Raw genomic sequence first — 50,909 nt, 5'->3', positions numbered from 1 at the left:
GGATCAAACTCTCCAACAATGAACTTGATCCGACGACTCAAACAGTCATCTCAAAGAAACCCACAAAAGGGCACAAAAAATCACTACTAGCTGACAATCACTAGCACACTGTTGAGTTCTCAAACAACACACAAAGTATGTCCTGGTTATCTCCCCAGAGGCACACCGCACCGCAACAACCACAACGGATTACAGTCACGGATTGCGGCCCCTCACCTGGGAGGCCGACCAGTTACATTACCCGGTGCGTTCCGCGCTGTCAAACCCTCTCAGGTCTGACCCGCTCGCCCCGGTCGTCCCTGGCGACAAAGAGAAGATTACACACCCCCAAAACCCACCCAAACAGGGGGGTCCCCAAACCACAAAACCCCAGCTCAAAGCGCTTTATCCCGCCGAGCCTCGCTGATGCGCCCCTCAGAGCACCGGGAGCAGAGTCCGAAGCTCGTACGGAGTCACCTCGCTGCGGTAGTTGTCCCACTCGACCCGCTTGTTGCGGAGGAAGAAGTCGTAGACGTGCTCACCGAGCGCCTCGGGCAGCAACTCGGAGCGCTCCATCTCCCCCAAGGCCTCACCCAGGTTCTGCGGCAGCTCCGGGTACCCGGCGGCCTTGCGCTCGGCGTCGGACAGGCTCCAGATGTTGTCCTCGGCGGGCGGGGGCAGCTCGTAACCCTGCTCGATGCCTTTCAGCCCGGCCGCGAGGATCACCGAGTACGCCAAGTACGGGTTACACGCCGAATCCGGAGTGCGGATCTCCACGCGACACGACGACGCCTTGCCCGGGGAGTACATGGGAACCCGCACCAACGCCGAACGGTTCGCCCTACCCCACGACACCGTTGTGGGAGCCTCCCCGCCCTGGATGAGTCGCTTGTACGAATTCACCCACTGGTTCGTGACCGCGGAGATCTCCCGCGCATGGTGCAGCAGGCCCGCGACGAACGCCTTACCGGTGGCGGACAGCTCGTACGGATCCTCCGGGCTGTGGAACGCGTTTCGATCCCCCTCGAACAGCGACACGTGCGTGTGCATGCCCGACCCGGGCTGATTACTGAACGGCTTGGGCATGAAAGTGGCGCGCACGCCCTGCATGAGCGCGACCTCCTTGATGACGTAGCGGAACGTCATCACGTTGTCGGCCATCGTCAGCGCGTCCGCATAACGCAGATCGATCTCCTGCTGACCTGGCGCGCCCTCGTGGTGGGAGAACTCGACGGAGATCCCCATCTCCTCCAAAGCCTCGATGGCATGGCGGCGGAAATGAGTGGCCGTGGCGTGACTGGCCTGATCGAAGTACCCACCGTTGTCGGCGGGCTCGGGCTCCCGCCCGTCCATAGGCAGGTTCGCCAGGAGGAAGAACTCGATCTCCGGATGCACATAGCACGTGAAACCCGCCTCGCTCGCCTTGGCGAGCTGGCGCCGCAACACATGCCGCGGATCCGCCCACGACGGCGACCCGTCCGGCATCGCGATGTCACAGAACATCCGCGCCGAATAACGCTCGCCGTCCTCGGTTTCCCACGGCAACACCTGGAACGTGGAGGGATCCGGTTTGGCGATCATGTCGGACTCGTACACCCGGGCGAAGCCCTCGATCGCCGAACCGTCGAACCCGATGCCCTCGGAGAACGCGCCCTCGAGTTCGGCGGGAGCCACAGCGACCGACTTCAGAAAACCGAGGACGTCGGTGAACCACAGTCGCACGAACCGGATGTCCCGCTCCTCCAGCGTGCGCAGCACGAATTCCTGCCGGCGATCCATGTCGCGACCCTATGCGCGCAGTGTTAAAGCCATGTTTCAAGACCGCTTCCGCCCCCTGTAGGGGTGACACCCGACCTTCTCACCACGGCGAGAAACGCCCGGATACCGTAAACCGCATGCAACTCCGCCGGCTCGCACAAGTCCTTCTCGCCGCGCTTGCCACGTCCGCTTCGCTGACGGCTTGCTCGGGCAACCCCGACAACACGGGACCGTTGCCGGAAGGACAGCGGTTGGTGGACGCGGCGGCCGAGAACCTGCGTGACCTGACGAGTGTGGCCTTCGAGCTCGACATCAGCGGAGCGATACCGGGCCTGCCAGTACGGAAGATCGAGGGCGTCGCCTCGCGGACGGAAAGCCCGAACGGCACCGCCAGCGGCGACGCCGACATGCAGCTCGAAACCGAACGCGTCCGGTACGAATTCGCCCTCGACAGTGACGTTCTCCGACTGACCGACTCGGACGGCGAGACAGTGGAGAAGGCGATGCCGGACACCTACACCCCCGCGCGCCTACTCGACCCCGAACAAGGAATGCGGCAGCTGCTCACCGAGGCCGAGGGACTCGAAACCGAGACGCGCGAGCAACTCGGCGACGTCGAGACCTACCGCGTCGACGGCGATCTCTCGCGGGAGGCGATCTCGGCCGTGGTGCCGGCCGTGCACGACGACGTGGACGTCAAGTTCTGGATCGCGGACGGCACCGACCAGCTCATGAGGATCTGGATTCAGGTGCCGCCGCGCAAGGAGAACGAGGGCGCGGTGCAGGTGCAACTGGTGCTCACCGAGCACAACACGGCCGAAGCCTCCACAGCCTCCGCTCGGCGTTCCTGAGCTCTCGACGGGATTCCCCCGCGAAACGACACCGTCCGCGCCCCCGCACTCATCCGCAGCGAGTGCCCTCCGGCGGCAGGGTTCCCTCCACGAGGTAGGCCGTGCCCGCCTCGTCGACACACTGGTTGCCCGCCGTCAGAAACGCCGTGTGCTGGGCGCCTTCGAACGTGAGCAGCCTGCCGCCGATCGCCTCGGCGAGATTGACCCCCGCCTGGTACGGAGTGGCCGGATCGTCGGTCGACGAGATCACCAGCGCCGGTGGGATGCCTTCGACGTCGGGCAGGTGAGGCTCGGATGTGTGCTCGACCGGCCAGAACGCGCACGCGTCCCTGGCCGATGACGGAGGCAGACCGGGATCGAGGAACTCGGCCAGTTCCAGGTACCGCGCCTGCGCTTCCTCGATCTTCGCCTGGTCGGTCACGGGCGGATCGTCGACGCAGCGGATGGCGACGAGTCCCTCCTGCGTGGAGGAGTACTTCCCGTCCGGGCCACGCTCGTAATACGTGTCGGCCAACGCCATCAACATGGCACCGTTGTCCTGCTTCAGACCGTTCAGCCCCTGATTGAGCGTGGGCCAGAGCTGCTGACTGTAAAGCGCCGCCACGGTGCCGGTGGTGGCGTCGTCGTACGTCAGAACCCGGCCGTCGGGCAACGTCACTGGCTCGTCCAGCAGCGGCCTGACGAGTCCCTGGTACGCCTCCACCGCCTTGCCCGAGTCCCGGCCGAGCGCGCAGTCGTTCCGGGACACACACCACTCGACGAACCTGTCGAAGGTGTTGCCGAAGCCCTCGGCCTGCCCGACGAGCGAGTCCAGCATGTCCTGCTCGGGGTCGATCGCACCGTCGAGGAGCAATGCGCGGACGTTGCCAGGGAAGGTCTCGGCGTAGGTGTAGCCGATCCGGGTGCCGTAGGAATATCCCAGGTAGGTCAGCTTCTCGTCACCGAGCGCCGACCGCATGACGTCGATGTCGCGCACCACGTCACGGGTACCGAGGTTGGCGAGCATCTCCTCCCCGTGTTCGGTGCGCTCGGCACACGAACGAGCGAACTCCTTGGCATCCTGTTCGGCGTCGGCGACGTCGTCGACACCGTCCATGCTGCTGGTGTCGGCGCGGTCGGCGTCCATCTCGGCGTCGGTGCGGCACTCGATCACCGGCTCGCTGGCGCCGATACCCCGCGGGTCGAAGCCCACGAGGTCGAAACGTTTCCCCAGCTCGGTGTTCGCGATCGTGCCCGCCAGCTGGGCCGCCGTCATCATCCCGGAACCACCCGGACCACCGGGGTTCAACACCAGCGAACCGATCCGCTGATCGGGATCGCTCGCCTGTTTGCGCAGCAACCCGACGTTGATGGTCTTCCCCTGCGGGGCCTCGTACGACAACGGCACGGTGAGCCTTGCGCATTCCAGCCCGTCGCCGGAGAAGACCTGCCGCGCCATCGCGTCGTCGGCGTACGGCTCACAGTCACCCCAGTCCAGCTGCTGGGCGTAGAAGTTCTCGAACCCCTCGGGCACCGGGCCCGCGGGTGCCTTCGTTTCCTCCGCGCCGTCCGAACCCGAACAGGCCACCGACGAAAGAAGGACGAGGCTCGCCGCCAAGGACAGGTAGCGTTTCCTGGTGCGCACGACTGTGATCGTGCCATTGTCAACGGGGAACCGGGGCACTCCCGGCTACGTTGGGCGTGGCGGGTTGGCATGGCCGTGCCGAGCAGAGGAGGACCACAAGGTGGCGTTGTTGAGCCGGGTCGGAACGAAACTGAAACGGCTGCTGTCGCGCCCTGCCAGCGTGGACCTGGCGCGGTACGAAGCCCTCCTCCCCCGCATCGGTGAGCTGGAACCCGAGCTGGAGAAGCTGTCCGACACCGAACTCACCGAACGCGCGGCCGAGCTCAGAAACGCCGAGAAGGCTCCCGACAATCCCGACGACGTGTTGGTCGAGGTGTGTGTCCTGGGCCGCGAGGCCGCGCGGCGCACGTTGGGAGAACGCCCCTTCGACGTGCAACTGCTGGGCACGATGGGACTGCTCACCGGGCACGTCGTGCAGATGGCCACCGGTGAGGGCAAGACGTTGGCGGGCGCGCTGGCCGCCGCCGGATACGCCCTTCAGGGCAAACGGGTGCACCTCATCTCGGTGAACGACTACCTCGCTCGCCGCGACGCGCAGTGGATGCGCCCCGTCTACGACGCGCTCGGTGTGTCGGTGGGCTGGGTCGAGCCCTCGTCGACCTCCGACGAACGCCGGGACGCCTACCACAGTGAGGTCTGCTACGGCGCGGTCAGCGAGATCGGCTTCGACGTGCTGCGCGACCGGCTCGTGACGTCGGTGGACGACCTCACGCAGACGGAACCGGAGGTCGCCATCGTCGACGAAGCCGACTCGGTGCTCGTGGACGAAGCGCGGGTTCCGCTGGTGATGGCGGGCTCGGTGGACGCGGGCGTGGCCGACGAGGAGGTCGCGCGGATCGTGGGCCGGCTCAGGGAAGGCCTGCACTACGAGACCGACCCCGACGGCCGTAACGCGTGGCTGACGGCGGCGGGTGCCTCGGTGGTCGAGAAAGCGCTCGGCGGCATCGACCTCTACGGCGAATCGGGCTCCGACCGCCTCGCGGCGGTGAACGCGGCCCTGCACGCACACGCGCTGTTGACGAGAGACGTCGACTACCTGATCCGAGACGGCAAGGTGCAGCTCGTCAACGCCTCTCGGGGCCGAGTGGCCGAGTTGCAGCGATGGCCCGACGGCCTCCAGGCCGCCGTGGAGGCGAAGGAACAGCTACCGCCGTCCGAACACGGCGAGATCCTCGACTCGATCACCGTGCAGGCCCTGATCGCGCGGTATCCGCAGGTGGCGGGGATGACCGGCACGGCCGTGGCCGTGGCCGAGCAGCTGCGCGAGTTCTACAAGCTCGAGGTCGCGGTCATCCCGCCGAACACCCCGAACATCCGAGAAGACCAGCCGCACCGCGTGTTCGTCACTCCGCGCCACAAGCTCAGGGCGATCGTGGAGGAGATCCGCCAGGTGCACGAGACCGGCAGGCCGATCCTGGTGGGCACCCAGGACGTGGCCGAGTCGGAGGAGCTGGCGGAGAAGCTACGCAAAGCCGGCCTGGAATGCGTGGTGCTCAACGCGCGCAACGACGCCGAGGAGGCCTCGGTGATCGCCCAGGCCGGTGTCCACGGCGCGATCACGGTGTCCACGCAGATGGCGGGCCGGGGCACCGACATCCGGCTCGGCGGCGCCGACGGCGCGGACGCCGAACGCGTGGCGGAACTCGGCGGGCTCCACGTCATCGGCACGGCGCGCTACCCGAGCAGCAGGCTCGACGACCAGTTGCGTGGCCGCGCGGGACGACAGGGCGATCCTGGCAGTTCGGTGTTCTTCGCCAGTCTCGGCGACGAACTGGTGCTGGCACACGCCCCCGACATCCCGGACGGCATCCCCAGCGACCCGGACACGGGAGAGATCACGGACGCGGCGGCTCATCGGCAGATCAACCATGCCCAACGTGTCGCCGAGGGCGTCGACCTGGAGATACACCGCAACACGTGGCGATACACCAGGCTCATCGAGCACCAGCGCGCCGAGCTGCTGACCTACCGCGACGAGATACTGCGCACCGAGAAGGCCACCGCGCTGCTGCGGGAGGCCGAGCCGGACCGGTGCGCCGAGCTCGCCGAATCGGTGGGCGAGGACACGCTCGATCGCGTGTGTCGCGAGATCGTGTTGTTCCACCTGGACCAACTGTGGGCCGATCACCTGGCTTTTCTGACCGAGGTGCGCGAAACCATCCACCTGCGGGCGCTGGCGAAGGAGGCCCCGCTGGACGAGTTCCACCGCACGGCCATCCCGGCGTTCCGCAAGATCCGCGACGAGTTGGAGAAGCGCTCGGCCAAGACACTGGTGAAGGCCGACGTCGCCGATGAGGGGATCGACCTGGCCCGGGCCGGGGTGCGGAGACCGACCTCCACGTGGACCTACCTCGTGCAGGACAACCCGTTCGACTCCGACGCCGAACAAGCACTCAAGAAGGTGAGGAGCACACTGCGCAAGAAGCGCTCCTGACCGGGTGGGTGAGAATGAGGGCATGCCACAACTGCGCATCGCCCTGGCCCAGGTGAACACCACCGTCGGTGACCTGAGCGGCAACTCCGACCTCGTCGTCGAGTGGACACGGCGGGCCGCGGCGGAGGACGCCCACGTCGTGGTCTTCCCCGAGATGACGCTGCCGGGTTACCCGGTGGAGGACCTCGCGCTGCGGAGCGCGTTCACCGAGGCGTCCCGAACGGCCGTCACCGAACTCGCCCGCACCGTGGCCGACGCCGGGTACGGCGATGTCTGCGTCGTCGTCGGCTACCTCGACGCCGACGAGGGTGGACCCCGTAACGCCGTCGCCGCGTTGTACCGGGGCGAGGTCGTGGCCACGCAGTACAAGCACCACCTGCCCAACTACGGCGTGTTCGACGAGCGCCGGTACTTCGAACCGGGCACAGCGCTCACCGTGCTGCGCGTGCACGGCGTCGATCTCGGCATGGCGATCTGCGAGGACCTGTGGCAGGAGGGCGGCCCCGTGACGGCACTGGGCGCATTCGGCGTGGACCTGGTGCTCGCGCCGAACGCCTCGCCGTACGAGCAGGGCAAAAGTGACATCCGGCTGCCGTTGGTGACTCGACGTGCCGCCGAGGCGAAGGCCCCGGTGGTCTACACCAACCTAGTCGGCGGGCAGGACGACCTGGTGTTCGACGGTGGATCGATCATCGTCGACGCGGACGGGGTGCTGCTGGCCCGGGCGCCGCAGTTCACCGAACACCTGCTCGTCGTGGACCTCGACCTGCCGGAGCGGCGGCGAACGAGGAGCGAGACCGGGGTGGAGGGTTTCGCCGTGCGGCACCGCGTACTCAGCGACACGCCGCTCGACCCCTACCCGGTCACGTACCGGCCCGAGCTCGCCGAACCGCTGTCCGACGAGGCGGAGATCTGGTCGGCCCTGGTCACGGGCCTACGGGACTACGTCCGCAAGAACAACTTCCGTTCGGTCCTCCTCGGATTCTCCGGTGGGATCGACTCGGCCGTGGTGGCCGCGCTCGCCGCCGACGCGCTCGGAGGCGACGCCGTGCACGGGGTGTCGATGCCGTCGAAGTACTCCTCCGCGCACTCGCGTTCCGATGCCGCCGACCTCGCGCGCCGTCTCGGCTGCCATTTCCGGGTGGAATCGGTGGAGAACATGGTCGCGGCCTACGTCGACCAGCTTCGGCTCGAAGGGGTGGCCGAGGAGAACATCCAGGCGCGGGTGCGCGGCATGCTGCTGATGGCGCTGTCCAACCTGAATGGCCACCTGGTCCTGGCGACGGGCAACAAGACCGAGCTGGCGGTGGGGTACTCCACGATCTACGGCGATGCCGTCGGCGGGTTCGCACCGATCAAGGACGTGTTCAAGACACAGGTGTGGGAACTGGCCCGCTGGCGCAACGCGGAAGCCGAGAAACGCGGGGAGACACCACCGATCCCGCCCAACTCGATCACGAAACCACCGTCGGCGGAGCTGCGGCCCGGCCAGCTCGACACCGACTCACTGCCCGATTACGCGTTGCTCGACGACATCCTCGACAACTACGTGGGAGGCGATCGCGGGTTCGCCGACCTGCTGGAGGCGGGATTCGACGCGGAGACCATCGACCGTGTGGTGCGGATGGTGGACCGTGCCGAATACAAACGCAGGCAGTACCCGCCCGGTCCCAAGATCACCTTCAAGGCGTTCGGCCGCGACCGCAGGCTGCCCATCACCAGCGCCTGGCGTGAGGCTCACTGACCTTCTTCGTCGGAAACCGTCCTCCGGCCGGGCACGAACCCGCCTCATCCCGCCTCACCGGATCGCCGCGGTGTCCACGGCTTCAGCCACGGCGTCTCGGGCCAACCCTCGGCGGCGGCCATCAGCGGGAACGCCGTGGCACCGTCGAGGGATTCCCGGATGATGTCGGCATGACCGGCGTGCCGGGCGGTCTCCTCGATGAGATGCAACAACACCCACCGCACCGACCAGGCGTCGACGTCGTCCGGGAACCACGGCACGTCCCGCGGCACGGGCACCGGACGGCTCAGATCGTCGATGCCGACGATGATCCGCTCGGTGCGGGTGGCCACCGTCTCGTACTCGCCGATGAGGTCGGCGAGGGTTTCCCAGGGCTCCAAACGCAGGTCGTCACCGGGATCGGTGATCTCGTCCCCCACCACCAGGTCCAGCCAGGCACGTTCGGTGTGGCTGACGTGTTTGATGATGCCGCCCACACTCAGCGAACTCACCGTGGGCGTGGCCCTGATCTGCTGTTCGGTCAGCCCATACGCGGTCAGACACAGTACGTAGCGCTGCTGCGCGAGGTAGTCGAGCAGGCCCTCGCGCTCATCGGCGACCGGACCGGTCATTCCGGGCATGGCCCGACCCTCTCCCGCGCGCGATCGCGTCGAGACGCCCCGAAGGGCCGCGTGACGCCCTTGCCGAGTACATAGGCCGCGCCCACGGCGAGCAACGCGGAACCCGTGACGATCTGCACCCGCACCGCCAAGCCCACGAACCACCCGAGGGCGAACCACCCGAGGACGATAACCACCGCCCAGGTGGCGAGCTGGATCACGAACAGCGTCCAAACGGCCGTACGCCACCGGCCGTGCCACCACGCCGCCACTATCGCGGGACTGACGAGATACTGCACGGCCGGCAACAACACCGAACCCTGGACGGTGCGTTCGACCGGCGAGTCGCACAGACCGGACGGCGTGGGCACGCATTCCGGAGGGAACGCCGCCCGTAACAGCAGGAACACGCCGGATGCGAACAGCACAGCCACGGTGAGCCTGCTCAACCAGTGCACGGGTGCGATGCGCAGCAGCGGAGGAGAGACCACGACGAAGGCGCCCCCGGCGACCCAGTCGGCGACACGGAACACGTCCCGGTACGGCTGGTGCTCGGCAAGCAGATACGCCGGGAGCACGCGCCACGGAGACAGGGCCGTGTCGAGCAGGAACTCGGCGAGAAACCCCAGATGAGCCACGGCGCCGAGAAGCATCAGCACCGCGGTGAGCCTGCGCACCGCGGGCAACGGCGGCGCGGCACGGTGCTGAGCTGACAGCATGGCGAGTTACATACCACGCATCACGCTTTCGTGGTAGTCGACCGGTCACTCTGAGCGGTCGACACGCTCGTTGTGAAGCTCGTCGCAGCGCACTTGGGGAGTATTTCAAGCCAATGGGACGCTGGTAGGCGCAAACGATCCACGACCCGGGGACCGGCGAACGGCCTCGAGGGAAGGACGGTCGACAGCGATGTCACAGGACAATGCGCAACCCGCGCCCCAGGACTCGGCGGAAACCCCCGCCCCCTACGGTGCCGCACCCGGCACACCCGCCGAATCGGCGACGCCGCCGCGTAAACGAGTCCGCATCCACCATCTGCGGGAGCTGAAAGAGCGGGGCGAGCCCTGGCCCATGCTCACCGCCTACGACACCTACACAGCCCGACTGTTCGACGAGGCGGGCATCCCGGTGCTGTTGGTGGGCGACTCGGCCGCCAACACGGTGTACGGCTACGAATCCTCGCTGCCGATCACGGTGGAGGAGATGCTGCCACTGGTCCGGGCCGTGACGCGCTCGGTGTCGAAGGCACTCGTGGTGGCCGACCTGCCGTTCGGCTCCTACCAGGTGTCCCCCGAGCAGGCCGTGGCCACTTCGGCACGGTTCATGAAGGAAGGCCGCGCCCACGCCGTCAAACTGGAGGGCGGCCGAAAGTTCGCGCCTCACGTGGAAGCGGTGACCACGGCCGGTGTCCCGGTGATGGGCCACATCGGCTTCACCCCACAGAGCGAGCACAACCTCGGTGGCTATCGCGTCCAAGGCCGCGGTGACACGGGCGACGCCCTCATCGCCGACGCTCTGGCCCTGCAGGACGCGGGCGCGTTCGCGGTGGTGATGGAGATGGTGCCCGCCGAGATCGCCAAGCAGATCACCCATGAACTGCACATCCCCACCGTGGGCATCGGGGCGGGACCGGACTGCGACGCGCAGGTGCTCGTGTGGCAGGACATGGCCGGGCTGCGCACCGGCCGCGTACCCAGGTTCGTCAAGCAGTACGCCGACCTGGCCGGAGAGCTGACCAACGCGGTGAAGACGTTCGCCGAGGAGGTACGCGGAAGGACGTTCCCCACACCCGAGCACACATTCCACTGAGCGACACTGCTATGAACGACCCGGCGCCTTCGACGGTGCCGGGTCGTCGGGTGGAAGGTGTCGAGATGTCGGAAACCGGGTCACAGACCAAGCCGGAACCGCTGTATCCAGCGATCGCTCCGCACGAACAGGGCATGTTGGACGTCGGGGACGGCAACCATGTGTACTGGGAGGTCAGCGGCAATCCCGAGGGCAAACCCGTGGTGGTGTTACACGGCGGTCCCGGTAGCGGCAGCAACCCCCTCACCCGCAGACACTTCAACCCTTCCGTGTACCGGATCGTGCAGTTCGACCAGCGCGGGTCGGGCCGCAGCACACCTCACGTGAGCGACCCCGACGTCGACCTGTCGGTCAACACCACCTGGCATCTCGTGGCCGACATGGAGAAGCTGCGCGAACATCTCGGCATCGACTCCTGGCAGGTGTTCGGCGGCTCGTGGGGCGCCACGCTCGCACTGGCCTACGCCGAGAAACACCCGTCCCGGGTCAGTGAGCTCGTGCTGCGGGGAGTGTTCACCGCCCGAGCCTCCGAGCTCGACTGGCTCTACAACGGCGGCGCCGGACACCTATTCCCCGAGCAGTGGCAGCGTTATGTGGAAGTGGTGCCGCCGTCGGAGCGGGACGACCTGCTCGCGGCCTACCGGGCACTGGTCGACGGGCCCGACCGGGCCGTGGCCGAACGGGCGGCCGTGGCGTGGAGCGCGTGGGAGGGCGCGATCGTCTCGACCATCCCCCAGCCGAGTTTCCTCGCCAGCTACAGCGCACCGGCCTTCGCGGTGCCGTTCGCGCGGATCGCGTTGCATTACTTCACGCACCGCGCATGGTTGGCCGAAGGCCAACTGCTGCGCGACGCCCACCGCCTCGCGGGTATCCCCGGCCGCATCGTGCAGGGTCGCTACGACGTCGTCTGCCCTCCGACCACGGCGTACGAACTGCATCGGGTGTGGCCGGACTCGACGTTGACCATCCTGGAGAACGCCGGACACGCCGTGACCGATCCTGGCGTGCTCATGGCGCTGCGGAACGCCACCGACACCTTCGCCGGTCGGCGATGACGACCGTGACCGCGCTATCGCGCCCCGAGGTCGGCGAAGGCCGCTGAAAGCTCCTTCCGAGCCTCGACCAACGACGGGCCGTACCAGTTGAGCAGCCGCCCGGACACCAACACGTACGGCACCCCGGGAAAATGATCGGGCCCGTCGGCGTCGGTGAACTCGTACGGCTCGTCGGGCAGGACCAACAGGTCCGCCTCTCCCCTGTCGAAACGGGCACGCAGGTCGTCCAACGTCGGCCGCGGATACCGGTCGGCGTCCTCGGGGTCGTCGGCGTAGACGTTGTGGACCCCGAGCCTGCGCAGGATGTCCCCTCCGAAGGTGTCGCGGCCCAGCACCACCCACGGTTTACGCCACACCGGGACCACAGCCCGCGCCCGTATCGACTGGGTCTCCCGCCACGTGTCCTCGGACTCGACGAGCCACGCGGGCGCCTCCACTTCGAACACCCGCGTGAACAACGTCCGCAACGACTCCAACGCCATGGGCACCGTCTCGGGCGCCGCCATCGCCCACACGGGCACGCCCGCTTCCCGGAGCCTGCGCACGTCCTCGAGGCGGTTCTCCTCCGAGTTGCCCAGCACCAGGTCGGGCGCGCAGTCGAGCACAGCGTCGACCTTCGGGTACTTCGACCCGCCCACCCGCGCCACGTCCAGGTCGGCGGGATGCGTGCAGTAATCCGTGGCCCCGACCAAGACGTCCGGCACGGTCGTGGCCACCGCCTCCGTCAGCGACGGCACCAGCGACACCACCCGCTTCGGCGGCCCGGACAGCGGAACCTCGGCACCCAGATCGTCTTTCACGCCCTGTACCCCATCAGCTCGTCGATCAGCCCGTCAACCAGCTCGTCGTCCCGCTCGTCCTCACTGCTCGTCGAAATCCTCCCCCTCCCATTCGGCCTCTTCCTTGTCGGCCCGTTTGGTACGTTCACGGGCGATCTCCAGAGCACGCCGGGCGGTGGCCTCGTCCGGGTACGGCCCCATAAGGTCGATGGCTCGCGACAACTCGCCGTGTTCGACCTCGCCGGTCCGCGTGTTGTACCACCAGCCCGACGGCGGGTTCGGGTCCTTGCGTTTGGCTGCCATGTCGTCAGCGTCGCATGGACCGCTCAACGACGGTAGCGGTACGGGATCTCCGTCGGTTCGTCACCCGTGGGGCCGAACTCCGGTTCCACCGAGTCGCCGGGTGACTGCTCACCCTCGGCTCGTGCCTCCTGGACTCCCCGGACCTCCGCTGTCTTCCCGCCGGCTTCGGCCGAGTCGTCGAACCAGCCGCGTCCACCGTCGGAACCGGTCGGCATGTCAGGCCCGGCCGACTGCGTGGGCTCCACGGACCCGGGTGGTTGCGACACCGGCGGCTGGGGCACAGACGGCTGGGACACGGGTGGCTGTGACACGGACGGCGCGGTGGGCGGTGGCGGTAGTGGCGGCGCCGTGGCAGCGCGGGTGGGAGTGGTGGTGCGCCACACCGGCTGCGGGCCGATGTTCATCGGTGCCGCTCCCGGTTGCGCTCGCCTCCGCTCGACTTGGCCGTTTTCCGGAGTGGCCGCGGTTTTCTCGGCTTCCCCGGCTTCCTCGACTTCCCCGCCCTCACCGGCCTTGCCGGACTCACCTGGCTCGCCGGAGCGACGCAGGATCGGATCGAGACACGGCACGAGCACCACGGTGCTCTCCGGGTCCTCCACGCGCCGACCGGTGCGATCGCGGTAGACCAGCTCGCCGTCGGCATCGAGCTCCACGAGGTAACCGGCCTCGGCGAGCTGCTCCTCGTCGAGGTCGACCAGACGCTCGGACCGGGAAGGCACCACGCGATAAGTCGGCCACGACAAGCCACCGTGGACCTCGTGGAACTGGGTGAGTAACGACGCCATCTGCTGCTGCCAGGGCAACGGCATGTTCTCGGCCAACGAACGCGGCAGCACCACGTAGTTCTCCGTGACCCCCGGTGCGCCCTCGCCGAGCCGATCGGCCAACGGTGTACTCGAGGCAGGAGGACGCGCCTGACGGACCGGACGTGCCGGCTGCGGCATGTCGAACATGGCTTCGACATCCAACGCCTGCGGCACCACGACCGGGCTCTTCGCCCTTCTGCGCCTACCCCACTTCCTGGCCACGCGCCTCCTCCTCACACACCCGGCCGCACCGCCTGCGGCACAAGACCCGGCTCGTCCCAGGAGATCGCCCGCGTGTGCACAGGAACCCCGGACTGCTGCGCCTCCACGATCTCGCCGTTGCCCAGATACATGGCGACGTGGTGAATGGTCGTCGGATCGGACGAGTCGTACGCCCAGAACACCAGATCACCCGGCTGCGCCTCCTCCACGGGCAACATCGCGCCCGCCCGGTACTGGTCCTTGGACACTCGTGGCAGCAGGATGCCCGCCGACTCGTACGCCCGCATCATCAGTCCGGAACAGTCGTAAGCATCCGGACCCTCCGCGCCCCACACGTAGGGGTCGCCCTGCTCGGACAACGCGAACTCGATGGCCCGGCCCGCCTCTTCGTTGGGAGGCAACGCCGCGCCCAGTCCCTGACCACAACCGGTGGCGTCGGGCACCTCGCCCAGGGTTTCGACCAGGTACACCGCCATCGGCTCCCAACGGTGATAGCGATCGGGAAACGCCGAACGCTCCACCGCCTGTGCCGCGTCACCGGGCCGCATGCCCTCCCAGTCGGGAATCGACTCCAAGACGTCGTAGAACTTGTTGACCGCGTAGGCCGGGTCGGTGACCTGGTCGGGCGTGCCCCAACCCATAGACGGTCGCATTTGGAAGATGCCGAGGGAGTCACGGTCGCCGTAGTTCAGATTGCGCAGTCCCGACTCGGTCATGCCCGCTTGGATAGCGACCTGCCATGCCCTCGGCGAGAGGTCACGCTCCCGGCCCAGGGAGATGATGAGCGACACCGTGTCCAACTGTTCGTCGGTGAGCTCGGCCGCGTCGCTCGCGCCTCGGTCCGCCTGCCCGGGCTGGGTGGGGCCGAGCGCGGCATTGCAACTGAGCGACGTGGCGTACGCCGGCGCGCGTCGACTGTCGAGCACCATCACCATCCCCGCCGCCACCAACACGGTCGTGGTCGCGGCGGCGACGAATCCGATCAATAATCCGGCCCGCATTCCGACCTCACCCGCTGTCCTCGCTGTAGTCGGTGACTCGCCACCCGGTGTCGGTCTCGATGACGGTGACCAGCAAAGCCGGTCCGTCGGTAGTGATCTTGACTTGTACTGAACTGGTGTAGGACTCGTGCGCCTCCGGAGCGCCCACGACCTTGGTGGCCGCGATGTTGTCCGGGTCGACCGTACGAAGCTGGGGTAGGAACTCCTCCGTGGTGTAGGGGCTCATTCCTTCGAGCCACGTATCCACGGACCCGTCCTCGGGCGGTGTCAGCCAGGCCGCGACCCACTGCTCCGCGACCCGAAGCGCCTCGGGCGCGGGCTCCGCCGAGGTGGGAGTGACAAGTGGTTCGGACAACCTGGTGGGCAGGGTCTCGCGGTCGAGCGTCGGGTCCGCATCCTCGTCGGACCCGCTCGGTGCGCTGTCCGTCGTGGACTCGGGCCTACCGGCCGAGGCCGCACCGACACCACCGTCGCCCGCCAGTCTCGGCACGAGCATGCCCGCGGCGATCATGATCGCCGCGACCAGGATGATCGTGCCCACGAGATGAGTGGGCGAACGCATCGGCCAGCCCCACAACCGCCGATACACCGCGGCCCGACCCCGGTTGGTGCGAATGGGCATCCCGACCCCCTAACGGACCACGCGGTCGGTGTCGCGGTCGTCCCGGACCTCCAGGCCCCGCGACGGCCGGTACAGCACGAACACGGGTTTGCCCGCCACCAACTCGTGCTCCACGCGCCGGGGCTGCGGCACCGCCACCCCCGCCGGGGCCGCGTCCTGCACCACCGGAGGCGGTGTCGGCGACTCCACACCGTCCGACGACAGCCGCGACGGCACCACCACCGGGTCGGAGTCGTACCGGTCCCAACCGTGGTCGGCCACGGATGGCGAATCGACCCGGCGGCCTCCGCCGGAGAGCACCGTCACCGGCTCGCGTGTGCCCATGTAGTCGCCCGGTGATCGGCTCGGGGGGTACCCGGCGAACACACCGGTCTCGTCGTTCCCACCCGCGGGCAACGCCGCCCGATCCCCGGACGACCACAGAGTCGCGGGATGCGCGCCCGAACCCGACCTGGTGTCGAGCCGCTCGGCCGTGGCCACCACCGTCGCTTCCGGACGGTTACGACCACCCGCGAGCACACCACCCGTGCCACGCGTGGCGGCACCGCCCTCGGCGGCGTCCTCCTCGGCGACCGTCTTCCAGAACTCGTCCTGGGGGCTGGGCTGGTCGGCGTTGCGGCGGAAGCGCGAGAACAACCCACCACGGGGACTCGGCACGGCGGCACCGACCATGCCCACCGACATCTCCACCATCTGCCACAACCGCTTGCCCGGCCTGCCCACCATGAACAGCAGAACGGTGATCAACCCGGCGATGACCATCTGCGTCAGCATCGACAGCGAACCGCCCGCCGAGAAGATCGCCCGCAGCAGCAGTGCCTGCACGCCCGCGAGCACCGACAGCACGAGCAGGTTGAACGCCACCGTGCCCACGACTCTGCCCACCCGCCGCAGGATGTCGTGGTGCAGGATCGCGACGAGCCCGATCAGCGGCGCCGTCAACGTGAACAGCCGCACCAGGATCTGCGCCAACAGCACGGCGGCCTTGGCGAACAACTGAAACAGCGCGTAACACAGGCTTTGGAGGAACGCGAGGAAACCCACACCCGTACGGCTGCCGTCCTCGCCGGTGAAGTAGCCGGTGGCGGGGCCGAGTTGGTTCGCGATCGCCTGGTACTCGGCCTTCTTCTCCTCGATCAACGCCTCGTCGGCGTCGTCGCCGTTACGCATCTCCTCCCACGTGAACGCCTGCGCGTCCAGCAGCTCCCTGCCGTATTCCTCGGCCTGCGGCGAGTCGGGCGAACCGAACTCGCCACGCAACCAGTTGTTGTAGACCACCTCGTTGTGCAGGTCGGTGGGCAGGACATCACGGACAATCCGGTTCTCCGCCTCGTCCACGAATCCGGCCTGGATGTTCGTGGTGGTCTGCACGATCGCGTTGTCGATCTCGTCGTAGTAGCGCAGCAACGCCATGGAGGACGCCGCCAACCACACACCGCCGAGCGCGAACAACGCGCGTTTGCTCACCGTGGACAGATCGCCCCGCCAGATGTTGCGGAAGAGCAGGATCGCCAACAGCAGCGCGGCCAGCCCGAACAGCTGGGTGTAGACGTTGTCGTACACCGTCTTCGCGCCCTCGGAAACGGCGTTGTAGATGGGGTTGAGCAGACCGCCTTCCAGCACCGTGTAGTGCAGGGAGTTGGTGGCTCCGACGATGTTCTTGGCGATGTTGAACAGCTGGTTGCCCGTCCACGTGTCGATGGTGGACTCGGGCGAACCGAGACTCAGCGCGCCGCTGTCGCAGTCGTAGACGTGCCACACCATGCCGGCGTAGCTGTAATCGAGGTAGGCGCTGCCGTCCTCGCCATTACCTGCAGGGGGGTCTATCGCCCCCACCATGCCCGCACCGGGACGTTCGGGGTTCGGTGCCTCACAGCCATTCTGCGCCGAGGCGGGTGCGGTGAGCGTCAACTGGAGCCCCAGCACCGCCACCACCATCGCCAGTGCGGGACCTCGCCGTCGCACAGGTCCGCCACGACGGCGCGTCCGAACGGCCCGCCACGCCCACGCGCAGCAGGCCACGGCCACCAACGTCATGATCGTGTTCATGCCGCACCCCTGCCGGTGCCGCCCTTACCGGCTCCCGCGTGCTCCTTCTCCTTCGGCCGGTCGGCGCCACCTGGATCGTCGTCCTGGGGACCGTCCCCGTCACGCCCGGTACCGGCATCGGACTCCGCGCCGATCGCCTCCTTCAGCACGGCCTCCTCGGTGAGCCCGACCTCCAGCTCCGCCGCGCGTTCCAGCTCCTCGTCGAGCTCGTCGCCGGGCGGTTCACCGGAGAACCCGACGGGTGGCACGGTCTCGGCACTCGCGGCGCCGGCCGAGTCCGCAGCCTCCCCGGCATCTCCGGCATCCCCAGCGTCCTCGGCATCCTTGTCGGCCTCCTTGTCGGCCTTGGAAGGTTCGGCCCGGGTGGACTTGCGGTCCTCGGCCGCCGATCCCGGCGTGGTGTCCAACGCGGTGCGGAGGTGGTCGAGATGCGGGCCGGAGAAGTCGACCTTGATGCGTTCCACGCCGCCCGCACCGTCGGCGAAGAGGAACTGCCTGGGCTCGGTGTCACGCTCCACGTCACGCCGCGAACCCGGCCTACGGCCCAGAGCCGCCACCACCTGCTCGTAGCCCACCCCCACGGGGACCTTGAGCAGGCGCAGCGCATCGGCCTGGGTGTCGTCGTCGTCCAGCCGTCCCACGAACACCGAGTCCAGCAGCGCCACGAACCCCTGGATCTTGAGGAAGTCGGCGGGAATCTGAGACGAGAGCAGCACGCGGACGTTCCACTTCCGGGAGTCCCGCGCGAACCGGTTCATCAGCACGCGCCCCGTGGGTACCTCCGACAGGAAGAACGCCTCGTCGATCCAGACGCCCTTGCGCAGTTCCTTCGGCTTCTCGTACACCGACCGCTGGCTGAGCCACGCCGCGAGGTTGAGCATCTCCACGCCGAGTGCCTCGGCGTCGGTCCAGTGCTCCCGGCCCACCCCTTCCTTGGGCAGCGTCAACCCGGCCATCGTCAGCACGGTGAGCCGGTCGTCGCGGGTCTCGGAGTACGGATCCGCGTCGGCCTCCGGGATCAGCAACGACATGCGTTCGCGCAGCTCGTCGAGGAAGTCGGCGACCACGATCGCGTGTTCGTGGTGTTCGCTGGAGTCGCGCCGCAGCGCGTCGATCACCTGTCCCGGGTCTGCGTCGTAGCGGCCCCCCACTCTGCGCACGGCCCGCAACAGCACGATGCGGGTCTGCGGCATGCGCGCCACCTCGTACGGCAGCACTCCGGTGAGCACGTCGAGAACGAGTCGCCTCCGCGTGGCACCGGCGAGTGCGCGCTCACGTCGCCACGCCCGCTCGGGATCGTCCTCGTCCAGGAAGTGTTCGAGCTGCGGCTCGGCCACCACCCGATAAGGGTTGAGGATGCCCGGTTGTGCGTTGAGCAGGTTGATCGGCCGCGCATACGGCCTGATCTCCGGCAGGTCGCACAGTCTCGACAACGGTCCGGAGGGGTCGAGGATCGTCCAGCTCGCGCCCGCCCGCAGTGTCTTGTAGACGATGCCGCCGCCCAGGAACGACTTGCCGCCACCGAGTCCGGCGACCATCGCCGTCAAACCGGAACCGTCGCGGATCTCCTGCGCCATCCACGGGTCCCACGCCACCGGCCTTCGGGTGGCCGTGCAGGTCTCCCCCAACAGGATTCCGCGCCGGTCACCGACCTCCGCCGTCGCGGTGGGCACCGCCGAGGCGGCCCAGACCACCGAACCACGCCGCAGGTAGGCGCCCGACGACAGTGGTTCGCCGGGGATGAATTCCCGCGCCAACGCGTACTGCGCCTCGGGGTGTTCGATGGCGATCTTGGGCTTGTAGAGGTCGAGCAACTGCTGCGCGAGCCGCAGCGCCTCCCGTTCCGTCGAGCCGGACACGGCCAGCCGCCACCACGACCGCACCCGCGTGGCCAGCGCGGTGAATCCGGACGTCATCTCGTCGTCGATCTCCAGCACGCGGGACGCCTGCCGGGCCAACGACTGCGGCGGTTCGAGGTCGTGCTCGTCGGTGTAGTGCTTCACCTGCGAACGGACCTTGTTCATCTGCCGTTGCAGCTCACCGGCGACCTCTTCGGGCGTGCGCACGTAGATGCGGGCCGACCACTCGACGGGAGCGGCCAATCGATCGGAGTGCTGGACCCACGGGTCGTCCACCTCGGGGATCTGCAGACCATGCATCTGCCCCACGGTGAGCACGGCGACGTGTCGGCTCACCCCCGCGTTGGACCCCGTGCGCCCGCGCACCGTGACGGTGGGCGCGTAGGGCTCGCAGTGGAAGTCGGCGGCGTCGGTGAAGCTGGCGAGGTCCTCCGGTTCCCACACCGCCCCCGGTACGGCGGGCAGGTTCCTCGGCGCGGGCAGCCCCAAGGAACAGGAACGGTGCATCAGCCAGGACATCTCCTCGGCGAGCACCGGCCGCCCCTCCAGGCCGGGCGCCCCGATCACCTGGTCGAGATGCTCCACCTCGGAGTCCAGCGCGACCAGCTCGGCGTCCACGGCCTCGGGCAGGATCTTGCGCAGCAACGGCGCCGCTCGCTCGACGGCCCGGTCGACCATGCGACGGGTCTGGACCTGTACCCCCAGGTAGACTTCCTTCTCCGCCATCGACCGGCCCAGCAGCTGCTGCTGTTCGCCCACCAGGTAGTCGTCGAACGACAACGCGCCCGGAATGTCGGCCGGACGGTTGCGTGCGTTGTGGACGTGCGCCTCGGCCCACATCCTGATGGGGTACGGGCGGGTGGTGACACGCAGATGCAACCACCGGCCCTGAAGCTCCGCATACTGGCCCGCGATGGCGGCGATCAGATCGCGACGTTGGGAGTCCGACCGGAACGACCACCGTTGCGGCGCCAGCCGGTACCAGGCGTACACCTCGTGTCCGGTCCGGAGCAGATGCCCGTCGATCGAACGTGCGGCGATGGATGGGGTGTAGGTGGGGATGGCCTGTTCGCCGGGCAGACGCCTGTCTCGACGGCCGCCCTCGGCCTGTTGCGTTTGCGCCGGATACTGGGCCTTCCGGCTACGGCCGCGACCGAACAACGACTACCTCCCGACCGCCGCCGGTGGGCGACGGCGCGCTCGTCCTGGGCTGTCTGGCGGGTACGGGGGCGGCGGTGGTGCCGTGCCGCGCCGGGACCGATCTCGACGTCTGGGGCGCGGTCTGGGCCGCTCTCTGTTCACTCTGATCTTGCTCGCGCTCGCGGCTCCCCCCGTTCCGGTTCTGCGTTCACGCGGTGCGTGGAGCTCGCGCCACCACATGGTGAACACCGCGCCGAGCGGACGTTCGTGGCTGATCTTGGACGTGATGATGTTCGTGAGCGCGATGGTGATGACGAACGCCCACGCCGTGGAGAAGAAATCGAAACCGATGCCGATCTGCCGCTCGACGCTGAGCACCAGGAGGAAGACCGGGATGCCCACACCCCACGCCACGTACCGTGCCCGCCATGGGAAAGTGGCTTTCGGCGGGCCGAGCCAGACCGCGTCGACGCGGTAGATCTCGTCGTCAGTTCGAATGCGCACCGCGCGTGCCCTACGTCAACTCGGATTCGTGAACAGACTTGCCAACCATTCGCCGACGTCGACACCCAGTCCGCTCACGGCGAGACCGACGATGGCGAGAGCGATGACAACGCCCGCGAGCCTGCGCATCACGCCCGCGTTGTCACCTTTACCGCCGCCGAGCCACAGCAACAGCAGCGCGACGGCGAGCAACACGAGTGGAATGATGTTGTCCAGGATCCAGTCACGGACGTTCTCCGTGCCGAGTTCGCCCTGCGCCAACATCGCAAGCGTCATCGTGGTCATCGTGTACTCCCGAGTGCCCGGGGTGTGGTGCGCTGCGCACCGGTGTGCGCCGCGCCGGGTGTCCGGCACATACCGTGTTCAAACAACATCATGGCGTGAGGGCCGGTGGGGGTCAAAGGCCCACGTCCACGCCGTGAACGTCCCACTCGGCCTCCCTGCGTGGTCGTGCACACCGGGACGCACGCGTCCCCCAGCTCGCAGAGGTCATCGGGACGGCGTGCGCTCGACCTACCCGAACGCCGCACGGCATACCAGCGCTCACTCATCCGCGCCGACCTCCCCTCACAGTGTGTGTCACAGCTCCCTCGGTCAGTGACCGCTAAGACAGTGAATCATGTCCGACGGGGAGCGCGAAGAGGAGACCGGAAAGTAGTTCTGACCAGTGTCAGCGAACGGGAGCTTTCGAAGCTTCCGAGTGGTTCTCCCCTCGGGCGGCCACGTCGACCGGACAGACCGATCGATCACACGGCGTGATCTCGGGGCCGTCCGAGCCGGACAGCGCCGACAACTCCGATCACCCGAGCGGGCCCGTCCACGATGACGCTCGACGACACCGCGTCGGGCGGACGTCGACCGCCGACGTGATCGAGAACACTTAGGCCTCGACCGGCCTCGACCTCTCGGGCGGGGCGGGCGAGGACGTTCACGATCCCAACGGCCGCACGTAGCGGACCTCGGTGAAGTACGCGCCCTCGGCGACGGTGCCCGTTCGGCTGTGGCCGTCGGGCTCCCGCCGAATGACACTCACACTCCCCACTCCGCTCACCCGGCCCACTCGGTTCGCATCGGGAAACCCGACGTCACGCACCTACCGCGCGAACAGGTCCCGCGGGATCGCACCGGCCTTGAGCACGGTGCGGGACAGGGGCTTGGCGAGTTCGACGATGCAGCGGGCCTTGTCCTTGCCGAGCAGTCGATACGGGCCCGACGCGGCCTCGTCGGTGCGTTCCTCGATCGCGTCGCGCTGGGCTCGCCCCCGGTCGGTGAGCGCGCCCTCCTCGTCGAGGAGGTCCTGACCGCGCAGCGCGTCCTCGGCGGCGGCCCACTCCTGTTCGCTCCAACCGCGCAGCTTTCTGGCGACGTCGGCGCGGAAGCCCTTGCCGGTGGCGGTGTGGGTGACGATGGCCTGCAGACCGGACAGTCCCTCGGCCACGAGCGCGGCGATGTGTCCGTCACCGCGGAACTCGCGCAACAGAGTGACGCCGTGCCACAACGTGGCGACGGGACCGTCGGGCCAGGCGAGATCGGCGTGCGCAGCGAACAGTGCCCGCCCCTCCGGGGAGCAGTTCTCGGCGGCCTCACGCACCAGGCCCGCGAGTTCGGCCAGCTCCGGCGACTCGGCGGCGTCGCCGAGCAGTCGCCGCAACGCCGATTCGGCGGCCTGGAACCGCAGTTCGACGACCTCGGCCGGGTCGACCAGGCTCCACGCCTTCGGAATGTGGCGCGCCACGAGCCGGGGGTTGAAGTTGTAGAACGTCGCGGTGACCACGCCCGCGCCCACGGGTCCCATCGGCGCTGCTCGACTCGCGAGATACGCCATGCGACCGTCCTCCAGCCCCGCGTCGACGAAGACCCGCTCGACCTCGGGTGAGAAGTAGACGAAGGAATGCAGCGGCTCCAAAGCATTGTGGCAACGCAAGGCGAGTTCGCAGGCAACGGCACGGTCCATGGACCCACACACTAGGCCCGTGCGGGCACGGCGGGAAAGACCGGGAACCCGACCATCCTGTTCGGCCGGTGCGGAGAAGGCCTGGGGACCGCCTGAGCCGCTCGTGCCTCTCATCGAACGCGCGCCCGGTCGAGGAAGAAGTGGACGAGTTGGCATGTAAGCCGGATTCTGTCCACGCCCGCCTTACGGCGAAGCGCTGGGCGACCATCCATCTGGGCCTGCCGTCGCCGACAGGCTCAAGCGGCCTACCCGCAGGCATCGGACGGGCCGCCCTCAAACGCCTGCGCAGGAGCTGGAACAGCTCCCTTCTGGCCTTGCTCCGGGTGGGGTTTACCGAGCCGCCCCGGTCACCCGAGGCGCTGGTGGTCTCTTACACCACCGTTTCACCCTTACCCGGCCGATCTCGGCCGGGCGGTCTGTTTTCTGTGGCACTTTCCCGCGGGTCACCCCGGGTTGCTGTTAGCAACCACCCTGCCCTGTGGAGTCCGGACTTTCCTCGGCCGGAGGCACCGAAACGATGTCCTCAGCCGCGGCCGCCCTGCCAACTCGTCCACTACACACAGGATACTCCGAAAAAGCCGGCGGCCTCATGGCTGTCACCGGTGACGGTGGCCGTGCCTGTGGTACGCCTGTGATACGGCAAACGCCCCGGCACGGCCGCCGTGTTCCCGCCCGCTGGACGGGACGGCGGCCAAGGACAGCCACGGGCTCAGCTCAGATGCGACGTGTCGTTGATCAGCTGGACGGAGGCGTTGCCATCTGGGTAGAGATCGGCGATCGACAGCGACGCCAGATCCAGATGCAGCCGATACAGCAGCGACGGGCCGACGTCGAGGGCGTACCGCAGTAACGACTTGATCGGCGTGACGTGGCTGACGATCACCACGGTCTCACCGCCGTACCGGGCGACCACGTCGTTACAGGCCCGGCGCACCCTGCGGTGCACCTCGTCGAAACTCTCCCCGCCCGGCGGGCGTACGGAGGTGTTACGCAGCCAACGCCGATGCAGTTCCGGGTCGCGCTGCGCGGCCTCGGTGAAGGTGAGCCCTTCCCACTCGCCGAAGTCGGTCTCCCGCAGTTCGCGGTGGGTCTCCACCCGCACGCCGAGTGCGTCGGCCACCTTCTGCGCCGTCTGCGTGGCCCGCATCAACGGTGACGCCACCACGTGCACCGACTCGCCGAGGTCCTCCAGCGCCGCGATCCTCTTGGCGGCGGCCTCCGCCTGTCGCGTGCCCAACTCGGTCAGGGTGACGTCGCCCAACCCGGAGTAGCGCCGGTCCACCGACATCGGAGTCTGTCCGTGGCGCAGCAACAACAGTCGTGTGGGCGTACCTTGCGCGCCCGTCCACCGACTCGGCGACCGCTGTTGCGCCGGTTCCCGCGTCCCTTCCCCCGGCTGGTCCACCCGTGCTTCGGTGGACCACGCCGTCGCGGGTGTTCCGCCGCCGTTGGCCTGGGTGTCCATGGCTTCGTTGGCCAGCCGGTCGGCGTGAGAGTTCTGGGCTCTCGGCACCCAGGTGTAGGTGACGCGTTCGAACTGCTTCGCCAGTTCCCGCACCCGCAGCGCCAGAGGCTGCAACATCGCGTTCTTGATCTTCCAGCGGCCGCTCATCTGTTCCACGACGAGCTTCGAGTCCAGCCGTGCCTCCACAGCGGACGCTCCCAGCTCGGCGGCGGCCTCCAGACCCGCGATGAGCCCCTGGTACTCGGCGGCGTTGTTGGTGGCGACGCCGAGACCGGCCTGCCGTTCGGCGAGCACCTCCCCGCTGTCGGGATCGCGCACCACCGCGCCGTATCCCGCGGGCCCCGGATTACCCCGAGAACCGCCGTCGGCCTCGACGATGACGGGTCGGCTCACAGCCCCGACTCCGGCGTACGCACAAGGATCGCGTCGCAGTTCTCGCACTGCACGACCTCGTCGTCGGGTGCGGCCTTGATCTCGGCGATGCTGCTGCGGTCGAGTTCTAATTGGCAGGCACCGCATCGCCGCGACTTCAACAGCGCCGCGCCGATGCCCTTGTGGGCACGGACACGCTCGTAGAGGGCCAGCAGGTTCTCCGGCAGCTTCGGCAGCAGGTTCTCGCGGTCGGACTCCCGGCGGGCCTGCGTGGCATCGAGGTCGGCCAGCGCCTCGTCCCGCCTGCGCTGCGCGTCGGCCAGGTCCTGCTCGGCCTTGTCCACCTCGGCGGCGGTGCGCTGGACGTCGGCGTCGACGGCTTCCTTGCGTTCCATCAACTCCAGCTGGTCGTCCTCCAGCACCGTCTGCCTACGCGCGAGTGTCTCCAACTCGCGCTCCAGGTCGGCGAGCTGCTTGGCCGACACCGATCCAGACTCCATGAGTTTGCGGTCCCGTTCGGCTCGTGCTCGCACCGACTCGACCTCGCGTTCCTGCTTACCGACCTCGCGTTCGAGGTCCGAGGCCGACGTCTGCGCGGCCACCAGCGCGTCACGACGCTCCCGCAGCTGCTTCTCGGCCTCGGTGATCTCGGTGAGTTCGGGCAGGTTGCGACGACGATGTGCTACCCGAGCCAGCTCGGCGTCGACCTCGGCGAGGTCGAGCAACTGGCGCTGCACGGCGGGTTCTGCCTTCACTACTCTCTCCGTTCGTTCTCGCGTTCGCAGACTCTGCGGACCACGACCGAGTACAGCCATCCGTCGCCGAACATCGCGATGACGCGCTCGACAGCCGAATCAGCTGCGTCCCCAGATCCTCCCACAGTCGTCGACTCCCTCCGGGCGCGCTTCGGACCTGCTCACCACCACGATCCTCCCAGTTCAGGTCATTGTGCGATCATCGGCTGCGACGCACACGACGAGGAACCGGATGAGCACCCTGCAAACCCTTGACCGAGGCCTGCGCGCGCTGGACATCATCTCGCAGAGTCCGGCCGGTATCTCGGTGACCGAGTTGGCCACCGAACTGGGCATCCACCGTGCTATCTGTTATCGCGTCGTGGCGACCTTGGAGGCGCATTCCCTGATCACCCGCACCGGTGACGGCAAACTGCGGCTCGGTGTCGGCGCGGCCGTGCTCGCCTCCCGGTTCGAGCCCCAGTTCATGCACGGCGCGCATCCGGTCCTGCAGGAACTGGCCGAGCGCACCAGGGCGACCGCGTTCATCGCCGCGGCCGAGGCGGACACGTGTGTGGTGATCATGGTGGCCGAGCCGAGTGAAGCTGTACTGCGGGTCGGCTACCGGGTCGGCACCAGGCACCCGTTGGACAAGGGCGCGTCCGGCATCGCGATCCTCTCGCTGCGACCGGAACGTCCCAACGACTCCGACCTCGTCAAACGGGCCCGCAAGGACGGTTACAGCGTCACCTTCGGCCAGCTCAATCGAGGCGCGGTCGGCGTCTCGTCGGGCATCCGGGTGCCGGGCGGTGCCGCGCCCGGTTCGTCGTTGGAGCGCAGCGTGGGTGTCGTGGCCATCGAGGGCCTCGACACCGATCGCGCGGCTCGCGAGGTCGTCCGGGCCTCGGAGAGACTCGCCCAGTTGATCACCGGCTGAACCGGTACTTCCGCACTTTTTCGTTCCCGCGTCTCGTTCCCGCGCCGCCGCTTCCCCGTGCGTCTTGAGCACGGGCCACAGCGCTTTCGCGGCGTAGTCATTCCTGCACGGAAAAGTACCTCTTGACCGGGGTCGTGACCCCACTTACTCTCCCCTCATTAACTTTAAACGAACACATGTGTTCGATAAAAGTAAAACCCCTGCACAGTGGCGTATGGAGGGAGTCTCATGGGAGCGGAGTCGGCGTCTGCCATCAACAACGGAAAGGGCACCGCGGTCACCGAATCCCCGAGTGGATGTCCCATCGACCACTCGCGCCTCGACCCCACGGGATGCCCCGTGTCGGCCAACGCGGCGGCCTTCGACCCGTTCACCGGGCCCTACCAGGAGGACCCTCCGGGCTCACTGCGCTGGTCCCGTGACGAGGAGCCGGTGTTCTACAGCCCCAAGCTGGGCTACTGGGTGGTCACGCGGTACGAGGACGTGAAGGCGGTCTTCCGCGACAACATCACGTTCTCGCCCGCCAACGTGCTGGAGAAGATCACCCCGTTCAACGACGAGGCGAACGCGGTGCTCGCCAAGTACGACTACGCGATGGGCCGCACGCTGGTCAACGAAGACGAGCCCGCCCACATGCCCCGTCGCCGCGCGCTGATGGAACCGTTCACCCCGCCGCACCTGGCCCAGCACGAGCCGATGGTGCGCAAACTGGTCCGCGAGCGCGTCGACAGCTTCATCGACAGAGGCGAGGCCGAACTCGTCGACGAGATGCTCTACGAGGTCCCGCTGACGGTGGCCCTGCACTTCCTCGGTGTGCCCGAGGAGGACCACGAGACCCTGCGCAAGTACTCCGTCGCACACACCATCAACACCTGGGGTCGCCCCGCACCGGAGGAGCAGGTCGCCGTCGCCGAGAACGTCGGCAAGTTCTGGCAGTACGCGGGCAAGGTGCTCGAGAAGATGCGCGAGGACCCCTCCGGCCCCGGCTGGATGCAGTACGGCATCCGCCTACAGCCGCAGATGCCCGACATCATCACCGACTCCTACCTGCACTCGATGATGATGGCCGGCATCGTCGCCGCGCACGAGACCACCGCGCTCGCGGCCACCAACGCGATCAAACTCCTGCTGGAGAACCGCACCCTGTGGGAGGAGCTCTGCGCCGACCCGAGCCTGATCCCCAACACGGTCGAGGAATGCCTGCGGTTCGCCGGCTCGATCATCGCGTGGCGGCGGGTCGCCACGAAGGACACCAAGATCGGTGACGTCGAGATCCCCAAGGGCGCGAAGCTGCTGATCGTCAACACCTCGGCCAACCACGACGAGAGGTTCTTCGACAACCCCGACGAGCTCGACATCCGCCGCGAGAACGCCAGCGACCACCTGAGCTTCGGGTACGGCTCGCACCAGTGCATGGGCAAGAACCTCGCCCGCATGGAGATCCAGATCTTTTTGGAGGAACTCACCAAGCGGATCCCGCACATGGAACTGGTGCCGGATCAGGAGTTCACCTACCTACCCAACACCTCCTTCCGCGGCCCCGAGCGCCTGTGGGTGCAGTGGAACCCGGCGAAGAACCCGGAGCGGAAGAACCCTGAGCTCCTCGACCGGCAACTGAAGATCAAGATCGGCCAACCGTCCAAACGCACCATCACCCGCACGATGACGGTGCAGCGGATCGAGCCGGAGGCCGACGACATCGTGCGGATCACGCTCGCCGACGTGCACGGCAGGCCGCTGCCCAAGTGGTCCCCCGGTTCGCATGTGGACATCGAACTCGGCGAACTGTCGCGGCAGTACTCACTGTGCGGCGACCCCGACGACCGGTCGTCCTACCAGATCGCCGTGCTGAAGGATCCCGAAAGCCGCGGCGGCTCCCGGTACGTGCACGAGAAACTGTCCGTCGGCGACACGCTGCACATCCGTGGGCCGCGCAACCACTTCAAGCTGAACCCGGACACACAGCGCTACATCTTCATCGCCGGAGGCATCGGCATCACCCCGATCCTGACGATGGCCGACCACGCCCGCCGCGAGGGCAAGGACTACGAGTTCCACTACTGCGGCTCGTCGCGCAGCGCGATGGCGTTCCTCGACCGGGTCGTCCGCGACCACGGCGACCGACTGACGCTGCACGTCTCCGACGAAGGCACCCGGCTCGACATCGCCGAACTGCTGAAGACCCCGCAGGACGACACGCAGATCTACGCGTGCGGACCGCAGCGGATGCTCGACGCCCTGGACGACGCGACCGAGCACTGGGACGAAGAAGCCCTGCGAGTCGAACACTTCTCCAGCGATCTCGGCGAACTCGACCCCGAGAAGGAACACGCGTTCGACGTCAAGCTGGCCGACTCGGGAATCACAGTCCGGGTCGCCGCTGACCAAACCGTCCTCAACGCCCTGCGCGCCGCCAACATCGACGTGCTGAGCGACTGCGAGGAAGGGCTGTGCGGCAGTTGCGAAGTCACCGTCTCCACAGGGGAGGTCGACCACCGCGACAAGGTGCTCACCAAATCGGAGCGCGCACTCAACAACAAGATGATGACGTGCTGCTCCCGTGCCTGCGGCGACTCGATCACGATCGAGCTCTGATCGCCGGCTCATCTCCCTAGGACCGCGGGCCGCGAAGGGGCGGCCCGCTCAACAGGTGAAAGGAACCTCGATGGCATCAGCCGTTGACGCAATTCCCACCGGCGCCGCTGGGAACAACGGCGGAGGGCGCACGACTCCACGGATGTTCAGGCGAGTGCTGACCGGCAGCATGGCCGGAGCTGTCCTGGAGTGGTACGACTTCGCCATCTACGGTGTGCTGGCAGCCACGGTGCTCGGGCCGCTGTTCTTCCCCAGCGACAGCGGTATCGCCAGCCTGCTGATGGCACTGGCCACCCAGGGCCTCGGCTTCTTCGCCCGCCCCCTCGGCGGGATCGTGTTCGGTCACCTCGGTGACCGGTTCGGCCGCAAACCCATGCTGGTCGTGACGTTCCTGATGCTCGGAACGGCGACCGCGGCCATCGGGTTGCTGCCGACGTACGCCGACATCGGCATCACGGCGACCTTCCTGCTCGTCGGTCTTCGCCTGGTCCAAGGCTTCGCTTTGGGTGGTGAGTTCGGTGCGGCCGTGTTGTTGGTGAGCGAGTACGGGGAACCGAAACGCCGCGGGTTCTGGGCGTCGTGGCCGCAGGCGGGCGCTCCCGCCGGGACCGTGCTGGCCACCGCGGTCATCACCGTGCTGACCCTGACCACCACCGAGGCCGCCTTCGAGTCGTGGGGTTGGCGGGTGGCGTTCCTGATCGCCATCCCGCTGCTGGCCATCGGTTTCTGGGTCCGCCGTGGCGTCGAGGAATCGCCGGTGTTCCGTGAGGCTCAGGCCCAGGCGGCGAAGGCGAGCGACAAGACCGGCAAGGGCGGCAAGGCCGACAAGGCGGCTTCCGGCAAGGAACACAAGTCCAGCATCGTGCTCGCACTGCGGCGCCCCCGCCAGGTGCTGCACGGCCTCGGCCAGCGACTGGGCGAGAACATCGCGTTCTACATCTACACGACGTTCGTCATCGCCTACGCCACCACGTACTTCGAGTTCGACCGTGGTGACGTGATGCTCGCGGTGACCTTCGGGTCGGTGTTCCAGTTCCTCGGCATGATCAGCGGCGGCGCGTGGTCCGACCGGGTCGGCCGGAAGACCGCGATGATGGTCCCGTCCGGCGTGCTGATCGCCTGGGCACCGGTGTTCTTCTGGCTGGTGCAGTTCGAGAGCGTGCCGCTGCTGTGGGTCGGTGTCTGCGTGGGCACGTTCTTCCACGGCATGCTGGCCGGCCCCGAGGCCGCGTGGATCACCGAGCTGTTCCCGACCCGCTACCGCTACGCGGGCTCGTCGCTGGTGTACCAGGGCTCGTCGATCTTCGCCGGGGCTCCGGCCCCGTTCATCGCCGTCTGGCTGGTCGATTCCTTCGGTGTCGGCATGGTCATCGGCTACCTGGTCATCACCATGGCGATCACGTTCGTCGCGGTGGCCACGAGCAGGGAGACCAAAGGCGTCGACCTCGAAAAGATCGTCTGAGCGAAGACGACCACGACGAAGGCCCACCCCGTTCGTTCGGGGTGGGCCTTCGCTTCATCCGGTGTGCCGGTCTCGTCAGGAGATGTCGGTTCTATGGAACGGTCACCGGAGCCTCTGTGACCGCGACGAGCTGTTCGGTCGTCACCCCGGGCGCGAGTTCGCGGAGCACGAGTCCGCCGCCCGGCGTGTCGGCCACGTCGAGGACACCCAGGTTCGTGATGATCCGCTGGACGACACCCTCACCCGTCAGCGGCAACGTGCACCGGTTGAGGATCTTCGGGCTGCCGTCCTTGGCGGTGTGTTCCATGAGCACGATCACCCTGCGGGCGCCGTGCACGAGGTCCATCGCACCGCCCATGCCCTTGACCATCTTGCCCGGCACCATCCAGTTCGCCAGGTCGCCGGTGGCGGACACCTGCATGCCGCCCAGCACCGCCGTGTCGATGTGCCCACCGCGGATCATGCCGAACGACAACGCGGAGTCGAAGAACGCGGCGCCCGGGTTGACCGTGACCGTCTCCTTCCCCGCGTTGATGAGGTCGGGGTCGACCTCGTCCTCCAGCGGATACGGCCCCGTGCCGAGGATTCCGTTCTCGCTGTGCAGGATCACGTTCACATCCTCGGGCAGGTGGTTCGGGATCAGCGTGGGCAGCCCGATGCCGAGGTTGACGTACTCACCCGGCCGCAGTTCCTCCGCCGCCCTGGCGGCCATGTCCTGACGCGACCATCCGGTGGCCGTCGTGGCCGTCGTGGCTGTCACGGCTGTCGTGTCGGTCATGCCTTCGCCACCTCTGTCTGACGCACGGTGCGCTTCTCAATCCGCTTGTCCTGCGGTCCGGTGTGGACGATGCGTTGGACGAACACGCCGGGCAAGTGCACCTGAGCCGGGTCCAACTCGCCCGGCTCCACCAGTCGTTCCACCTCGGCGATGGCGACCTTCCCCGCCATGGCGGCGAGCGGGTTGAAGTTCATCGCCGTCTTGTTGAAGAGGAGGTTGCCCTGTGTGTCACCGACCTCGGCGTGCACCAACGCGAAGTCGGCGACGATGGCCTCCTCCAACAGGTAGCGCTTGCCGTTGAACACCCGCACTTCCTTCGGCGGCGATGCCACCGCGACGTTGCCCTCGGCGTCGTACCGCCACGGCAGACCACCGTTGCCGACCGGCGTGCCGACACCGGCGGGCGTGTAGAACGCGGGGATCCCCGCCCCACCCGCACGCAGACGTTCGGCGAGCGTGCCCTGCGGGGTCAGCTCCACCTCCAACTCACCGGCCAGGTATTGCCGGGCGAACTCCTTGTTCTCCCCGACATAGGACGCGGTGACCCGGCGGATGCGACCTGCCTCCAACAACACCCCGAGGCCGTGGCCGTCGACACCGCAGTTGTTGGAGAACACCTCCAGGTCGGTGGCCTCGCCCTCCGCGATGGCGGCGATCAACGTGTCGGGAATACCGCACAGACCGAACCCACCGACCGCCAAGGAAGCACCACTGGGGATGTCCGCGACCGCCTCGGCTGCGGTCGCGACCACCTTGTCCGTCACTTCTCGGTTCCCTTCGCGGGCAGGATGCGGGTGCGCACCTCGCCGAAACCGATCCGGCCGCCACCCACACCGGGCGCGGTGGCTCGCAACACGACCTCGTCGCCGTCCTGGAGGAACGTCCGCTCCTGGCCGTTCACCTGGAGCGGCTCCTTGCCACCCCACGTGATCTCGATGAAAGCGCCACGCTGGTCCCGCTCCGGTCCGGAGATCGTGCCGGACGCGAACAGGTCACCGGTACGCGAGGACGAGCCGTTGACGGTCATGTGCGCCAACATCTGCGCGGGCGACCAATACATCTCCCGATACGGCGGACGGCTGACAACCTGGCCGTTCAGCTCCACCTCCAGGTCGATGTCCAGGCCCCACGGCGAGGTCTCCCGCAGGTACGGCAGCGGCTCCGGGTCCTGCTTCGGCGTGTCGACCCTGGCCGATTCCAGGGCGAGCAGCGGCACCACCCACGGGGAGATCGAGGTGGCGAAGCTCTTGCCGAGGAACGGCCCGAGCGGCACGTACTCCCACGACTGGATGTCACGCGCCGACCAGTCGTTGAGGACGACCACGCCGAACACCCGCTGACCGAACTCGTCCACGGGCACGGGCTTCCCGAGTTCCGAGCCAGTGCCCACGATGAAGCCCAGCTCGGCCTCGATGTCGAGCCTCTGACTCTCACCGAACGTGGGGGAATCCTGGTCGGGCGCCTTGCGCTGCCCACGCGGGCGCACGATGTCGGTGCCGGACGGGATCACGGTGCCGGCGCGTCCGTGGTAGCCGACGGGAAGGTGCTTCCAGTTCGGCATCAACGGCGGCGAACCGGGCCGGAACAACTTGCCGAGGTTGGTGGCGTGGTGCTCGGAGGCGTAGAAGTCGACGTAGTCACCGACCTCCACGGGCAGGTGCATCGTCACCTCGTCCACCGAATGCACGGCCGCGTCGGGCACGTCACCGGAGACGAGCTCGGTGATCCGCTGCCGCACCTCCACCCACCGCGCGTGACCCTGCGCCATGAAGGCGTTCAACGTCGGCTGAGCGAACACGTCGTCGCCCAACGCCGCGGCGAGGTCGACGACGGAATCGCCCACCCGCACACCCACGCGAGGCGCGGTACCCGGCGTGGAGAACACGCCGTAGGGCAGGTTGTTCAGCCCGAACAGCGAACCGTCGGGGATCTCGATGGTGGTCATACGGTCCTTTCGTACGTGGGCAAGGACGACTCCGGCAGCAGACCGAGTTCGACCATCTCGGTGAGCGGGTCGTTGATGCTGCAGGTGCCGAACGAGCGGAACGCCGCGCGCGCGGCGGCCACCCGGTCGGCGTCGAGCGCCGCGACTCGCTCGGCGACCGCGGCACCGTCCCGGTCGGCCAACAGCCGGATCAGCTCGGCCTCCTCCGCACCGCGCAGCGCGGCGTCGGTGGCGAGAAGCAGGTTGAGGAATCCGTGCTGTTCGAAACCGGTGTTCGGGTCGGTGTTGCGGATGGCGTGGTGCAGGCCCGCGGTGGCCTTGTACGGAACGCGGGCGTCCACGACGGCCTTGACCGCCGCGGCCAGCTCGGCCTCGTCGGGGTACAGCTCGGCCTTGATCCCGCCGGTGCGGAACTTGGCCTTGTACCGGGTCGACGGCAACACGGCGATGATCTCCGGCCTGCGCTCGTCGCGCGGGACCTCGACGAACACCTCCACGGCGTCGTCGATGCCCGCCGCGTCGAGCGCCTCGACGAGGGCGGTGGCGGTCGTCGGAGTGGGGACCGCCACCTCCAGCGCGCGCAGCTCCACCGGCAACGCGGCGACGGTGGCGAGCACATCGGGTACGGCCGACGGCCCGTCGGGGACCGTCACGGTGAGATCGAGCCGGTCCCCACCGTCGACGGGCACCAGTCCGGCGAGCTCCTCCAAGGCCGCCGTCGAGACCACCAGCGGGCCGACCAGTTCCGCATACGGCGCGTTGACGTGCCGCACGTGCGCGGGCACCGCCTCGGCCAGTGGAGCCAGCCCCGGTGGGAAGATCGCGGCGTCGTCACACAGTCCCTTGGCGAACGCGGGGAGGGAGACGGTGGTCATTGCTTCGGCCCCCGTCCGGCCCAGGTCCACGCGTAGTTCGGGTCTTCACAGGCCAGGGCGCCCTCGCCCAGTTCCAGCGGGCGGAAGGTGTCGACCATGACGGCCAGTTCGTCGAAGAACTCCACGCCGATGCTGCGTTCGTACGCGCCGGGCTGCGGGCCGTGCGAATGGCCACCGGGATGGATCGAGACCGAGCCCTGTCCGATGCCCGAGCCCTTGCGGGCCTCGTAGTCGCCACCGCAGTAGAACATGATCTCGTCGGAGTCCACATTGGAGTGGTAGTAGGGCACCGGGATGGCCTGCGGGTGGTAGTCCACCTTGCGCGGCACGAAGTTGCACACCACGAAGTTGTGCCCCTCGAACACCTGGTGAGCGGGCGGCGGCTGGTGCACGCGACCGGTGATGGGCTCGAAGTCGTGGATGCTGAACTTGTACGGATACAGGCAGCCGTCCCAGCCGACGACGTCGAACGGGTGGTACGGGTACACCAGGCGGGTGCCCACCACTCCGCCGGGACCACGGTGCTTGAGCAGCACCTCGACGTCCGTGCCCTCCCGGATCAGCACCTCCGTCGGCCCGTGCAGGTCGCGTTCGCAGTAAGGCGCGTGCTCCAGCAACTGCCCGTACCGGGACAGGTAGCGCTTCGGTGGCGCGACGTGGCTGTTCGCCTCGATCGCGTACGCCCGCAGCGGCTGGTCGCCCTTCGGCACCCAGCGGTGCGTGGTGGACATCGGGAGGATCACGTAGTCGCCCGTGGTCACCTCCAGCGCACCGAACACGGTCTCCACCACCGCGTCGCCCGACTCGACGTAGACGATCTCGTCGCCGATGCCGTTGCGGTACAGCGGTGATTCCTTGCCCGACACCACGTACGAGATGCGTACGTCGGCGTTGCCGAGGACCAGGCGACGACCGGTCACCACGTCGGTGTTCTTCCAACTGTCACCGGGGAACAGGTCGTGCAGCTTCAGATGCCGAGGCCGCAGCGGATGGTTGGGCGTGGTCGTCTGGTCCGGCAACTCCCACACCTGGGAATCGACGATCGACGAGGGAAGGTGCCGGTGGTAGAGCAACGAGGAGTCGGACGAGAAGCCTTCCTCGCCCATGAGCTCCTCGTAGTAGAGATCGCCGTTCTCGTCGCGGTGCTGCGTGTGCCGCTTCGGCGGGACGTAGCCCACCCGGCGGTAGTACGCCATGACTGCCTCCCTGGAAGTCGACGTGCGGGCCGGCCTGCCGCGCATGACCGCGATTACCGCGCCCGCTTGAACCACATAGTAAACACATTTACTAATTTCGACGAGTGATGCACAGCACATTGGCGCGATCGCACAAACCACGCGGGAGACGCGTCAGTTCCGGCCTCGGACGTCAAACTGATTCCGATTGGTGATGAGCTTGTTGAGCAGCATGATCAGGATGCGTTGCTCGGTCTCGGTCAGCACGCTGGTCCACTCGTATTCCCGCTCGTTGTGCTGACGGAACACCTCGACCATCTCGCGGTGCCCCTTCTCGGTGAGCGACAAGCGCACCGAACGCCCGTCGCGCTCGTCGGGAGTTCGCGCCAGCCAACCGTCCGCGACCAGCGTTTTCGCCAGGTTCGACACGGCGGCGCGACTCATCCCGGTGAGAGTGGCGGCGCTCTTGGGTTCCAGCGGGCCGGCCAGCCAGGTGACGAACATCAGCCGGAACCCGGACCACGACAGACCGCGCGGCCGATGCACGGCCGCTTCCAGGTCGTAGGTGACGATGTTGGAGGCGCGGTTGAGCGTCAACAGCACCTCGGTGGCCAGTTGATGACGGAAGCCGTACTCGGTGGCCAGCCGATGATTGGCGAGCTCGACGAACGACCAGAAGTCAAGCTCGCTCGCGGACGGATACCGCTCGTCGCGCCCGCTTTTCCGGTCGTCGTCGGTCATGCCCTCACTGTAAAGACCCCGACACCGGCCGGGGCCCTCAACCCTCCGAATTAGTACATTCGTTTACTACTATGACTCGTATCCGCTACGGATCGTCCACGGGTCGGTGCACAGTGTCGACACTCGCACCTCGACATCACCGACCTGCCGGATCACCTCGGCAGCCTGCTCACACCACGGCCACTCACTGGCCCAATGCGTCAACCCGACCAGCGCGGGACCGTCCTGTTCGAGGTGCTCACCCACGGGGTGGTGCCGCAGATCCGCTGTCACATAGGCGTCCACACCGGCCTCGGTGGCCGCGGCGAGGTAACTGTCCCCCGCTCCACCCGACACCGCGACGGTCTCGATCCGACGACCCGGATCTCCCGCGCCCAGCACGCCCGGCTGCGTGGCGGGCAACGCCTCGGCCACACGCCGCACGAACTCCGCGAACGACACGGGCTCACTCAGCTCCCCGATCCGCCCGATGCCGGTCCGCCCGTCGGCGTGGGGAGCCAACGGGCGCGACACCCGGAGCCCGATGCGCTGGGCGAGCGCATCCGATACACCGGGAACGGCGGAATCGGCGTTGGTGTGCGCACAGAACAACGCCACGTGCGAGCGCACCATCCGATGCACGAGCCGCCCCTTGGCCGTATCGGTGCCCACACCGTGCACCCCGCGCAGCAGCAAAGGGTGGTGCGCCACGATCAACTGCGCACCCCACTCGACAGCCTCCTCGACCGTCGCGGTCACGGGGTCCACACACACCAGGACACGCTCGACGGGTTCGGCCGGGTCACCACACACCAGTCCCACCGCGTCCCACGACTCGGCGAGCTCACGCGGGTAGGCCGCATCGAGGGCGGCGATCACGTCGGACACTGTCGAAGTCATGCCCCGATCCTTTCAAACCCGCCCCTCAACCGAACCCGCCCCGCGCCCTCGACATCGTGTAGATGTGGTGGACCAGCGTGATCAACACGTACTTGGCCGAATTCCGCTGCCGCGCGTCACACTCCACGACGGGAACGGTATCGTGCACGGACAACGCCTCCCGCAACTCTCCGAGTCCGTGCGCGGTCCCCGGGAAGTTGTTGCGGGCCACGATGAACGGCATGCCGTACTGCTCCAGCCGGTCGATGGCGTACCACGAGTCCTCGATCCGTCGCGTGTCCACCAAGACCACCGCGCCCAACGTTCCCGCGAACAAGCGGTCCCACAGGAACCAGAACCGCTGCTGACCGGGCGCCCCGAACAGGTAGAGCACCAGCTCGTCGGTGAGCGATACCCGACCGAAGTCGAACGCCACGGTGGTGCTGGTCTTGTCGACGAGACCGGTCGTGATGTCGACCCCGCGTCCGGCCTCGGTCATCGTCTCCTCGGTGCTGAGCGGCCTGATCTCACTCACCGCGCGGACCAGCGTCGTCTTGCCAACGCCGAAACCGCCCACGATGACGATCTTCACGCCGTCGGACGCGGTACTGCGCAACGGTGTGCGACCCGTAGCCGGAGTACGGAACCTCGGTGCGGCGGAGTCAGAGATTACGGAGTCCAACGAGCACCTTCTCCAGGAACGCGGGGTCGGGTAGCTGGTCGACGGCTCGCGGCGCGGTGGGATGCCGGGCCTCCACCGCACCGGCGTGCAGCAGATCGGTGAGCAGGATCTTCACGACACTGACCGGCAGATCCAGCTCGGCGGCGACCTCGACGACCGCGGTGGGGCTTTGACACAGCCACAGGATGCGCGCGTGCTCCGACTGCATCCCCGGTCTGGGCTCGTCCTCGCTCACGATGATCGTGACGAGATCGAGCTCGCCCTCGGGAGCCCGACTACGACCACCGGTGATGGTGTAGAGCCGGTCAGGCGTGTCGTCGGCCTCCACCGGGTCGCCGGACTCGGGGACGGACTCGGGATCTGACACGGTGCCGGGTGTGTCGGTCATGCCAGCTGACCGCGACGACGGTATCGGGGCGGGGCGGTGAGGAACGGGCCGATCTGTTCCACCAGCTCGTTCATCTTGTGTCCGACTAGCCCGACGTCGGCGTTCTCGGTGGCCACCACCGCGAGGTGAGCGCCTTCACCGGCACCCACCACGAACAGCACACCACCGTGGAACTCGGTCATCGACTGTCGCACACCGCCGGAGCCGTCGCCGAACTCCGCCGACGCGCTCTGCGCGAGCGCCTGGACTCCCGCGGCGATGGCGGACAGTTGATCGGCCTGATCGATGTCGAGGCCGCGGGTGTGGCACAACTTGAGCCCGTCCCGGGAGAGGACGAGGGCATGACGTGCGCCCGGTGTCCGCTCCAGCAGGCTCTGCAGAAGCCATTCGAGACTCTGGTCTGTGGTGCTGCTCATGGGCAAGTCCTCAGTCGGCTGTGGTCGGTGGAGTGTCCGGCCGCACCGCGGCACGGAAAGCGTTGAACCGGGCGCCCGCATCCGCACGGGGCTTCGTCTCCACGCGATGCCGCGCTCGCGGCGGTGGGGAACTCACGAGCGTCTGGCCGCGCCGCCGTTTCGGCAGTCGGGCGCTCTGCGTCTGCGGCGTGGACTGAGCCGAGTGCGGTGGACGTTCCTCGACCGGACGACGGTTTCGCACGGTGGGCTCGTCCTCGGAGCGTGGCCGCGTGACGAGGAGTTCCGGGATGCGCAGCACCGCGCTGACACCGCCGCGCGGCGACCGGTGGAACCGCACCCGTAGCTGGTGCTTACGCGCCAGGCAGCCGACGACGGCCAGTCCGAGGCGGGTCCCGGACAGGGCGACGAGATCGAGCGGTTCGGTGGTCGACACGGCACGTTCTGCGCGTTCGAGCACCTGCGGTTTCATGCCGATCCCCGCGTCCTCCACGATGACGACCACGCCCGACGACAGCTGTTCGACGTGCACGTGGACGTCCTCGGACGGTTTGGAGAACTTGGCCGCGTTGTCCATCAGTTCGGCCAGCGCGTGCATGATGTCCTCTGCCGCGTATCCCACGATGGCCGCGGTGCACGTCGAGTGCAGTCGCACGCGCCGGTAGGCGCTGATGCGGCCCATGGCCCCGCGCAGGATGCTCTCCATGATGATCGGCTTGGTCCAGCGTCGCCCTGTCCGTGCTCCGCTCAACACCGCGATGCTGTCGGCGAGGCGGCCGGCCTGAGCGGTGCAATGATCGAGCTTGAGCAGGTCGCCGAGCACGTCCTCGTTGTGCCGGTACTCCATCTCCCGGAGGTCTGCGAGCATGCCGACGGCCATGGCCTGCATGCGGCCCGCCGCGTTGGCACACGCGGACATCGCCGCTTCCCGCTGGCGTTCGCTTACTCCGAGCTCTTTCACGAACTGCCGAAAAATTCGACCGGAAACATCATTCGAAAGGTTCGGAGTTTCAGCCGAAATGGTGGTTACCGACTCACCTTCACGTAGCCGTCGAGCAGCCACGGGCAAGATTTCGTCAGCCAATTGAGTGAGCTCGTCCTCCACTGATTCGACACGACGGTGAACTTGTTGTAATTGCACTGTGTGCATCACCGCAACAAACGTCGCCGCACCGAGCAACGCCACGGTCACACCACCGGCGACTATGACCGGAAGTCTTTGTGACGCAACGGTTTCCAGGCACACCCACGCCCACAGAGCGCAGGCGACGGTGACCGGCGCGACCAGCACAAGCAGAGCTCGCCCGTTCGGCGAGCGTGGGGTGAGCGCACGAAGCGCGTCCGACGGGGAAATGGGAGACCCCCAGGTTTGCTGTGGCGTTCCTGATACGAAGCCGACAGCGGAAGAAAAATTCCGATGTCGACGAGTTCGGCAGCTTAGTACCGTCTTGGTGAGGCTGCCACTCGACGCAGTACCGGGTAACGAAAAAGGGCGAAAAGGCGGTGAATGGAACAACCACTCACCATTGGTGGCCGATTCCGGCCCACCCGTCGAACGGGCAGGGGTTCCGGGGACACTGGAGGCATGGCTGACCACAGCTTCCCGATGAGCATCGTCTTCGTCTGTTCCGGCAACATCTGCCGCTCGCCGATGGCCGAAGTCGTGTTGCGGCAGCGTCTGGCCCAGCACGGCTTGTCCGAAACCGTGTCCGTGCGCAGTGCGGGCACAGGCGCCTGGCACGTCGGTGAGCCCGCCGACCCCCGCGCGCAGGCCACTCTGGAGGCCCACGGCTACAGCGTCGACCACACCGCCCGCCAGATCGGCCCCGAAGACCTGGACGCCGACCTGCTGTTGGTGGCCGACAAGGGACATCTGCAAGACGTGCGTTCCCTTCTCGAAAGCGACACCGACGGCGACACCGACAGCGACACCGACAAGGTGCGGTTGATCCGCAGCTTCGACCCCACCGCACCGGCCGACGCCGAGGTGCCCGACCCCTATTACGGCGGTGACGAGGGCTTCGTGGACGTGCTGGGCATGATCGAACGCGCCGTCGACGGACTCGTCGAGTGGATCCGGCGGAATCGATGAGCGTCTCAGAGGCCGGACGCGTGGCCGAAGAGCACACCGGGACCCGGGCCACCGGTGAGCGACGGCTCGCCGGTGCCGCCTCCGTGGTGACTCTGTCCGACGGCCGGGAGGTGGTCGTCAAACGCGGTCCGGGACCCGACGCCACGATGGCGGAGGCGGCGGGCCTACGGTGGCTGGGCGAGCAGGGCGGCGCCGGCGACGTGCCGGTGCCCACGGTGCACGGAGTCGACGACACGTGGCTCGTCATCGACTACATCCCCTCGGGGTCGCCGAGTGTGGAGGCCGCCGAGGCCTTCGGACGAGGCCTGGCGGCGCTGCACGCCCGGTCGGCGCCCGCGTTCGGGTCCGCGCCGCCGGGTGGCCCCGCCAACGCCTGGATCGGGCTCGCGCGCATGCGCAACGAGCCGCACGACGACTGGCCGACGTTCTACGCACGCCACCGGGTGGAGCCCTACGTGCGCGAGGGCGTCGATTCGGGTCTGTTCTCGTCCCGCGAGGCGGCGGTGTTCGAGGAGGTGTGCACGCGCCTGCCCGAGCTCGCGGGCGCTTCCGAACCTCCCTCCCGGTTGCACGGCGACGCCTGGAGCGGCAATGTGCACTGGGGCGCGGACGGGAACGTATGGCTGATCGACCCCGCCGCGCACGGTGGGCACCGGGAGACCGACCTGGCCATGCTGCGGCTGTTCGGCACGCCACTGCTCGATCACGTGCTCGGCGCATATCGGGAGGGAGCACAGGACGTCGGCCTGCCGCTCACCCCGGGCCACGAGGAGCGCGTACCACTGCACCAGCTGTTCCCCCTGCTCGTGCACGCGGTATTGTTCGGCGGCGGCTACGTCGGGCAGGCACTGGCCGCCGCGCGGGCGGCGCTGAGCGCATAGACAGGCATCACACCACCCCTGGCCGGGCCTGACGCTGGGTGTCGGCATACCGTGGTGAACGTGCGCTGGAAATTGCTGCTCCGGCCAGGTTGGCTGGCACTCACACTGGCGGTGTTCGGCTTCGCCGTGCTCTGTTACACAGTGCTGGCACCCTGGCAGTTCGACCGGCACACCGGGCGCAGTGAGCAGAACGCCGCCGTGGAGGCGTCGTTCACCCAACAGCCCAGCCCGCTGGAGGAGGTACTGGCGCCCGGGCAACGACCGGACCGGGAGACGGAATGGCGTCGCGTCATGATCGAAGGCACCTACCTGCCCGAACACGAGATCGTCGCCCGCCTGCGCACGGTGCAGGGTGAGCCCGCGTTCGAGGTGTTGACACCACTGCGCACCACGTCGGACCGGGTGGTGCTGATCAACCGCGGGTATCTGCGGCCGGACAACGGTGACGTCCCCCCGTACGCCGCGCCGCCGACCGGTGTGGTGCGCGTGGAGGCCCGGGTCCGTGCCGACGAGATCGACCCCCAACAACGCGCACCGTTTGCCGACGCCTCGACCCAGGGCAAACTGCACACCTATGTCGTGAACTCCGCCACCGTCGGCCAGGCCACCGGGCTGGACATCTCCCCCGGCTACCTGCAGCTCGTCGAAGAGCAGCCGGGCGTGCTCAACGCGTTACCCCTGCCCACCCTGGAGGCGGGCCCGTATCTGTCCTACGCGCTCCAGTGGGTCGCGTTCGGCACGATGGCGATCCTCGGCTGGGCCTACTTCACCGTGCGTGAGCTGAAGCCCGGCGGCGTGCTCGCGGAGGAACGCGGAGGCGGCAACGGCGGCCGACGTCGGAAGTCGGTGGCCGAGATGCTCGCCGAGGACGAGGAGAACGCTGCGAACACGGGGAACGCTGCGGACGAGAAGAATGACGCGGAGAACGAGACCGCCGACGCCGTCGCGGGCGGTGGAACCGGCGGTGACCGCGACAACGCCTCGCGGTAGCGGCCCGCGACCTCGTCCACACCTCGTCTACGCGGTGTCGTACGCCCTGTCTCCCAGGCTCCTCAAGCTCCTGAAGCAGAGCGTCGGCGGAGTCGGCGCCGAGGGCTCGGCAACAGGGCCACGGCGGCCGAGGTGGCGCCCGCCAACCAACCCACGACGCGGGACAGCTCGACGGCCCGGGTCACGTGGCCCGCGTCCGGGTTCCGGCCGTCACCGAGCACAGGTAGTTCCCTCACCCCACCCGGGTACTCCGTACGCCCACCGAGCCGGATCTCCAACGCACCGGCGTAGGCTGCCACGACCCGGCCCGAGTTCGGGCTCGGATGCAGGACGGTGTCCCGCCGCCAGGCCCGCCAGGCAGCCCGAGCCGACCCGCCGACCACGGGAGCGCCCGCCACGGTGAGTGCCGCCGTGGCACGCGTGGGCAACAGGTTCACCACGGTGTCGAGGTGCGACGCCACACGGCCGAAGCGTTGCCTGCCCGCCTGCTCGGTCACCACCCGGCGCACCACTCCCACGGCGCGGGAACCCAACAGACCGGGCACACCCGCCACCGCGCCCCACAACAGCGGTGCCACCACCGTGTCGGAGGAGTTCTGTGCCACCGCCTCCACCGACGCACGCGCGAGCGCGGTGTTGTCCAGCTCCTGCGAACAACGCGAATCCCAGGCCGCCAGGGTCTGGCGCGTCGCGGCCAGGTCACCCGTCTCCAGCTGACGGGCCAGGGCCGTACCGTCGGCGGCCAGGCGCGCGCCTCCGAGGACCGCCCACGTGCTCGCGGCGGTCCCCACGGCCGTCACCAGCGGACGCCCACGTCCCAGGCGTTCCACCGCGAGTCCGGCCAACACGGCGGTGCCCGTCACCGCGCCGAGGTGTACCGCGCCGGGGACAGGATGGTCGACGCGCACACGCTGCTCACCGGCCCGCGCCAGCCGCGCCAGCGTGGCGTCCATTCGTCCTCGCACCGAATCACCGACCATCGAATCGGCCAGCACGCCCAGCAGCAGTCCCACAGCCCGCGCTGCGCTCACTTCGACATACCCCCATGACTTTCGCGTGCCGCGAGAGTATCGCGTCGGCTCGGCCTCAGTTCGCCGCCTTCGCCCAGGAACGCAACATCACGTGCGCGATGGACGTGCCTCCCGGCAACAGCAGCCCGGGATCGTGTTCCTCGAACGCTGCCCGTACCCGGTCGCGAGACACCCACCGCGCGTCCTCGATCTCCCCCTCGGCCGGGGCGAGCCGGGCACCACGCTCCGCCCGTGCGGCGAAACCCAACATGATCGAGCGCGGGAACGGCCACGGCTGGCTGCCGAGGTACCGGATGTCCCGGACCGCGACACCGACCTCCTCGCGGATCTCGCGTTCCACGCAACTCTCCAACGACTCCCCGGCCTCGACGAACCCCGCGAGCACCGAGTACCGGCCCGCGGGCCACACCGGCTGTCGTGCCAATAACACGTGTTCGCCGTTGACGCCGATGTCGTCGTGCACCAGGCAGATCACCGCCGGGTCGGTGCGGGGATATTCCTCGTGTCCGCACTGCTCACAGATCGTCGCCCAGCCGAACTGCCGTAACCGGGTCGGGCCGCCGCAACGAGCGCAATGCCGTGCTCGGCGATGCCAGTTGCGTAGCGCCACGGCGGTGGTGAGCAGCCCCGCGGCCGTGTCGTCGAGCACGGAGCCGTGTACGCGCAGCCCCACCCACGCCTCCCCGTCGGCGACGGGGATCTCCACCGGCGCGTTCCACCCGCTGTCGACCCGCACCGTGCGAGCACCGGATGCCGAGGCGTCGAACACCGCCCAGTAGTCGGTGTCCTCCCACTCGCCGAGGAAAACGGCGTCGTCCGGCAGCTCCGGTGACACGTCGAAAGCGGGCGTCGTGGACAACGGCACAGCACCCGCCTCGCCTCCGGTATCGACACTGTCAGCCCTGTCGACACTGTCGGCACTGTCGGCGGCACCGCCTGTGTCGAGGGCACCGAAGAAGGCCCGCTCGGGCACGGGCACGCGACCACGGTCGTCCATCCGCACCACCCGCGCCGACGGCCACCGCGCACGCAACCGTTCGGGGTCTGCCCTCAACGACTCCTGTCGATCGGCCGTCGACCGGGACAACGCTGGAGAGGCGTCCAGCTCGAACGGGGCGGCAGAGCTCATGAGGCTCCGACGCCGTCGTCGACCGTGACACCGCCCAACGCGGTCAGCTTCGGCGCGAGAGCATCGGCATCGCCCACGACCACGCCCGTGAACCGGTTCGGCGCGAAGAACTCCAGCGCCGCCTCCGCCACCTGCTCGGTGGTGACCTGCGCCAGCCTCGTCGGGTGCTCGCTGAGCCACTCCACGCCCAGACCCGTCTCCGCCAGCGCGGACAACTGGCTCGCCAGCCCCGTCTGCGACGACGACGCGATCAACAACGTGCCGATGGCGTACTGGCGCACGGAGTCCACCTCGGCATCCGTCGGCGGCACCAGGCCGAGCCGGCCCAGCTCGTAGCGGGTCTCCAACAGCGCAGCCGCGGTCACCTCACTGGCCGTGTCTGCCTCGACCTGCAAGGTCGCCGTCGACGAACCGACGAACTCGAACCCGGAGTGAGCGCCGTAGGTGTAGCCCTTGTCCTCGCGGATGTTCTCCACCAGCCGAGACGAGAAGTACCCACCATAGGCGAGGTTGGCCAACTGCAACGCCGGGTAACGCGGATCGGTCCTCGGCACGGCCGGTGCCGACAGCCGGATCTGCGACTGCACCGCACCGGGCCTGCCGACCAACAGCACGTCACCGGGGGCGACTTCGGGGAGTTCGGGCAGTTTCCGCGCCCGCGCACCGGGCGACCAGTTCCCCAGCGCACGTTCGACCTCGGCCACCATGGCGTCCGGGTCGACGTCGCCGACGATCACGAGCGTGGAGCCGCCCGGTACGACCGACGCCGCGTGCAGCTCCCTCACGGCCTCGGGCACGACGGCCGCCACGTCCTCCGCCTTCGGGACCTCACGCGTGTACGGGTGGTCGCCGTAGCGGCGGCGCTGCAGAGACTCCCGAGCGATCACCCTGGGCTGCGTGCGCGCCACGGCGATCCGCTCGGAGATCCGGGCGGCCTCCCTGCGCACCTCGTTGTCCACGTACGAAGCCTCGGTGAGTACCTCGGCTAGCACGTCCAGCAGCTGCGGCAGTTTGTCCGCCAACGCACCGCCGCCGATGTCGAGGTGCTCCGGGTCGACCACCGTGCCCAGCTCACCCCCGATGAGGGCGAGGTCGGTGTCAATGCGCACGCGGTCGCGTCGCCGGGTGCCGGTGAGCAGCGTCTCGGCCAGCACCTCCGCGGTCGCCGGATGCAGTGGGTCGTCACCGGCGAACGGGATCGTCAGGCGCAGCTCGACCATGGGAGCGGTCGGCTTGCGCACGGCCAGCACGCGCAGCCCGTTGGCCAGCACGGTGTCCACATGGGATAGATCAGCGGCGCGTTTGAGGCCCCCGAGCGGCGGCATCCGCCTCGGTCCGCGCTCCGTGCGACCGATCTCCTCAGCGGAACGATGACTGGTCACGCTCACTGGGCACCTCCCTGTCCCGGCTCCACCACGAGAATGGCACGCGCGTCGGGGCGGAGTGCCTTCGCGGCCTGGCTCACCTGTTCGGCCGTCACCGCCGCGATGCGCTCGGGCAGCTCGTACATCAACGCGGCGTCACCGTGCAACAGCTCCAGAGAGCCGAGCGCGAGCGTGCGCGACAGGAGACGGTCGTGGTCGGAGTGCAGGCTGGCCCTCCAGCGCGCGATCACCTTGGCGAGTTCCTGCTCGCCCGGCGGGTTCGCGGCGAGTTCGCCGAGCTCGGAGTCGAGCGCGTCGAGCACCTGGTCGGTGGTCACGTCCGGCGGGTGGATGGCCGTCACCGAGAACGTGTCCGGATCCCGCGCCTCGAAGTGGCCGAACAGACCCGCGCTGGCGGAGACGTCGGTGACCAGCGGCTCGACGTGCACGAGGCGCTGCTGCAACCGCGACGAGTCACCGTCGGTGAGTATCCCGGCCAGCACGAGGTTCGCGAGATACGAGTCGAGGTCGTTGATCGGGTCGGCCATCCGGTATCCCACGGCAAGTGCCGGAAGCGGCGCATGCGGGTCGTGGTGGCTGCCGCGCAGTTCCTCGGTGGGGTGCGGTTCGGCGAACGACGGCCGCTGCGGCTTCGGTCGTGCGGGCACATCGCCGAAGTGCTTCTCCACGAGCTCGCGGGTGCGCTCCACATCGAGGTCGCCGGCGACGGTCAACACCGCGTTGGCGGGCGCGTAGTAGGTGTCGAAGAACGCGGCGCAATCGTCCAGCGACGCCTGTTCGAGGTCGGTGAAGTCGCCGTAGCCGTTGTGGGCGTTGGGGAACGTCGAGTAGAGCACCGGCGGCAGGAGGATCCACGGGAAACCGCCGTAGGGGCGGTTCAGCACGTTGAGCCGGATCTCCTCCTTGACCACGTCGATCTGGTTGGCCAGGTTCTCCTGCGTCAGCTTGGGCGCGCGCATCCGGTCGGCCTCCAGGAACAACGCCCGCTCCAGGGCGGCCGACGGCAGCACCTCGAAGTAGTCGGTGTAGTCCGGGTGGGTGGAGCCGTTGAATATGCCCCCACTGCTTTGCACGTACCGGAAATGAGCGAGCTTCTCCAAGCTCTCACTGCCTTGGAACATCAGGTGCTCGAATAGATGGGCGAACCCCGTGCGCCCTTCCGGTTCGGAGCGAAAGCCTACGTCGTAGTGCACGCTGACACCGACGACCGGCGCCGTCGGGTCCGGCGCGAGCACGACCCGCAGGCCGTTGTCGAGGGTGAATTTGTGTAGCTCGGAGACGGCCATGCCCACACCCTACGGGTAGCAGTCCGCACGGGGGGCAAGACCGGGACGGGTTCCGTTTCGCCACGGACGAACGACAATTCATCGCGAACGAGGGCAACGGGCAGCCCCGACCACGGTCACGGCCCGCACCACAGCGCCAACCGGGTCCACATGGCGGCGTGGACGACGCGGTGACCCGCGGCCGTCAGGTGGGAATCGTCCGGTAGGTACAGCCCCTCCGCCTCGGGCGTGCCGCCGGCGGGCAGATACTCGCCGAGGTCGACCAACTCGACACCTTCGTCGGCGGCGACGGCCTTGACCACACCGGCGTAGGCGTCCCACGAGTGCACCGGCTCCGGCACCAGCCGCGACCCCGGCTCCGGGCCTAGCACCAGCAACACGGTCGTGCGGGGAGACGCCCGCCGCAACTTCTGCACGAGTCCCCGGTAGTGCTCGTCGAAACGTGCCGGCGGCACGTCCCGGGCGAACTCGTTACCGCCCAGCACGACGAGCACGAGCGGGGGCCGCAGGTCGTGCACCGTGTCGACCGCGGTCTCGGTGTGCTGCCACCGCCCACCGGGATGGAAGTCCGCCGATATCGCACCGTTGCGGGCCAACACCGTGGTGACGGTGCCCCATTCGTGCGAGGCGCGACGCTCCAACGTCGACACCCAGCCGGCCTCCGTCTGCGCGTAGACTCCCTCGCCCTCGTAGTCGGGCAACCCCCAGCCCGTGCTGTGGGAATCGCCGAGCACGATGAGCGACGACTGGTCCGCACACCACGTCACCGTGGCAGCGGTGGTCGCCCGCGGAGCGATGCAGGCCGACAGGAACCCGGCCAGCACCAACACCACCCCACCAGCCCGGAACCACGCACGCCCTACACAACCCACGGTGTCTCCTCGCCGCGATGACTCGCCGGTCCGGGTGAATCGGCGACGTCACCGTGCTCGTCGTCGACGTGCGGCACCGTGTTTCAACAATGCGAGGAATCACTCCCTGTGAGTGATGACACACAGGGTCATTTCATGCGGGCCGCTCTGGCGAGTTCGTCACCCAGCCCCTCCCGGCGCATGCGCTGATCGATGTAGAGCAACGCCGTGACGACCGAGAGGAAGGGCACTGTGACGGTGCGCGCGACAGCGCTGCCGAGTTCCCGGATCAGCAACTCCTCCGGCGTGTAACCACGCTCGAAGGCCTGCGGGTCGATCGCCATGCCGAACGGCAACTGGATCAGATACGAGAGCACATAGGTGATCAGCAGACCCGCGACGAGGACACCGAAGACCCGCCACCACGAACCCTGCACGAGAGCCACCGAACGGCGCAACGCCTCGGACAGACGTCCACGTTCGAGCACGAGCGCGGGCGTGGCGAGGCTGAGCAGGCCGTACAACCAGATCCCGGGGATGAGGAACAGGAAACTGCCGATCATGACGGCCGCCGTCACCACCACCGTCACGCCCAGCAGGGACAGCAGCCGCGGACGCAGCTCCTCCCACGCCTGACGCACCCCGATGGTCTGGCCCAGCACCGCCCTGCCCACCACGATGGTGAGCAGCCCCGCGAGGAACGTCTGAGTGACCAGTGTGATCAGTGCGAGGGCACCGAACTGCGGCATGCTGTCCTGCAGCTGGGCCATGGCCTGATCGAGTTGCTCCTCGGGCGGCGCGTCGGTGTCGATCACCGGCGCGGGCTCAGTGGCGTCGAACACCCACAGGTCGGCACCGAAGTAGATGACGGCGCTGAGCAGCGCGACCACGGCGGACAAACCGAACACCACACCCGCGTGCCTGCGCAGGGTGGCGACGGCGCCCTCCAGGATCTCTCCGAGCAACATCGGACGCAGTGGGATGACGCCCGGCGTGCCGCCACCTGACGGGGACCAACCTGTCGAGTCGGACATACCTCCATCCTGACGCCTGCCCTCCTCTGTGGCTCCGCCCGGGGTGCTTTGCACGGTTCGACCACCGTCGGTCGCCAACTCGCTATGCTGACTCTCGAGTTCCATACGACCCGCGGGGACGACGAGATGACACAGCCGCCGCCGGGACCGGGACCTTCAGGCCACGGTCACGACCCGCAGCAGGGCCACAACACTCCTGGCGCCCCGCGCGGCCGAGGTTCTTTCCCACCTCCCACCGGAGGACCTCGTCCACCGCGCAAGCCGGTGTGGCCACACGTGCTCGCCTACGGCGGCGGGGCGATGCTGCTGTCGCTGGTACTGGTGCTGGTGTACGTGTTCGCCACGGGTACCGACTCCTCCTCGGCTCACCACGAGCACCCGGACTCCGCGGCGCCCACGCCGACACCGTCGATCTCCGCCGACCCGAGCACCACGCCCGACACCACGACACCGAGCCCCACCCCCTCGGAGACGACCACCTCCCCCGCGGGCGGCGCGGCGGCACCGACCGAGCAGAGCGCACAGCCACAGAAGCTCTTCAAGCTCGGCGACCACCCGCTCCTGCAGAACCCGGACGCGGGCCTGGCCAACCGCGCCTGCCATCTACCCGGTTGGCAGAACACCCCCGAGGGGGCGAAAGCGTTCTTCACGGCAGCACAGAAGTGCCTCGACGCGGCCTGGGAACCGTTTTTGAGGGCGTATAACCTGCCGTTCACTCCGCCGAGGCTGCACTTCCCGTCGTCGGAGAGCTTCGACACCCAGTGCGGAACCATCAACGTCGGCATCGCGACGGCCGCCTACTACTGCGAGGGCGATCTCTACCTGCCGTTCGACGGATTGCAGACCGAGCAGTACGGCAACGCCCCGGGTGTCTACCTGGCGTTGTTCGCCCACGAGTACGGCCACCACGTGCAGGAGTTGGCCGGCATCATGGACGCGGCGTGGGAGCGGATCTACGCCGAGGGACAGGACAGCCCGGCCGGGCAGGAGATGTCGCGGCGCAAGGAGCTCCAGGCCCAGTGCTTCTCCGGGATGTTCCTGGGCGCGCACGTCGACCAGGGCGGCTCGATCACCCGCGAGATGTACAACGCGGCGTGGTACGACCAGGAGACCCGCGGCGACGACACGTCCGGCACCCGCGACCACGGCAGCAACGCCAACTACGCCAAATGGTGGCGTGCGGGTGCCTACGACAACCGCATCGTCGACTGCAACACGTTCACGGCACCCGCTTCGGAAGTGTCCTGACGAGAGCGAGCAGGGCTTCTCACGCCGCGACCAGACCGTGACGCGGCCCTCGGGCCAGCAGGAACGCGTAGGTGCCGCCCCCTACGCAACTGAGCATGAGCAACCCCAGCCCGACCGGGCGCCGCAAGTCGTTCACCCCGGGCGCGGTCGCGGCCAACCGCACCGGCACGGGACCGTCCGTCTCGGCCGGGTCGTCGGTCATCGCGATACGCACCTTCTCGTCCTGGTCGTGACCACAACCGCTCAGCGCGCCCTCGTGGGTGCGGCCTGCGAGTTCGAACTGCACGATCTCCTCGGCGTTCGGCTCCGAACACCCCACGGGTTTCGTCACCGTGGCGTCGAGGACGTGCCTGTCCTGCCCTCCCGGCGTCGGTCCGAACAACGACGGCCCCATCCACCATGCCCCGAGCAAGATCAGCAACCCCGTCACCGCGGCGACTCCGAGCACCTTCGGTGTCAGTGGCGGTATC

General features: G+C 68.1%; 46 protein-coding genes and 1 other RNA gene. 12 read left to right on the top strand and 35 right to left on the bottom strand.

Going from position 1 to position 50,909, the window contains the following annotated elements:
- Nucleotides 1-414 precede the first annotated feature (414 nt).
- Nucleotides 415-1,758, bottom strand: coding sequence for a type I glutamate--ammonia ligase (gene glnA, locus M7H19_RS02160; RefSeq protein ID WP_298176401.1), 1,344 nt, complete (start codon nucleotides 1,756-1,758; stop codon nucleotides 415-417).
- A gap of 116 nt (nucleotides 1,759-1,874) precedes the next feature.
- Between glnA and M7H19_RS02155 the strand changes: the two genes are divergently transcribed.
- Nucleotides 1,875-2,588: an LppX_LprAFG lipoprotein gene (locus M7H19_RS02155; protein WP_298176398.1), complete on the top strand. Its 714-nt coding sequence runs from the start codon at nucleotides 1,875-1,877 to the stop codon at nucleotides 2,586-2,588.
- A 49-nt stretch (nucleotides 2,589-2,637) separates the two neighbouring features.
- Here the strand turns inward: M7H19_RS02155 and M7H19_RS02150 are convergent, their stop codons facing one another.
- A complete protein-coding gene (locus tag M7H19_RS02150; protein WP_298176396.1) occupies nucleotides 2,638-4,212 on the bottom strand; it encodes an alpha/beta hydrolase in 1,575 nt (524 codons plus the stop codon).
- A gap of 100 nt (nucleotides 4,213-4,312) precedes the next feature.
- Between M7H19_RS02150 and secA2 the strand changes: the two genes are divergently transcribed.
- Nucleotides 4,313-6,646, top strand: coding sequence for an accessory Sec system translocase SecA2 (gene secA2 / locus M7H19_RS02145; RefSeq protein ID WP_298176393.1), 2,334 nt, complete (start codon nucleotides 4,313-4,315; stop codon nucleotides 6,644-6,646).
- 22 nt (nucleotides 6,647-6,668) lie between these two features.
- Complete coding sequence (locus tag M7H19_RS02140; RefSeq protein ID WP_298176391.1) at nucleotides 6,669-8,390, top strand: NAD+ synthase; 1,722 nt, start codon at nucleotides 6,669-6,671, stop codon at nucleotides 8,388-8,390.
- A 44-nt stretch (nucleotides 8,391-8,434) separates the two neighbouring features.
- On the opposite strand, the gene M7H19_RS02135 is transcribed toward M7H19_RS02140, so the two are convergent.
- Both M7H19_RS02135 and M7H19_RS02130 read right to left on the bottom strand, forming a co-directional pair.
- On the bottom strand, nucleotides 8,435-9,010 hold the full coding sequence (locus M7H19_RS02135) for a DinB family protein (RefSeq protein WP_298176387.1): 576 nt from the start codon (nucleotides 9,008-9,010) through the stop codon (nucleotides 8,435-8,437).
- Complete coding sequence (locus M7H19_RS02130) at nucleotides 8,998-9,708, bottom strand: hypothetical protein (protein ID WP_298176384.1); 711 nt, start codon at nucleotides 9,706-9,708, stop codon at nucleotides 8,998-9,000. The genes M7H19_RS02135 and M7H19_RS02130 overlap by 13 nt, the downstream gene beginning before the upstream one ends.
- 190 nt (nucleotides 9,709-9,898) lie before the next feature.
- Between M7H19_RS02130 and panB the strand changes: the two genes are divergently transcribed.
- Both panB and pip read left to right on the top strand, forming a co-directional pair.
- Complete coding sequence (panB, locus tag M7H19_RS02125; protein ID WP_298176382.1) at nucleotides 9,899-10,798, top strand: 3-methyl-2-oxobutanoate hydroxymethyltransferase; 900 nt, start codon at nucleotides 9,899-9,901, stop codon at nucleotides 10,796-10,798.
- A gap of 65 nt (nucleotides 10,799-10,863) precedes the next feature.
- Nucleotides 10,864-11,853 carry a prolyl aminopeptidase gene (gene pip, locus M7H19_RS02120; protein ID WP_298176379.1) on the top strand — a complete coding sequence of 330 codons (990 nt, stop codon included), beginning with the start codon at nucleotides 10,864-10,866 and terminating at the stop codon, nucleotides 11,851-11,853.
- Nucleotides 11,854-11,867: 14 nt separating this feature from the next.
- On the opposite strand, the gene M7H19_RS02115 is transcribed toward pip, so the two are convergent.
- From M7H19_RS02115 to M7H19_RS02055, 13 genes are all read right to left on the bottom strand, one after another.
- Nucleotides 11,868-12,653 carry a helical backbone metal receptor gene (locus M7H19_RS02115; protein WP_298176378.1) on the bottom strand — a complete coding sequence of 262 codons (786 nt, stop codon included), beginning with the start codon at nucleotides 12,651-12,653 and terminating at the stop codon, nucleotides 11,868-11,870.
- A gap of 60 nt (nucleotides 12,654-12,713) precedes the next feature.
- Complete coding sequence (locus M7H19_RS02110; protein ID WP_298176375.1) at nucleotides 12,714-12,935, bottom strand: hypothetical protein; 222 nt, start codon at nucleotides 12,933-12,935, stop codon at nucleotides 12,714-12,716.
- A 23-nt stretch (nucleotides 12,936-12,958) separates the two neighbouring features.
- Nucleotides 12,959-13,963: a hypothetical protein gene (locus M7H19_RS02105; protein ID WP_298176372.1), complete on the bottom strand. Its 1,005-nt coding sequence runs from the start codon at nucleotides 13,961-13,963 to the stop codon at nucleotides 12,959-12,961.
- A gap of 11 nt (nucleotides 13,964-13,974) precedes the next feature.
- Nucleotides 13,975-14,964 carry a C40 family peptidase gene (locus M7H19_RS02100; protein ID WP_298176369.1) on the bottom strand — a complete coding sequence of 330 codons (990 nt, stop codon included), beginning with the start codon at nucleotides 14,962-14,964 and terminating at the stop codon, nucleotides 13,975-13,977.
- A gap of 7 nt (nucleotides 14,965-14,971) precedes the next feature.
- The gene (locus M7H19_RS02095) at nucleotides 14,972-15,586 is read right to left on the bottom strand and encodes a hypothetical protein (RefSeq protein ID WP_298176366.1); all 615 of its coding nucleotides are present in this window, start codon (nucleotides 15,584-15,586) and stop codon (nucleotides 14,972-14,974) included.
- Nucleotides 15,587-15,595: 9 nt separating this feature from the next.
- Entirely contained in the window at nucleotides 15,596-17,635 is a 2,040-nt protein-coding gene (locus M7H19_RS02090; protein WP_298176363.1) for a magnesium transporter, read from the bottom strand.
- A complete protein-coding gene (locus M7H19_RS02085; protein ID WP_298176361.1) occupies nucleotides 17,632-20,655 on the bottom strand; it encodes an ATP-binding protein in 3,024 nt (1,007 codons plus the stop codon). Before M7H19_RS02085 ends, M7H19_RS02090 begins: the two co-directional genes overlap by 4 nt.
- A 3-nt stretch (nucleotides 20,656-20,658) precedes the next feature.
- Nucleotides 20,659-21,138, bottom strand: coding sequence for a hypothetical protein (locus M7H19_RS02080; RefSeq protein WP_298176357.1), 480 nt, complete (start codon nucleotides 21,136-21,138; stop codon nucleotides 20,659-20,661).
- A 15-nt stretch (nucleotides 21,139-21,153) separates the two neighbouring features.
- Entirely contained in the window at nucleotides 21,154-21,423 is a 270-nt protein-coding gene (locus M7H19_RS02075) for a hypothetical protein (protein WP_298176355.1), read from the bottom strand.
- Between the two features lie 808 nt (nucleotides 21,424-22,231).
- On the bottom strand, nucleotides 22,232-23,092 hold the full coding sequence (locus M7H19_RS02070) for a hypothetical protein (protein ID WP_298176353.1): 861 nt from the start codon (nucleotides 23,090-23,092) through the stop codon (nucleotides 22,232-22,234).
- 141 nt (nucleotides 23,093-23,233) lie between these two features.
- Nucleotides 23,234-23,641, bottom strand: an RNA gene (rnpB, locus tag M7H19_RS02065) — RNase P RNA component class A.
- Nucleotides 23,642-23,801: 160 nt separating this feature from the next.
- The gene (locus M7H19_RS02060) at nucleotides 23,802-24,950 is read right to left on the bottom strand and encodes a bifunctional RNase H/acid phosphatase (protein ID WP_298176350.1); all 1,149 of its coding nucleotides are present in this window, start codon (nucleotides 24,948-24,950) and stop codon (nucleotides 23,802-23,804) included.
- Nucleotides 24,947-25,684 (bottom strand): C4-type zinc ribbon domain-containing protein, encoded by a 738-nt coding sequence (locus M7H19_RS02055; RefSeq protein ID WP_298176347.1) that lies wholly within the window; start codon nucleotides 25,682-25,684, stop codon nucleotides 24,947-24,949. Before M7H19_RS02055 ends, M7H19_RS02060 begins: the two co-directional genes overlap by 4 nt.
- A gap of 232 nt (nucleotides 25,685-25,916) precedes the next feature.
- Between M7H19_RS02055 and M7H19_RS02050 the strand changes: the two genes are divergently transcribed.
- The 3 genes from M7H19_RS02050 to M7H19_RS02040 all read left to right on the top strand — a co-directional run bounded on the left by M7H19_RS02050 (nucleotide 25,917) and on the right by M7H19_RS02040 (nucleotide 30,657).
- Nucleotides 25,917-26,600: a helix-turn-helix domain-containing protein gene (locus tag M7H19_RS02050; protein WP_298176344.1), complete on the top strand. Its 684-nt coding sequence runs from the start codon at nucleotides 25,917-25,919 to the stop codon at nucleotides 26,598-26,600.
- Nucleotides 26,601-26,828: 228 nt separating this feature from the next.
- Nucleotides 26,829-29,195 carry a cytochrome P450/oxidoreductase gene (locus M7H19_RS02045; protein ID WP_298176341.1) on the top strand — a complete coding sequence of 789 codons (2,367 nt, stop codon included), beginning with the start codon at nucleotides 26,829-26,831 and terminating at the stop codon, nucleotides 29,193-29,195.
- A 142-nt stretch (nucleotides 29,196-29,337) separates the two neighbouring features.
- Nucleotides 29,338-30,657, top strand: a complete 1,320-nt coding sequence (locus tag M7H19_RS02040; RefSeq protein WP_298176338.1) for an MFS transporter — start codon at nucleotides 29,338-29,340, stop codon at nucleotides 30,655-30,657.
- Nucleotides 30,658-30,748: 91 nt separating this feature from the next.
- On the opposite strand, the gene M7H19_RS02035 is transcribed toward M7H19_RS02040, so the two are convergent.
- The 11 genes from M7H19_RS02035 to M7H19_RS01985 all read right to left on the bottom strand — a co-directional run bounded on the left by M7H19_RS02035 (nucleotide 30,749) and on the right by M7H19_RS01985 (nucleotide 39,770).
- Nucleotides 30,749-31,435: a CoA transferase subunit B gene (locus tag M7H19_RS02035; RefSeq protein ID WP_298176335.1), complete on the bottom strand. Its 687-nt coding sequence runs from the start codon at nucleotides 31,433-31,435 to the stop codon at nucleotides 30,749-30,751.
- Complete coding sequence (locus tag M7H19_RS02030; RefSeq protein WP_298176333.1) at nucleotides 31,432-32,199, bottom strand: CoA transferase subunit A; 768 nt, start codon at nucleotides 32,197-32,199, stop codon at nucleotides 31,432-31,434. The genes M7H19_RS02035 and M7H19_RS02030 overlap by 4 nt, the downstream gene beginning before the upstream one ends.
- The gene (gene fahA, locus M7H19_RS02025) at nucleotides 32,196-33,380 is read right to left on the bottom strand and encodes a fumarylacetoacetase (RefSeq protein ID WP_298176331.1); all 1,185 of its coding nucleotides are present in this window, start codon (nucleotides 33,378-33,380) and stop codon (nucleotides 32,196-32,198) included. The genes M7H19_RS02030 and fahA overlap by 4 nt, the downstream gene beginning before the upstream one ends.
- Nucleotides 33,377-34,255 (bottom strand): hypothetical protein, encoded by an 879-nt coding sequence (locus M7H19_RS02020; RefSeq protein ID WP_298176328.1) that lies wholly within the window; start codon nucleotides 34,253-34,255, stop codon nucleotides 33,377-33,379. The genes fahA and M7H19_RS02020 overlap by 4 nt, the downstream gene beginning before the upstream one ends.
- A complete protein-coding gene (locus tag M7H19_RS02015) occupies nucleotides 34,252-35,451 on the bottom strand; it encodes a homogentisate 1,2-dioxygenase domain-containing protein (RefSeq protein ID WP_298176325.1) in 1,200 nt (399 codons plus the stop codon). The genes M7H19_RS02020 and M7H19_RS02015 overlap by 4 nt, the downstream gene beginning before the upstream one ends.
- A gap of 153 nt (nucleotides 35,452-35,604) precedes the next feature.
- The gene (locus M7H19_RS02010; protein ID WP_298176322.1) at nucleotides 35,605-36,171 is read right to left on the bottom strand and encodes a MarR family transcriptional regulator; all 567 of its coding nucleotides are present in this window, start codon (nucleotides 36,169-36,171) and stop codon (nucleotides 35,605-35,607) included.
- A gap of 69 nt (nucleotides 36,172-36,240) precedes the next feature.
- Nucleotides 36,241-37,050: a Nif3-like dinuclear metal center hexameric protein gene (locus tag M7H19_RS02005; protein WP_298176319.1), complete on the bottom strand. Its 810-nt coding sequence runs from the start codon at nucleotides 37,048-37,050 to the stop codon at nucleotides 36,241-36,243.
- A gap of 25 nt (nucleotides 37,051-37,075) precedes the next feature.
- Nucleotides 37,076-37,699, bottom strand: coding sequence for an ATP/GTP-binding protein (locus M7H19_RS02000; protein WP_298176422.1), 624 nt, complete (start codon nucleotides 37,697-37,699; stop codon nucleotides 37,076-37,078).
- On the bottom strand, nucleotides 37,692-38,099 hold the full coding sequence (locus M7H19_RS01995; protein WP_298176316.1) for a DUF742 domain-containing protein: 408 nt from the start codon (nucleotides 38,097-38,099) through the stop codon (nucleotides 37,692-37,694). The genes M7H19_RS02000 and M7H19_RS01995 overlap by 8 nt, the downstream gene beginning before the upstream one ends.
- The gene (locus M7H19_RS01990; protein WP_298176313.1) at nucleotides 38,096-38,515 is read right to left on the bottom strand and encodes a roadblock/LC7 domain-containing protein; all 420 of its coding nucleotides are present in this window, start codon (nucleotides 38,513-38,515) and stop codon (nucleotides 38,096-38,098) included. Before M7H19_RS01990 ends, M7H19_RS01995 begins: the two co-directional genes overlap by 4 nt.
- A 10-nt stretch (nucleotides 38,516-38,525) precedes the next feature.
- Nucleotides 38,526-39,770, bottom strand: a complete 1,245-nt coding sequence (locus M7H19_RS01985; protein ID WP_298176420.1) for an ATP-binding protein — start codon at nucleotides 39,768-39,770, stop codon at nucleotides 38,526-38,528.
- 327 nt (nucleotides 39,771-40,097) lie between these two features.
- Here M7H19_RS01985 and M7H19_RS01980 point away from each other — a divergent pair, with 327 nt between their 5' ends.
- The 3 genes from M7H19_RS01980 to M7H19_RS01970 are packed head-to-tail and all read left to right on the top strand — an operon-like array spanning nucleotide 40,098 to nucleotide 42,475.
- Entirely contained in the window at nucleotides 40,098-40,604 is a 507-nt protein-coding gene (locus M7H19_RS01980) for a low molecular weight protein-tyrosine-phosphatase (protein WP_298176309.1), read from the top strand.
- Nucleotides 40,601-41,485: a fructosamine kinase family protein gene (locus M7H19_RS01975; protein WP_298176306.1), complete on the top strand. Its 885-nt coding sequence runs from the start codon at nucleotides 40,601-40,603 to the stop codon at nucleotides 41,483-41,485. Before M7H19_RS01980 ends, M7H19_RS01975 begins: the two co-directional genes overlap by 4 nt.
- 51 nt (nucleotides 41,486-41,536) lie before the next feature.
- Nucleotides 41,537-42,475, top strand: coding sequence for an SURF1 family cytochrome oxidase biogenesis protein (locus tag M7H19_RS01970; RefSeq protein WP_298176303.1), 939 nt, complete (start codon nucleotides 41,537-41,539; stop codon nucleotides 42,473-42,475).
- Nucleotides 42,476-42,537: 62 nt separating this feature from the next.
- On the opposite strand, the gene M7H19_RS01965 is transcribed toward M7H19_RS01970, so the two are convergent.
- From M7H19_RS01965 to M7H19_RS01940, 6 genes are all read right to left on the bottom strand, one after another.
- On the bottom strand, nucleotides 42,538-43,506 hold the full coding sequence (locus M7H19_RS01965; RefSeq protein ID WP_298176301.1) for a cobalamin biosynthesis protein: 969 nt from the start codon (nucleotides 43,504-43,506) through the stop codon (nucleotides 42,538-42,540).
- A 55-nt stretch (nucleotides 43,507-43,561) separates the two neighbouring features.
- Entirely contained in the window at nucleotides 43,562-44,635 is a 1,074-nt protein-coding gene (gene nudC, locus M7H19_RS01960; RefSeq protein ID WP_298176298.1) for an NAD(+) diphosphatase, read from the bottom strand.
- A complete protein-coding gene (locus M7H19_RS01955; RefSeq protein WP_298176295.1) occupies nucleotides 44,632-46,023 on the bottom strand; it encodes a pitrilysin family protein in 1,392 nt (463 codons plus the stop codon). Before M7H19_RS01955 ends, nudC begins: the two co-directional genes overlap by 4 nt.
- On the bottom strand, nucleotides 46,020-47,306 hold the full coding sequence (locus tag M7H19_RS01950) for a pitrilysin family protein (protein ID WP_298176293.1): 1,287 nt from the start codon (nucleotides 47,304-47,306) through the stop codon (nucleotides 46,020-46,022). Before M7H19_RS01950 ends, M7H19_RS01955 begins: the two co-directional genes overlap by 4 nt.
- Nucleotides 47,307-47,422: 116 nt before the next feature.
- Nucleotides 47,423-48,178, bottom strand: a complete 756-nt coding sequence (locus tag M7H19_RS01945) for an SGNH/GDSL hydrolase family protein (protein WP_298176290.1) — start codon at nucleotides 48,176-48,178, stop codon at nucleotides 47,423-47,425.
- A gap of 128 nt (nucleotides 48,179-48,306) precedes the next feature.
- Nucleotides 48,307-49,191 carry a hypothetical protein gene (locus tag M7H19_RS01940; protein ID WP_298176287.1) on the bottom strand — a complete coding sequence of 295 codons (885 nt, stop codon included), beginning with the start codon at nucleotides 49,189-49,191 and terminating at the stop codon, nucleotides 48,307-48,309.
- 300 nt (nucleotides 49,192-49,491) lie between these two features.
- Between M7H19_RS01940 and M7H19_RS01935 the strand changes: the two genes are divergently transcribed.
- Nucleotides 49,492-50,439 (top strand): neutral zinc metallopeptidase, encoded by a 948-nt coding sequence (locus M7H19_RS01935; protein WP_298176417.1) that lies wholly within the window; start codon nucleotides 49,492-49,494, stop codon nucleotides 50,437-50,439.
- A 19-nt stretch (nucleotides 50,440-50,458) separates the two neighbouring features.
- On the opposite strand, the gene M7H19_RS01930 is transcribed toward M7H19_RS01935, so the two are convergent.
- Nucleotides 50,459-50,887 (bottom strand): hypothetical protein, encoded by a 429-nt coding sequence (locus M7H19_RS01930; protein ID WP_298176284.1) that lies wholly within the window; start codon nucleotides 50,885-50,887, stop codon nucleotides 50,459-50,461.
- Between the last annotated feature and the right edge of the window lie 22 nt (nucleotides 50,888-50,909).

Source organism: Saccharomonospora sp., from assembly GCF_027317685.1.
Classification (GTDB): domain Bacteria; phylum Actinomycetota; class Actinomycetes; order Mycobacteriales; family Pseudonocardiaceae; genus Saccharomonospora.
Note: the sequence above shows the minus strand (reverse complement) of the source record. Positions and strands in the feature narration are given on the sequence as shown.

Excerpts from the sequence above, each read along its gene's own strand:
- M7H19_RS02095 (WP_298176366.1), bottom strand. The coding sequence starts at position 15,586 with ATGCCCATTCGCACCAACCGGGGTCGGGCCGCGGTGTATCGGCGGTTG.
- M7H19_RS02035 (WP_298176335.1), bottom strand. The coding sequence starts at position 31,435 with ATGACCGACACGACAGCCGTGACAGCCACGACGGCCACGACGGCCACC.
- panB (WP_298176382.1), top strand. The coding sequence starts at position 9,899 with ATGTCACAGGACAATGCGCAACCCGCGCCCCAGGACTCGGCGGAAACC.
- M7H19_RS02070 (WP_298176353.1), bottom strand. The coding sequence starts at position 23,092 with ATGGACCGTGCCGTTGCCTGCGAACTCGCCTTGCGTTGCCACAATGCT.
- M7H19_RS01975 (WP_298176306.1), top strand. The coding sequence starts at position 40,601 with ATGAGCGTCTCAGAGGCCGGACGCGTGGCCGAAGAGCACACCGGGACC.
- M7H19_RS02005 (WP_298176319.1), bottom strand. The coding sequence starts at position 37,050 with ATGACTTCGACAGTGTCCGACGTGATCGCCGCCCTCGATGCGGCCTAC.
- M7H19_RS02155 (WP_298176398.1), top strand. The coding sequence starts at position 1,875 with ATGCAACTCCGCCGGCTCGCACAAGTCCTTCTCGCCGCGCTTGCCACG.
- M7H19_RS02040 (WP_298176338.1), top strand. The coding sequence starts at position 29,338 with ATGTTCAGGCGAGTGCTGACCGGCAGCATGGCCGGAGCTGTCCTGGAG.
- M7H19_RS02075 (WP_298176355.1), bottom strand. The coding sequence starts at position 21,423 with ATGACCACGATGACGCTTGCGATGTTGGCGCAGGGCGAACTCGGCACG.
- M7H19_RS01995 (WP_298176316.1), bottom strand. The coding sequence starts at position 38,099 with ATGACCGACACACCCGGCACCGTGTCAGATCCCGAGTCCGTCCCCGAG.
- fahA (WP_298176331.1), bottom strand. The coding sequence starts at position 33,380 with ATGACCACCATCGAGATCCCCGACGGTTCGCTGTTCGGGCTGAACAAC.
- M7H19_RS01990 (WP_298176313.1), bottom strand. The coding sequence starts at position 38,515 with ATGAGCAGCACCACAGACCAGAGTCTCGAATGGCTTCTGCAGAGCCTG.
- glnA (WP_298176401.1), bottom strand. The coding sequence starts at position 1,758 with ATGGATCGCCGGCAGGAATTCGTGCTGCGCACGCTGGAGGAGCGGGAC.
- M7H19_RS02090 (WP_298176363.1), bottom strand. The coding sequence starts at position 17,635 with ATGAACACGATCATGACGTTGGTGGCCGTGGCCTGCTGCGCGTGGGCG.
- pip (WP_298176379.1), top strand. The coding sequence starts at position 10,864 with ATGTCGGAAACCGGGTCACAGACCAAGCCGGAACCGCTGTATCCAGCG.
- M7H19_RS02020 (WP_298176328.1), bottom strand. The coding sequence starts at position 34,255 with ATGACCACCGTCTCCCTCCCCGCGTTCGCCAAGGGACTGTGTGACGAC.
- M7H19_RS02135 (WP_298176387.1), bottom strand. The coding sequence starts at position 9,010 with ATGCCCGGAATGACCGGTCCGGTCGCCGATGAGCGCGAGGGCCTGCTC.
- M7H19_RS02045 (WP_298176341.1), top strand. The coding sequence starts at position 26,829 with ATGGGAGCGGAGTCGGCGTCTGCCATCAACAACGGAAAGGGCACCGCG.
- M7H19_RS01980 (WP_298176309.1), top strand. The coding sequence starts at position 40,098 with ATGGCTGACCACAGCTTCCCGATGAGCATCGTCTTCGTCTGTTCCGGC.
- M7H19_RS01935 (WP_298176417.1), top strand. The coding sequence starts at position 49,492 with ATGCTGCTGTCGCTGGTACTGGTGCTGGTGTACGTGTTCGCCACGGGT.
- M7H19_RS02100 (WP_298176369.1), bottom strand. The coding sequence starts at position 14,964 with ATGCGGGCCGGATTATTGATCGGATTCGTCGCCGCCGCGACCACGACC.
- M7H19_RS02050 (WP_298176344.1), top strand. The coding sequence starts at position 25,917 with ATGAGCACCCTGCAAACCCTTGACCGAGGCCTGCGCGCGCTGGACATC.
- M7H19_RS01950 (WP_298176293.1), bottom strand. The coding sequence starts at position 47,306 with ATGGCCGTCTCCGAGCTACACAAATTCACCCTCGACAACGGCCTGCGG.
- M7H19_RS02010 (WP_298176322.1), bottom strand. The coding sequence starts at position 36,171 with ATGACCGACGACGACCGGAAAAGCGGGCGCGACGAGCGGTATCCGTCC.
- M7H19_RS02110 (WP_298176375.1), bottom strand. The coding sequence starts at position 12,935 with ATGGCAGCCAAACGCAAGGACCCGAACCCGCCGTCGGGCTGGTGGTAC.
- nudC (WP_298176298.1), bottom strand. The coding sequence starts at position 44,635 with ATGAGCTCTGCCGCCCCGTTCGAGCTGGACGCCTCTCCAGCGTTGTCC.
- M7H19_RS02130 (WP_298176384.1), bottom strand. The coding sequence starts at position 9,708 with ATGCTGTCAGCTCAGCACCGTGCCGCGCCGCCGTTGCCCGCGGTGCGC.
- M7H19_RS02140 (WP_298176391.1), top strand. The coding sequence starts at position 6,669 with ATGCCACAACTGCGCATCGCCCTGGCCCAGGTGAACACCACCGTCGGT.
- M7H19_RS02015 (WP_298176325.1), bottom strand. The coding sequence starts at position 35,451 with ATGGCGTACTACCGCCGGGTGGGCTACGTCCCGCCGAAGCGGCACACG.
- M7H19_RS01940 (WP_298176287.1), bottom strand. The coding sequence starts at position 49,191 with ATGTCCGACTCGACAGGTTGGTCCCCGTCAGGTGGCGGCACGCCGGGC.